Genomic DNA, 57,671 nt, shown 5'->3' with positions numbered 1-57,671 from the left:
CCCCACGCCAACCAATATGGAACAGATCAACCAAAGTCGGTTACGACGACGAATATTCACACTCCCTCCCTACGCGCTCTTGCTGCTTTTTGTCTTACTTCACGAGCTTGCTGTTGAATAATTGCATTTATTATCATTTTTCTTTGTATGTATGTATGCAAACAGAGTAACAAAATAGGTATTAATGTCAGCGCAACCGCCAGCCATACATAAAAACCATAGCCGCCCATCGCCCAAAATTCACTCCAAGATGCAAATGCGCTAGTCATGATTGACGTCCTTTTTTATTCACAATATCTAATACCCATGGACGGTTACGTTCTAACAACAATAATTGACTACGTAAACGAATTAACGTTAATGAGATAAAGAGAAATAGGTAACCAAGGATAGCTAAACGTAGTGGCGTACGCATAGCTGGGTTGATACTTTCTTGCATACGCGTCGAAGGTTGATGCAAAGTTTGCCACCATTCAACTGAATAATGAATAATAGGTAAGTTAATCACACCAATTAATACTAAAATCGCAGCGGCCTTTCCTGCTGTACGACGGTCATCAAAAGCATGCCATAAAGCAATAATCCCCACATAAAGAAAAAATAGAATTAGTTCAGAGGTTAAACGTGCATCCCATACCCACCATGCACCCCACATTGGTTTACCCCATGTCGCACCTGTCACCAAGGCAATAAAAGTAAATACCGCCCCTATCGGTGCCATTGCCGCTATCGCCAATTCAGAGACTTTCAGTTGCCAGACAAGACCAACAAAAGCAGTAATTGCCATTGTGGCATAAATGCCCATCGACCACATCGCGGCAGGAACGTGGATATACATAATACGATAACTTTGGCTTTGGACTTTATCGGTTGGCGCAAAGCCAAATCCCCAAATCCACCCCACCGCTAAACAAATTACACTCAATATAATAAACCACGGTATTAGACGCCCACATAACCGGTAAAGGTTAACTGGGATGGCAAGTTGATGAAGCTTTTTCCACATAGTTTAATTACCCTGATTTATTATATTGTTAGTAAATGCTGCGTGACAGAATCATACAATACACATTAAAAAAGCAAATATATTGATTTAACACAAATATAACTTAGGCTGATCATACTCAAACGCATAACCAGCCTATTTATTGATCATTACTTATAATTTATCGGTATAACTCATCATAAAATGATTACCTTAAATTAAAAGCCAGGTTCAACTTCACGCATGTCCGGCAATTTATGGGCAATTCCTTTGTGACAGTCAATGCAAGTTTTACCATCAGTGATGGCTTGGTCATGCATTTTAGCTGCAACCCCTTTTTGTGCCGTGAAATCCATATACTCAAAATTGTGGCAGTTACGACACTCTTGTGAGTCGTTATTTTTCATCCGTCGCCACTCACTTTGCGCCATCGCTAACCGATGGTCTTCAAATTTTTGAGGCGTGTCGATGATGCCAAAAATTTTCCCGTATAGCTCCTTACTCGCTTGAATTTTACGCACCATTTTTGGGCCAAACTCATGCGGTACGTGACAATCTGGGCAAGTTGCGCGAACACCACTACGGTTAGTATAGTGAATAGTATCCATATATTCTTCATAGACATTCTCACGCATTTCATGGCAGCTAATACAAAACTCTTCCGTATTGGCCATTTCCATACCCGTATTGAAGCCGCCCCAGAAGATAACACCACTCACAAAACCAATCAGCAATAAGGTTCCTAATGCTAAACGGCTTGGCCTACGCCACCACCGCCATACTCGGCCGATTAATCCAAACAAGCCCTTTTTCTTCGGCTTGTCATCATTTATTTGCTTATCATTGTTATTTGACATAATTCCCCCTTATTTCCCAAAACCTTTGGATGGGGTAAATGTGTTATCAACAATCGGTGCCGTGTCTGATTGCGGCACGTGGCACTGTAGACAGAAGTAGCGGTTTGGTGCGACTTCGCCAAGAACTTTGCCTGTTGCATCCATAAAGTGCGTTGGGCTAACTCTTGGTGCCCCTGTGGTGCGATAATTTTCCACACCATGGCATTGCAAACAACGATTAGTATTAGTGGTAATTTGATAACCTTCAACACTATGTGGGATCATTGGCGGTTGATTCACATAGTTTAATGCCATTCTTTCTTGCTCTTTCGGAATATGAATGCTTCCTTCTGACGTACCGGATACTTCTGGTGATTGGGTCAGGTCTACACCATTAGCAGCCCAAACAAGACTGCTTACAACAAAGGCCATTCCAGCCACCCAACGGCTGATCGTCTTTTTCAGGACAGGATTTTTCATGATTTTGCTCCCGAACTCCATCTTAGTGTTATTTTAAAAACATCCTCAGAACAAACATCAATGCAACGACCGCAAGTGATACAATCTTTATCTGATATTTGTGCTGGAGCTTGTTTATCTAGGACCGGTGCACGCAGAACTTGCGGCTCCGGACAAATGTGGAAACAGTCCATACAACGGCTACAGTTTTCTTTATTTTCCGCTGTAACAACTAGTGCGCCCTTACACCCTGCCACGCCATATAGCGCACCTAATGGGCAAAGGTGACCGCACCAACCATGTTCCACAACTAATAAATCGAATAAAAACAGTGCAACTAAAACCAATGCACCGCTGCCAAAACCAAAAATTAAACTGCGCCCCATTAATGAAACTGGATTAAGCCATTCCCAAAGTAAGGTTCCTGTAATAGCAGAACCAATCAGGATAACCACCAGCAATACATAACGAATATTGCGTGGTATCGTTGCGGACTGGTTAAAATCAAACTTACGTCTTAACCACGCCGCGGCATCCGTCACTGGGTTTACAGGACAAACCCAACTGCAGAAAATACGCTTACCCAACAGTGCATAAACCCCGAATACGATAGCAGCCCCAACTAATGCTGAGATCCCCGGTAAGTAACCACTTGCTAAGCTCTCTAAGGTGATTAATGGGTCAGTCAAAGGTACGGTATCTAACAATAAGCTACTGCTGTAGTTACCATGTAAAATCCACACCCCAAACCATGGCCCACTCAAGAACATCGCTAACACCAGCAATTGGCTTATGCGTCTAAATACCAACCACTTGTGGCTCTGCCACCAACCTTTTTTTGCCTGAGCTTCACGTCCGGCATCACGTTTACGATTCGCCATTGTTACCCTCCAGCCAACCAAAGCGGTAATGGTGTCCTAACTCACCTTTTGCTAACGACCTTGGTAATACCTTGATAGCCGCCTCTTCCAATACACAAGCCTGTTCACATTTACCGCATCCCGTGCAGTAATTGCTATTGACTGTGGGTAAGAAGCGCGCGTGCTTACCTGTTCGGTGGTTTTGTTCAAGTTCCAATGTGATGGCTTCATCAATCAGTGGACATACGCGGTAACATACATCACACCTTAGCCCTTGAAAGTTCAAGCAGTTTTCCTGATCGAGTAAAACGGCTAACCCCATGCGTGCATCGTTAATCGACTCAATGTCTTTATCCAATGCACCACTTGGGCAAACTTTGGCGCAAGGAATGTCCTCACACATTTCACACGGGTTTTCTCGAGCGATAAAGTACGGCGTTCCTGAAGCCAAGCCTGATGCCAATGTCGCTAATTTTAACATGTCATACGGACAGGCTTGAACGCATTGCCCACAACGGACACATGCACTGGCAAATGCTTTTTCATCAAGAGCTCCCGGCGGGCGAAGCTTAACTCCACTCGCACGGGAAGTTTGTTGCTGAAGCCCCAGCACCACACCAACAGCCGCCAACCCACCCGCAGTGCGGGCGACATCGCGTAAAAAGCGACGACGACTGTTCTGGGACTTAGCCTGTTGAGACTTAGCTTTCTGGGGCATGAGCAATTACACCTTTTCCAGTTTAACGGCACATTTTTTGTAATCCGTTTCTTTTGAAAGCGGATCGGTTGCATCCAGTGTTAAGTTATTCACTAGCTGCGCAGCATCGAAGAACGCCATGTAAACTAAGCCTTTTGGTGGTCTATTACGGCCACGAGTTTCAACAATCGTGGTCACATCACCACGGCGTGAAACTACTTTGACTTTATCACCACGGCGTAAACCTCTCTCTTTCGCATCGATTGGATGTATAAACACAAGAGATTCAGGGAAAGCACGGTGTAGTTCAGGAACACGGCGTGTCATACTACCGGTATGCCAATGTTCTAATACACGGCCTGTTGATAACCATAAGTCATATTCTTTATCTGGCGATTCAGCAGCAGGCTCAAATGGCAATGCAAAAATGACCGCTTTACCATCGGGTTTACCGTAGAATTGATAACCCGCGCCAGCCTTAACGTAAGGGTCATTTCCTTCGCTATAACGCCACTGCGTTTCTTTGCCATCAACCACTGGCCAACGGATACCGCGCGCTTTGTGGTAGTCATCAAAATCAGCCAAGTCATGACCATGACCACGACCAAAGCCAGCGTATTCTTCGAACAGCCCTTTTTGTAAGTAGAAGCCTAATTCACGTGATTCATCGTTAAGTTGGTCTTCGGCTAACTCGCTTACAGGGAACTTCGTTACCGCTTGGTTAGCGAATAACACGTCATACAACGTTTTACCGCGTAATTCAGGTTTTTTCGCGAGTAACTCTTCAGGCCACACTTCATCCGTTGTAAAGCGTTTAGAGAACAACACCATCTGCATTAAGTCAGATTTCGCTTCGCCTGGTGCTTTAACTTGCTGACGCCAAAACTGAGTACGACGTTCCGCATTACCGTAAGCGCCTTCTTTTTCTACCCACATTGCTGTTGGTAAAATCAAGTCAGCAGCTAACGCACTTACTGTTGGATAGGGGTCAGAAACCACAATAAAGTTGCGAGGGTCACGCCAACCTGGCATACGCTCTTGGTTGATATTCGGGCCCGCTTGCATGTTGTTGTTACACATTACCCAGTAAAAATTCAATTTACCGTCTTTTAAAGCGCGGTCTTGGGCAACGGCATGTAAACCGACTTTTTCAGGGATCGTCCCAGCAGGTAACCCCCATACACCTTCTACTTTTTCACGGTGTTTTTCATTGGTAACCACCATGTCCGCTGGTAAACGGTGTGAGAACGTACCAACTTCACGAGCGGTACCACACGCTGATGGCTGACCGGTTAATGAGAACGGCCCACAGCCAGGTTGAGAAATTTTCCCTGTCAGTAAGTGCAGGTTATACACTAAGTTATTTGCCCAAACACCGCGAGTGTGCTGGTTAAAGCCCATGGTCCAATAAGAAACCACTTTAGTTTTAGGGTCTGCGTAAAGTTTAGCGAGTTCTTCTAACTGATCTTTTGGAACCCCTGTCATTTCTACAGTTTTGTCTAAAGTATATTCCGCAACAAAGGCTTTATATTCATCCCACGTCATTGGCTCAGATGCATCAGAACCTGCATTTTTCGCTTTTTGTTCGAGTGGATGAGTTGGGCGTAATCCATAACCGATATCTGTTGCACCACGACGTAAATTCACGTGTTTATCAAGGAATTCCTGATTAACTGCATTATTTTGAATAATATAATTCGCAATATAGTTCAGGATCACTAAGTCAGATTGTGGTGTAAAAACGATACCGTTATCCGCTAATTCAAAGCTACGGTGTTTAAAAGTCGATAACACGGCAACACGCACGTCAGGGTTAGACAGACGGCGGTTGGTGATACGAGACCACAAGATTGGGTGCATTTCTGCCATGTTTGAGCCCCAAAGGACAAACGCGTCAGCATGCTCAATGTCATCATAACAACCCATTGGCTCATCCATACCGAAAGTACGCATGAAGCCCACTACCGCAGAAGCCATACAGTGGCGTGCATTAGGGTCTAAGTTATTAGAACGGAATCCACCTTTGAACAGTTTTGATGCTGCATAGCCTTCCCAAACTGTCCACTGACCCGAACCGAACATACCGATCCCTTCAGGGCCTTTTTCTTTTAATGTGGTTTTGACTTTTTCTTCCATAACATCAAAGGCTTGTTCCCACGTGATCGGTGTGAACTCCCCATTTTTGTCATATTCACCGTCTTTCATACGCAACATTGGCTGCGTTAAACGGTCTTTTCCGTACATGATTTTAGGTAAGAAATACCCTTTGATACAGTTTAGACCACGGTTTACAGGCGCTTCTGGGTCACCTTGGCTGGCTACGATGCGACCATTTTGAGTTCCCACCAATACCCCACAGCCTGTACCACAAAAACGGCAAGGGGCTTTGTCCCATTTAATACTTTCTTGTTGGCCAACCACTGCTTTCGCAATGCTTGGTGCGCCAATACCGGCCGCCGCAGCAGCGGCCGCTATCGCATTGGCTTTCATAAAGCTACGACGACTGAGTTTCATAATCTTCCTCACCTTGCTCTTCCTGCTGGTGGTAAACCAGCGAAACATCTAGTACGCCGTCAATATCGCGTACTAAATCAATAGTATCTAACAACGTTCTACTACCTTGCCCTTCAACAACCACAATCAGTTTTCCGTTTTCTGGGGCGCTTAACGCCACCTCACAATTAGAAAGTTGATTAATTTCTTCGGCCACAGTAGACAGTCGTTCACTTTTTACTTGTACTATTAAACTGCACACTTGATAGTTACTGTGCATGTTCATGCTCCACGGTAATGGCTGAAACTGGGCAACCTGCGACACAAGCACCACAGCCTGTACAACCTGGTGTTTCTACTTTTGGCTGGTATATACCGGCCATTGACGGACGAAAAGAGATGACTTCAGGCTCACAACTGTCTTGGCAACGTCGACATTCAATCGAAAGATAAGCAAGACAATTTTGGCCAATCGAAATTGAGATATCCCAAGGTTGGGAATGTTTTGGAAGGAAAATAGGTTCTGGACATGCTGTTGCACATGCATAGCAAAATGTACATTCACCACGCTTAAAATCAACAACAGGGTAGCCCCCTGCTCCTGGTTGGATAATTGCCGTTTCGCAACTTTCAACACAGGCATTGCAACGGGTACACAATTCGATAAATTGCGTTTCACTACCACTCCATGGCGGCCGAACCACTGGGGCTGCACTACGCCACGCACCAGTTAATACTCCCCGACGGGTGAGATCAACCATGTTTTTTTCCTTTACATTGCCAACAAAAAAACTAAAACGTATTGATAAACCGCATTTTTTATATGTGTATTTATGAGAAATATTAACGATAGAGGTTATAAAAATACATACTACCAAGTAGGTAAAAGAGGTAATTCCCCGTATACGACTAGAAATGACAACATTTACGTTATTTACTCGCCATTAGCTAAAAATAGCATCAAAATGATAAGCAAGTAGGCCTTTTTAATTATTTATTAACATTTTTTTAATATGTATTATTAATTTAAACTCAAGTTTTAATTTTTTAAATTATAATTCCAGCTCAAAACTACTACTAAAGTGGTATATGCAATGTCATTTAGCAAAAAAATATCTGTATTTTTTTTGATATTAAACAACTTTCATTTCTAACTTTATTTTAAAAACAGCACTCAAATATTTAAAATAAAAAAATTATTTTAAAATCAATAAAATAAAATCAGATAACGCCAAATATCAAAATAAGAATCATTACTAATTAATTATTAAAAGTAACAGTTTAAAACTACAGAAAAATAACTATATCAATTTCAATAATACCTATTTTTTATTATTTCCTCACATTCTATTTCCTTATTACAAATTATCTTTTGATCAAAAACAATATTTTTAGTGTGGTTTTTTGTTACACATATAAATTGGCAATGTCTTGGTAGCAGATGAAAGCTTGCTATCAAACCTAAATAACAAAAAGATACCCAAAATAGTTCGAGTCACAGGTCACATTACAACAACAACTCGAAAAATGAAGGGATGACTGGCTAAAATTACTCGAGGCCCTTTTTATGGCAAACATAAGAAATAATGCACTATGCTTATTGAGTCTGGTTGCAGGAATATTTCTCTTTACCTCTGTTCATGCTCAAACTCCGACTAAAGATAGTACATCTACCATCAACGCTCGAAATGAAACTTTCGAAGCTGCTCACCCTGATCAATACCACTCTTGGCGAGCAACATCCGAGCAATCAAACCGAGAAGACGCATTAGCGGAAGACCCTCGCTTAGTCGTTCTCTGGGCTGGATACCCATTCTCACGCGACTACAACAAACCTCGTGGTCACGCCTATGCCATCATCGACGTCCGTGAAACCTTACGAACTGGTGCTCCGAAAGATGCCCAAGATGGCCCGCTTCCGATGGCATGTTGGAGCTGTAAAAGTCCCGATGTGGCTAGGCTTATCCAAGAACATGGCGAAGATGGCTATTTCGAAGGTAAGTGGGCAAAAGGTGGCCCAGAAGTGGTTAATGTCTTAGGCTGTGCAGATTGTCATAAAACAGACTCTGCGGATTTTGCAAAAGGTAAACCAGAGCTAACGCTTTCACGCCCTTATGCAGAGCGTGCAATGGAAGCGATTGGCAAACCGTTTGATAAAGCCAGTCGGTTCGACCAGCAATCCATGGTGTGTGGCCAATGCCACGTAGAATATTATTTCTCTGGTGATAAAAAAGCCGTGAAATTCCCATGGGATAACGGCACCAAAGTGGAAGATATGGAAGTCTACTACGACAACATTGGTTTCTCTGACTGGACCAACTCACTGTCGAAAGCGCCTATGCTAAAAGCCCAACACCCAGAATATGAAACTTGGAGTGCGGGTATTCATGGCAAAAATAACGTGACCTGTATTGATTGCCATATGCCAAAACTGCAAAACGAAAAAGGCGAACTGTATACCAGCCATAAAATTGGTAATCCATTCGACAATTTCGAACAAACCTGTAGCACTTGCCATACCCAAAGCAAACAACAACTGCAAGATGTGGTTGCTGAACGTAAAGTCGCTATCCAAGAGATGAAAATCAAAGCGGAAGACCAATTGGTTCGCGCTCACTTTGAAGCGAAAACCGCATGGGATGCAGGCGCAACAGAAGATGAAATGAAACCAATTTTAACCGATATTCGCCATGCACAATGGCGCTGGGATTTAGCTATCGCCTCCCACGGTATTCATATGCACGCACCAGATGAAGGCCTACGTATGTTAGGTGGTTCGATGGATAAAGCGGCAGATGCACGTACCAAACTCGCTCGCCTGTTAGGCTCTAAAGGCATCACCCATGAAATTGCCATTCCAGATATTTCAACCAAGGAAAAAGCACAACAAGCCATTGGTTTAGATATGCAAAAAATCAATGCGGAGAAACAAGAGTTCTTAAAAACTGTGGTTCCGCAATGGGATGACCAAGCTCGTAAAAATGACCTATTAGCCAAATAACCATGATTTGCCCCAAATAATGGGGCAATACAACCAATGGAGTGAATATGAGCGTACTACGTTCGTTATTAACTGCTGGGGTGCTGGCAACAGGCTTATTATGGGCAACAGCCGCATCCGCAACCCCACAAATGGCCCAAGAAAATGCAGAAGGCCGTTGGGTTGTCACGCAGCAACGCAGCGCTGACAAAGCCTGCTTAGACTGCCATAAACCTGACCAAGAAGGCATGCATGGCACTCACGCAGAAGTGGTTAACCCTAACAATAATTTACCCGTGACTTGTACCAACTGCCACGGTAACCCAGGGCCTGATCACCGTGAAGGTGTCAAAGATGTCATGCGCTTTAACAACCCAATGTATACCGTTGAGCAACAAAACAGTGTCTGTCTATCATGTCACTTACCGGAGCAGCTGCAAAAAGCGTTCTGGCCTCATGATGTTCACGTCACCAAAGTAGCCTGCGCGAGTTGCCATGACCTTCATCCGAAACAAGATACGATGAAGGTGCTGACTGATAAGGGCAAAGTAAAAATATGTGTCGACTGCCACTCAGATCAACGCAATAACCCTGATTTCAACCCAGCAGCGGTGAAATTGCGTAAGGAGCAGCCATGAGTTGTTCTCGTCGTCAATTCATTATCTACTCAGGAGCACTGGCGGCGGTAGGAGGAGTTGCTAGCCATGCGCTAGCTAACACCATGAAAATAGATGGCGTTCGCTACGGCATGGTGCACGATGAAAATCTGTGCATCGGCTGTACGGCGTGTATGGATGCATGCCGAGAGGTTAACCAAGTCCCAGAAAGTGTTTCGCGGTTAACTATCATCCGTAGTGAGCCTATTGGCCAGTTTCCTGATGTTAAATACCGTTTTTTTCGCCACTCCTGTCAACATTGTGAAAGTGCACCTTGTGTCGATGTTTGCCCTACTGGTGCCTCTTTTATTGATAAAACGACAGGGATTGTTGATGTCAACCCTGACTTATGTGTCGGCTGCCAATACTGTATTGCTGCCTGCCCTTATCGCGTCAGGTTTATTCACCCCATCAATAAAACCGCGGATAAATGTGATTTCTGCCGTAAAACGAATCTAAAAAAGGGCAAGCAGCCGGCTTGCGTCGAATCTTGCCCGACCAAAGCATTAACCTTTGGTAATTTAGATGACCCTAAGAGCGATATTTCGTTGATGCTAAAAGAAAAACCGACTTATCGATTCAAAATTGCACTCGGTACTCACCCCAAAATGTATCGGGTTCCGTTCAAATATGGGGAGGTTAGCCAATGACAACAGCTTCTGCTTTCCATTTTGAATCCTTAGTGTGGGACTGGCCCATTGCGGTTTACTTATTCTTAATTGGTATTTCGGCTGGGCTTGTGGTACTTGCGGTACTTATGCGCCAGTATTATCCCACTTCGGCTGACAGTGATAGCACTCTCATGCGCACAACACTGATTTTAGCTCCGACGACGATCATCTTTGGGTTATTGATCTTAATTCTCCACTTGACGCGTCCATGGACGTTCTGGAAATTAATGTTTCATTACAGCCCGACCTCAGTTATGTCGATGGGTGTGATGTTATTCCAAGTGTATATGGCAGTGCTTGTTATTTGGCTAGCTAAAATCTATGAAAAAGAACTCATTGTTTTACAGCAAAAATGGCTGCCCAAATTTACCATCATCCCAAGAGTATTAACCCTGCTAAATCGTGCGATGCGTTCTCTGGATATTGTAATGCTAGTCTTGGCTGTTTTGCTTGGGGCTTATACCGGATTTTTACTTTCAGCATTAAAATCTTATCCATTCTTAAACAATCCATTATTACCAGCTTTATTCCTATTTTCAGGAATATCTTCAGGTATTGCGGTATCACTCATAGCAATCGCATTGCGCTACCGCAAAAATATTCATAACGGCGAAACCGCATTTTTGCACCGTATCGAAAGCTTTGTTATTTGGTTGGAGATATTCCTATTAGCGGCCTTTTTTGTCGGGTTAGCTTTAGGAGACGATGGGAAAATCCGTTCATTAATTGCTGCATTAGGCGGTGGTTTCTGGACTTGGTGGTTTTGGATTGGTGTTGTCGGGTTTGGTTTTATTATTCCACTTCTATTCAAGAAATGGATGGACAAAGGACAAGGCGCAGCAAGAGTATTAATTATCAGTGGTGCAAGCTTACTGGGTGTCTTCTGCTTACGCTTCTTTGTGTTATACGCAGGGCAGTTGACCGTCGCATAACTCACTAAATAATAAGGGTAATCATTGGAACTCATACTCCCAGAAATTGGCTTTCTCTGCCTTGCATTGGCACTGTGTATTGCCTGTTTTCAAGTATCATTCGGAGTTATTGGTTTCTTCCGCCATATTCCGAGGCAAATGCCTCGGAATATTCTTTGGACCTACTTACAATTTCTTTTCTTGCTCGTTGCTTATATTTGTTTAACTATCAGTTTTATTCAAAGTGACTTTTCGGTCGTATATGTGGCGCAACATAGCCATCGGCTATCGCCGCTATATATTAAAATTGCGGCAGTATGGGGAGGCCATGAAGGGTCAATATTTCTTTGGCTGCTGTTTATCTCAGCTTGGAGTTGTCTATTTGCATGGCGTTATCGCCAGCAAACTCATCTCGTGTTTCCTCTCACACTAACGCTTCTTGCCATTATCAGTGCGGCATTATTACTGTTTATCGTATTTTATTCTGACCCCTTTGTTCGCATTTTTCCTCCCGCTATTGAAGGGAGAGATCTCAACCCAATGCTGCAACATTGGGGATTAATATTACATCCCCCTCTACTTTATTTAGGCTATAGCGGGTTAATGGTCGTAACCGCCTTAGCGCTTGCATCTACACTTTGCGGGCAATTTAACCAAACTATCGCCGGGCTCTGTTGGCGCTTTGTCGTTCCTAGTTGGTGCATACTCACTTTGGGTATCACTCTTGGGTCATGGTGGGCATACAGTGAACTTGGTTGGGGTGGTTGGTGGTTTTGGGACCCTGTTGAAAATGCGTCATTATTGCCATGGCTAAGTGCAACTGCCCTATTTCATAGCTTAACAGTCTCACGCAAAACTGGGCACTATCGCCACTGGTCTATATTGCTGGCAATTCTTACGTTTATTTTATCTTTATTAGGCACATTAATTGTACGCTCAGGGATTTTAATGTCTGTCCATGCGTTTGCTTTGGATAACGTTAGGGCTGCTCCCCTCTTTTTATTGTTCAGTTTTCTGAGTTTCGGGGCTTTATGTATATATGGTTGGAAAGCTAAAAATATCGATAATTTACCAACTAATATGAATCGCCGTCAGCTTTACTTATTACTCACTTTAATCCTATTTTCTACTGTATTATTTATTGTTCTGACGGGCACGCTTTACCCTATGATTTACACGCTATTTGGTTGGGGGAAAATATCGGTTGGGGCACCTTATTTTAACCAAGCGTTATTACCATTTGGTATTTTAATGCTAATCATAATGGCTGTGAGTGCCATTTATCCTCTTAGTAAAACTCGCATTAAACCCCAATGGCGTATTCTTTTAATTCTACTTCTCAGTGTGTTATTAAGCTTCTTTCTTTGGTCTAAAGGACTTGTTATCGCCCTTTCTTGTGGCTTTTTATTTGCAATTTTACTTATCTTTTGGCTACGTCCTATCGATGCTATTCGGCAACATTTCCCTTCCCTTATCGCTCATACAGGAGTTGTAATTTTTGCTGCTGGTATTGCCTTGTCAATTGGTAGCCACCACGAAACGAGTGTTAATCTTTCTGTTGGGCAATCTATTTCACTCGCCGGTTATCAATTCCAATTCAACGAACTGCAACTTGAAGCTAAATCTAATTACACGACCGAAAAGGCTATTATACAAATTAGCAAAGCTGGCCAGCCATTACACCAGTTAATCACCGAGCGCCGCCTTTATACCGCTCGCCAGCAATTAATGATTGAACCTGGTATATATTGGGGATGGTTACGCAATTGGTATGCGGTATTAGGTGAGAAAACAGGAACAAATAGCTACGCGATACGCCTTTACGTGCAAGATGGCATTCAATGGATTTGGGGCGGTGCGTTTGTTATGTGTTTTGGCCTATTAATAAGCTGGGTAAAAGGGAGAATAAAAAATGCTTAGAATCCTATTAGCACTATTTTTCCTATTTTTCTCTTTTATATCCAATGCTCAAATCGTTGATGTGTGGGAATTTAATTCCATTGAAGAACAAGAGTATTCTTTGCAGATCGCCTCACAGTTACGTTGCCCGCAATGCCAAAACCAAAATTTACTCGAATCCAATGCCCCCACAGCAGTAAGTATGCGCCACCAAGTTTTTAAAATGGTTGCAGAAGGAAAAGATAAAGCGCAAATCATGCGCTATATGACCGAACGATATGGTGATTTCGTGCTGTATAACCCACCGCTAACGATTGGAACTGCCCTGCTTTGGGGATTGCCTGCTATTGCTCTGATTGGCATTTTTTATTTCATTTTCAAATTTACTCGGTCACAAAAACAGCAACTTATAGAGAACAATTTTAGCCATCGACAAATATCCGAGCAATTATTACCCCCAGATATAACAACACCCTCGACTATCCTGCAATGGCATTTTAATAAATTACTTGCCATATTAATTGTGTTGGTTGTTATTGGTTACTTCTTCTCACCTCGATTTGAATTAGCTTATCAGGAATATCAACGTATATCCGATCCACTGCTCTCATTCACACCATTGCAGCAAGAACAAAAGGATTTATTACGCTTACAAAATGATATTCGTCAATCGCCTAAAAATAGTGAGCTTTGGGCTATACTGGGTGAATATTATCTTTATCAAAACAGTTATGATAATGCGTTGATTGCTTATCAAAGAGCACTAAAATATGGCGGGGAAAATGCTCAAATATACTCTGCTATTGCAACCGTTTTATATTACCAAGCAGGTCAACAGCAAACCGAAGATGTCAGAGCGGTAATTAACAAAGCATTAAGCCTTGATAATCAAGAAATTACCGCATTAATGCTAGTTGCTTCTGATGCCTTTATGAATGCAAATTATGAGCAAGCGATTGATATTTGGCAAAAGTTATTAGATAGTAATAGCTCTCGTATTAATCGCTCTCAGCTCATTGAAGCTATTCATATGGCAAAAATAATGAAGAATAAAAAATAATAATCTTATCTTTATTATTAATTTTATTACGCCAGGGATTAATACATACTAAATTATCACAGTAGTGATAAAATATTCTTTTATGAATGTCTATTTATTTAAATGTGTAATTTTTCGTTTCTTATTGATTACCATTGTGTCCCCCCTATATTACTTCAAATAATCTTATGTTAGATTGGCAACAGTAAATTATCCCAAATGTAATCCAAGTATACCTCCGTAAGTGAAATTATCAATTAAAATTTAGCTTATGGTGATAAATTTTATTTACTTTTATATTATGGCATTCATTGGGAGGTTCAAAAATAATAACATAAGAAATAAACACTATGAAAAATAAAATATTTTCATTTTTAGTTATTGGCCTAATTGCAGGCGCGTCCTTTATAGGAGGCGTTGTAAGTAACTATACACCTGATTTAGACATTGTAGAAAAATCTCAAAAAGCGGTTGAAGATTTTTTAGCATTTCCCAAAACAGCTGAGTATAAAAATGTTAAATATCATGAGATAAGAGAAACCTTAGACCATGGTATGCTAGGCTATGTATGCGGTGAAGTACTTATTTTTACTAGCCAAAATTCATATTCATTTAAACGTTTTGTGGTCAAAACTTATCTTCATAATGATGGCCGTAATGTTGTTTCCATTCCATTAATCGATAGAGATGATAAAGAATTTCCTGATAATGACTTTAATGTTATTTGGAATAAGTATTGTAATAATTAAGTAAATATAAAACCCAATTGTTTAAATAAGATATTTCCGAGCCCTTTAAAATTTCATTAATATATCAAAGGGCTCAAATTAAATATTACATAAAAAACTATATTCTCTTTAGATATCTGTCATTCCGTAAATCAATCCTTTAATGATGATTACATTTTATCGTGGAGACTCTGTACTAACAGAGCATCTAGGCAAAATGCGATCAATTCAGACTATCTCCTTTTGAGCTATCCCTCATATAGAATTATTTTTCAATAGTAATTCATCCCTGCTTGATATAAAGTCTCAGCCTTTTTTCAAAATAGTTACTCTTGGAGGCGAAATGTTTATCGGTTTTGATTACGGTACATCTAACTGCGCTATTGCGGTCATGAAGAACGGGATCCCCACATTATTACCATTAGAAGGCGATAACGTTTATATCCCATCAACCTTATGCGCACCGACAAGAGAATCAGTCTCTGAGCATTTATTTCGCCATTGTAAAATCGCTCCCTCGAATGAAATCGGGCAGCAAATTTTAAAAAGATCTATCGCATTTAACCGTGATGAAGGGATCGATTTAATGCCTGAAGACATCGTATTTGGGCAAGCCGCTTTAGATTTATATTTAAGTGATCCTAGAGATGTATATTATGTGAAGTCCCCTAAATCATTTTTGGGAGCATCTGGCTTACATGAGACTCAAATTAGTTTTTTTGAAGACCTTGTCTGCGCCATGATGAAAAATATAAAGAATACCTCAGAAAATAATTTACAACAGATTATTGATGATACTGTGATTGGACGCCCTATTAACTTTCATGGTCGTGGAGGGGAACTCTCGAACCAACAAGCAGAATCAATACTCTATCGCGCGGCAAAACGCGCAGGATTTAATCATATTACTTTTCAATTCGAACCCGTAGCCGCAGGGCTTGAATATGAATCAACATTAAATAAAGACCAGATTATCCTAGTCGTTGATATTGGTGGTGGAACAACGGATTGTTCATTAATCCAAATGGGGCCCACTTATAGAAATGCACAAGACAGAACACAATCCTTACTTGCTCATAGTGGACAACGGGTGGGTGGAAATGACCTTGATATTTACCTTGCATTAAAACAATTGATGCCGCTTTTTGGGATGGAAAGCCAATCTTTATCAGGCATTAAAATGCCATTCCTGCAATTTTGGAACCCTATTGCTATCAATAATGTTGAAGCACAAAAAGAGTTTTATTCAAGACAAAACTTGGCAGCGTTAACACGCTTAAAACAAGATGCAAAAGAACCTCAAATAATATCTCGATTACTAGAAGTTTATAATGAAACATTAGGTTATAGCTTAGTACGTAAAGCTGAAGAAGCTAAAATTGCTTTATCAGACGCCTCAAGCTATTTAGCACAAATTAAATTAATTTCTGAAAAATTAGAAGTGAATATTCCCCATGAACAAATGGTGGAATCAATTGAATCACCAAAAAGTAAAATGATTGAATTGGTTAAAGAAGCAGTCAACCAAGGCGGGGTCAAACCTGATGCTATTTACGTTACAGGTGGGAGTGCTCGCTCCCCAATATTACACCAAGCTATTAGCCAAGAATTACCTAATATTCCGATAGTACGTGGGGATGATTTTGGTTCCGTTACTGCAGGGTTAACGCGTTGGGCTGAGACTTGTTTTAAATAAGCGACAGAAACACTAATAGCGCAGAATAAATAAGATTCATATTTAGACTGCGCTATTGGTACAAAATATTATTTCTTAACTTTATGAACAATATCAAAGTACTTATCTTTATTATCTTGCTCTGGATAAATACGATATGTGTATTCTTCTGGGGTTACTGTGACATTTTCAACAACACGAGTAAACAAGACTTTACCCTCGTCATCTTTCGCTGTTAATGAGCGAGTTTTGCCATTTTCATCAAATGACCAGTCACCTTTCATTTTAGGTTTTCCATCAAACGTGGTCATATTAAATGTACCGTCTGGATAATACTCAGCTAAACCAAAAAAGTTAGCGACTTGTTTATCATCTGCATTAACTTCTTTTTTATCTTGATCTAAAGCTTCTGTCGTTGTCCATACTTTGCCTACCATAATTTCTTCGTAAGCATTTAATTTATGTTCCGCATTCTGTGATTGGCTTGCTGCTGGAGTTGTAGCTGCTTGAACAGCAAATGACATAGTAGATACAACAGCAAAGAGTGTAGGTACTAATAATTTTTTCATTTTTATCCTCTAATAAATTAACTCAAACAACAATTTGATTAAGTTAAGATTAGCGATATAAAACCAATTTTGAAAATTATATTACGTTTATTTACAAGATAATATCTTATTACAATTAGTAAATACTATTTTACAATAAAAAATATATCGAAAATTCATGAGTTTTAAAATTAATACTCTTAATTTTAGCTATCAAGCAATTTATTAATCAACCAGTACCCCGCTTTTCCGGGTGGATTATTCTTAGACCAAACTAAATCCACATCAATTTTACGTGGCCATAAATCATAATTAATACTCACTAAACGGTTATGTCCAAATTGCTTAACTAACCATGTTGGTAATATTGCCCACCCAGCCCCTTGTTCTGCCATTTCTAATAATAATAAATAATTAGGTGCAAACCAGTTCTTTTCACTATTAATAATAATTTGGCTGCTACTGCTTAGCCGTAATTGACGAGTCATCGTTAAATGTTGATAAGTTATTTTTTTCTCTTTAGCTAATGGATGACTATCTAATACATATAAACCTAATTCACCTTGAATAGGTAAACGAGAAAAAGAAATATCCGCAGGATATTCTGTACGGGACTCCATCATACCAACATGGGCTTGTTGGTTCTGGATCATTTCGATAACAGCATTATTTTCTGCAATTAAAAACTCAAACTCAAGATGCGGAAATTGCCTATCTAATGTTGTTACAATATGCTCAGCATGAGGTGGCTGATAGGTATCTGAAAAAGCACAACTTAACCTAGGCTCAATATCAGGGAGCAACTCAACTCTAAGCGCTTGAAGACGCTCATCTGCTGATAAAATATCCTCAACTAAGCTCAAAACTTTTCTACCTGCAAAAGTCAATGTTGATTCACGCCCCTGCCTATCAAATAACGTAAACCCCAAATCGTCTTCAAAACCACTGATCGTCGTACTGACAGTTGATTGGCTTTTATTTAATTTACGTGCCGCAGCAGAGAATGACTTTAAGGATGCCGCCTCCACAAAGGTACGCAATGTTTCTATAGAATAGTTCATAAGGTATCGTTTTTTTCGATGGCTGCCATTTTGTATATATATAAAAAATAGCAAATAATTGCACCCGATTTTTACCTAAAAATTAATTTTCTATATCTTTGAGGTAGTTATGAGCAAGTATACAAAAACATTAACTGAGCGAATTTTTCATGCAGTTTCATTTGAGGTCATCGCAATTGCGATAACTGCACCGGTCAGTGCATGGCTTTTAGGACGCTCAATTTTCCAAATGGGAACAGTGGCTATTGTCTTATCGACGCTGGCAATGCTATTAAACTTATTTTATAACATGGCCTTTGACCGTTATTGGCCTTTATCCAAGGGGTCTCGCCCAGCCAAAGTGCGTGTTTTTCATGCTGTTGGTTTTGAATTAAGCTTTGTGATCACGGGTGTCCCAATGCTGGCGTTTTTACTTCAAATGTCATTCTTAGATGCATTCTTACTTGAAATCGGCTTTTTTGTCTTTTTCTTATTTTATACTTATGCGTTTAATCTTGGATATGACCTTTTACGTGTCCGTTGGTTTGCAAATAGAGAGAACGCTGTAAGTATCTCTGAAGCGGTAGCTAAACGCTCTTAATTTTACTCTTAATAAATATTCGAACACCGTGTTGCTTATCTTCACGGTGTTCTTTGTATATTAAAACCCCTATAAACACGCCGAAATAATCCTCTTTTTTTTGCAAAAAATAAAATAGAGAATGATATTTAACTAATTTATCACACAATTAACCTCATTAAGGCTTGGCTACTCACCAAGCCTTTTTACTTATAAATAATATTTCATTAAAAATCAAAATATTAACAAATTATAATATGCACCCACCAAAGTTGATAATAACTATCATTTGCAATTGATAATTATTAACATATAATTCGAATCGTTATTTTACCTTATGAGTCATAACTCAAACATAACTACTTAATACCTGAATTGGTCTCCCCTCTTTAGGTTCAACGAGAAAGAATATTGAGGTTTTATGATGAGTCGAAAATTAATCACTTTTATGCTATCCATAACACTTCATGTTCTTGTTATTGGGTACTTAACCTATGTTACGGCTCAATCATTATCCTTAAAAAACCAAGCACAACAGGATGCGCCTATTATATCGATCGCATTGACTCAAGCTGTCAACGTTGCAGAACCTGAAGAGCTCCCCCTTCCTATAGACACACCTAGTGAGGTAAAAATTGCTTCCAGCCCAATAGTTGAACACGCCGTCATTGTTGCGCCTAAAAAGCAAAAAAAGGTGATCAAAACCCCAAAAGAACCTGTGAAGCCCAAAGAACTCACTAAAAGAACTGAAAACGCTCACAAATCAGCTAATACAGAAATTAAAAATGATTTGCCAATCGCACAACAACAAAAGGCTGGAGCCCTTGTATCGTCTCAATCCGCAGGAATAAAAGGCCCCAAAAACCAACATGCGACTAGTGATACTAATAGCCAATTAATTAATGCTTACCGTGAAAAACTACGCCAAGAAGTTGAGCGAAACAAGCAATACCCTCGCCGCGCAAAAAAAATGAAAAACCGTGGTATCGCAACTATTCAATTTCAATTAAGCCAAACCGGAGAAATTAGTTTAATTCGCTTAGCAAGCAGTTCAGGAAATGATTTATTAGATCAAGCCGCTTTACTTGCAGTACAAAAAAGCCGCTCTGTCGGTAAGCCACCAGCAGGTTTTGCTCAATCTATCACTCTCAATATTGAATTTAATTAACCAACACTGATAATAACAATTATTTTCAATAAAAAAGTACACCTTAATTGGATATTAGATGTTCACTTTACAGTTAGTTATTCTGTATTTATTTTTCATTCCAAAAAATAATAATAAATTTTATTGTTTTTTCAGAGCAATCAATGATCCTAGAGAAATTTATTATTATTTTCCAACTATATGACTAAAAGTCTTCTCCCTATTTTCCAAAAATAGCCTTACCGAGAGAAATATTTTCTCTACAAAACTCAATATTAACATTTCTAAATTTTTAGACGCGAGTAATAAAAATAAAACCTATTTTTATTCATAACGTTATAATGATATCAATTATCATTAATATTTATTTATTATAAAAAGGTTACCAGTTTTGCAAATATAACTTCGTTGATATGGCGCAAAAAAAACTAAATATGTCAGAGTAAGATAGCCCTGAATAACACTATATTTAATATGGTCATAAAGGCTAATATCAATGAATACAAAAAATAAATTATTAAATAGCCCTATCTCAAGGCGCAATGTCGTGAAATCTGGCGCTGCAGGCGGTTTATTTGCTGCAGTAGGCGGTTTATCACTTACTTTCAATGCAAAAGCAATCGATAACACTCAAAACTCAACATCCGCTGAAGAAAAAGCCGTTTGGAGCTCATGTACCGTTAACTGTGGTAGCCGTTGCCTATTACGTCTCCATGTTCGTGACGATGAAGTATATTGGGTTGAATCTGATACCACGGGAGAAGATGAATATGGCAATCATCAAGTAAGAGCTTGCCTGCGTGGCCGCTCAATCCGTAGAAGAATGAACCACCCAGATAGATTAAAGTACCCAATGAAACGTGTGGGTAAACGTGGTGAAGGCAAATTTGTCCGAATTTCATGGGAAGAGGCCCTAGATACCGTTGGTAATAGTTTGCGCGATATTTTGCAAAATTACGGCAATGAAGCGGTGCATGTTCTCTATGGCACTGGCGTTGATGGCGGTAATATCACCAATTCGAATGTTCCCTATCGTTTAATGAATTCATGTGGTGGTTTCCTGAGCCGCTATGGCAGTTATAGTACTGCGCAAATTCGTGCGGGTATGAATTATCTGTATGGTTCTCAAGAAGCCAATAGCCCCGACGATATCGCAAATACAAAACTAGTTGTGATGTTTGGTAATAACCCAGCCGAAACTCGTATGAGTGGTGGAGGTGTGACTTATTATGTCGAACAAGCACGTGAGCGTTCGAATGCGCGCATGATAGTTATTGACCCTCGTTATAATGACACAGCTTCTGGTAGAGAAGATGAATGGTTACCTATTCGCCCTGGTACTGATGGCGCACTTGCAGCTGCATTAGCTTATGTGATTATCACTGAGGATATGGTAGACCAAGAGTTTGTGGATAAATACTGTATTGGCTATGACGAAAAAACCTTACCGGCTTCTGCTCCTCAAAACGGTCACTATAAGGCCTATATTTTAGGCCAAGGTGCTGATGGTGTGGCTAAAACACCACAGTGGGCCGCTAAAATTACAGGTATTCCAGCAGATAAAATCATTAAGTTAGCTCGTGAAATAGGCCAAGCGAAACCCGCTTATATTGTTCAAGGTTGGGGCCCTCAACGTCATTCAAATGGTGAACAAACCGTTCGAGCAATTGCCATGTTAGCCATTATCACAGGTAATGTTGGTATCAGTGGCGGAAATTCAGGCTGTCGTGAAGGCACCTATGATTCAGGTGTTGAATGGTTCCCAATGCTCGATAACCCAGTCAAAACACAAATTTCCGTTTTCACATGGACTGATGCGATTGAACGCGGCACAGAAATGACCGCCATTCACGATGGCATCAAAGGGAAAGATAAATTAGATGTTCCCATTAAGTTCTTATGGTGCTATGCCAGTAACACATTGATAAATCAGCACAGTGATATCGCCCGTACCCATGAAATTTTGCAAGATGACAGCAAATGCGAAATGATTGTTGGTATCGACCATTTCATGACGGCATCAGCAAAATATTGCGATATTTTATTACCTGATTTAATGCCTACCGAGCAAGAAGACCTTATTCCTAGCGAGTCTGCAGGAAACATGTCTTACATGATCTTAGGCCAACCAGCGACTAGCGCTAAATTTGAGCGTAAACCCATCTATGAAATTTTGTCGGAAATTGCTAAACGCTTAGGCCCTGATGTCGAACAGAAATTCACCGAAGGCCGCAGCCAGCACGAATGGGTTAAATATTTATGTGAAAAAAGTCGCGAACGCTACCCTGATATGCCAACTTATGAAGAAATGAAAACCGTGGGTATTTTCAAGCACAAATGCCCAGATGAGCATGTCATTGGATTTAAAGCCTTCCGAGATAACCCTCAAGCTAATCCACTGAAAACGCCTTCAGGAAAAATAGAAATTTACTCTGAAAGCCTAGCTGAGATAGCGAAAACATGGCAATTAGCACCAGATGATGTGATTGATCCGTTACCAATTTACACAGAAGGCTTTGAAAGCCATACCGATAGCCTTAATAAAAAATACCCATTACAAATGACAGGGTTTCATTATAAAGCCAGAACACACTCAAGTTATGGCAACATTGATATCTTAAAACAAGCCTGCCGCCAAGAAATATGGATTAACCCAATAGATGCCAAAGCGCGTGGTATTAATCAGGGTGATATGGTCAAAGTTTTCAATGACCGAGGTGAAGTTCATATTCCAGCTAAAGTGACTCCGCGGATCATGCCTGGGGTGACGGCTATGGGCCAAGGGGCTTGGTTAGATGCCGATATGTTTGGCAAAAAAGTAGACCAAGGCGGGTGTATTAATGTCCTCACAACTCAACGCCCTTCACCGCTTGCTAAGGGAAACCCTCAGCATACTAACTTAGTTGAAATTGCAAAACTATAAGGAGCCCGGTATGTCACAACAATATGGTTTTTATATTGATACACAACGTTGTACGGGCTGCAAAACGTGTGAACTCGCCTGTAAAGATTTTAAAAACTTATCCGCTGATGTTCATTTTCGTCGTATTTATGAATATGCAGGCGGCGACTGGACAGAGCAAGATGGCGCATGGCATCAAAATGTATTTTCTTATTACCTCTCTATTTCATGCAACCATTGTGAAGACCCTGCTTGCGTTAAAGTTTGCCCAAGTGGCGCAATGCATAAACGTGAAGATGGCTTTGTCGTTGTTGACGAAAGTGTCTGTATTGGTTGCCGTTATTGCCATATGGCATGTCCTTATAGTGCACCGCAGTTTGATGCAGTCAAAGGGCATATGACTAAATGTGATGGCTGCTATGAACGTGTGGCTGAAGGCAAAAAAACCATTTGTGTTGAGTCTTGCCCGCTACGTGCATTAGATTTTGGGCCCATTGAAGAGTTACGTGAGAAATACGGAACAATCAATGAAATAGCACCGCTACCAGCAGCACATTATACCAAACCCAATATTGTATTAAATCTCAATGCAAATTGCCGTCCTGTGGGCGACACCACAGGTTATTTAGCTAATCCGGAGGAAGTTTAAAATGGGCGCAGGCTTACATGAATATCCGTTAATCTTCTTCACCGTTATAGGTCAAAGTGTTGCTGGCGCATTTATTCTCATGGCTCTGGTATTGTTAATGAAACCCATGCAAGAACAGCATCATAAAATAGTGATGAGCATGTTTGGTTTATGGGTGTTAATGGGAGTTGGCTTTTTACTCTCCATGCTACATATGGGCTCACCGATGCGTGCCTTTAATTCGATGATACGTGTTGGGCATTCAGCGCTCAGTAACGAAATAGTCAGTGGCTCAATATTCTTTGCCTTAGGTGGGATATATTGGTTATTGTCATTATTAAAGAAGATGCCCAAGTCTGTCGGCAATATTTGGTTAATCGTCACTATCATTTGTGCGGCAATATTTATTTATGCCATATCTCGCGTTTACCAAATTGATACCGTCCCAACTTGGTTTAATCACTATGGTAGTTTGCAATTTATCCTAACCAGCTTTATTGCAGGGCCTGTTCTTGCCGCATTTTTATTGCGTATAGCAAGTTATGATATCAATAACATCCGCTTTTTTATATTAATCAGTATTGTTGCGGTTATTGCGAGCAGTATTTTGGTAACGGCACAAGGATTTGAATTAGGCTCTATCCAAAGTTCAGTACAAAAAGCATCAGAGCTTGTTCCAGATTATGCCTCACTGATGGGATGGCGTACTGTTTGCTTAACATTGGGGCTAGCTTTCTGGATTTACCCGCATGTTAAAATGAAAAACCCTTCAATTATTGGGCTACTAGTCGCCGTATTATTGGTGATTTTTGGTGAATTGATTGGTAGAGGCATTTTCTACGGGCTGCATATGACGGTGGGTATGGCTGTTGCAGGCTAACGACTAATTCATTGTTTTTTTACGATGATAAGAAGGTTAATGACTTTCTTATCATCGACAACAATCTCATGTTTCGCTACGATCACACCAAAGAGTCATCATCAACATAGCAATGTGGACAAATATGGAACAAAAATTATTGGCAGATTTTTCGCTTTGCGCGCAAACTTTAGGGGCATTATTTTATTATGACCCTTCTGATGCACGCGTAAATAAGTTAATTGATTTATTTACGACGAGCGAATGGTTAGCTGAATGGCCATTTACTCAGGATTATGATTGCCAACGTATTGATAAACTCTTTCAAGATAGTCTTTCTGAATCAGAAACATTACAAGAAGCCTATCAGCGCTTATTTATAGGCCCTTATGCATTACCAGCACCACCTTGGGGTTCTGTTTATCTTGATAAAGAAAATGTTATTTTTGGTATTTCGACACTTGAGTTAAGAGCATGGCTCCGTAATAACCAAATCAATATTGAATTAAACCAAAAAGAGCCAGAAGATCATGTAGGGTTATTATTTCTTCTCACCGCCTGGGTGATTGAAAATAAACCAGAACTACTACGCGAATTGCTAGAATTACATTTTCTACCTTGGGTCTATCGCTATTTAGAGAAAATGCAATTGCAAAGCGGGAATGCATTTTATGAAGCCTCCGCACTATTGGCCACTGAAACTTTAAGACATATCCAACAAGCCGCTAAATTAAATCCAGCGAATAAAGAGCTTTGTCTTTAGTTTTATATCGTTCAAATAACCGTTTCGTGAAGTAAAAGCCCTCTAAATAATCTCATTATTTAGAGGGCTTGAATATATTATTGGTACTTTCTTGGGATGTGATTAGTGCCACTGAGGAATTAAAATACGTTGATAATCGCCTAATTACTGTATTTGCGATAAAGCAGAACCGACGTCAGCAAGTAAATCATCAATATCTTCACAGCCCAGTGAGAAACGCAATAACCCATCCGTTACGCCTTGCAGTAATCTCTCTTCTTCAGGGATACAAGCATGGGACATCATTTTAGGGTAGGAAATAATTGATTCAATTCCCCCTAAACTGACTGCAACGAGTGGAATACGAACCGCGTCTAAAAATCGTTTTACATTGTCATAGCTACCCAAATCAAAGGAAACCACCATTCCGCCATTTTTAGATTGCTGCATATGAATGATATGATTTGGGTGCGAAGCTAACCCAGGATAAAAAACGTGTTGTACTTTTGGATGCTCATTCAGATATTCTGCAAGCTTTTGCGCATTTTCACTGGCTCGTTCAACCCGCATTGCCATTGATTTTAAACCTCGCATTGTCAGCCAGCTGTCAAATGGTGCAGCAATACTGCCAATAGCAACTGCAGACTTATGTAACCACCTCGCATATTCAGGGTTATTCGTTGCTACCGTCCCCAAGATCACATCACTATGGCCATTAATAAATTTAGTTGCGCTATTAATAGAAAAATCAATTCCAAGAGAAATAACATCTGATAACAACGGCGTCATAAAGGTATTGTCACAGATAGTAATAATATTATGCTGCTGCGCAATCCCAATAACAGATTTTAAATCCGTCACTTGTAACGTTGGATTAGATGGCGTTTCAATATAAAACGCTTTGGTGTTTTCCATTATTGCTTGCTGATAATTCATTGGATTAGTCGCATCAACAAATGTGACTGAAATACCGTAGCGTGGCAAAAATTCAGTCATTAATTGGAAAGAGCCACCATATATATTTTTGCAGGCAACAATATGGTCGCCCTGACTAAAATTAAGCAATACGGCACTTATTGCTGCCATTCCTGAGGAAAAAACTTCAGCAAATTTTGCATTTTCAATCGCGCAAATAGCCTCACTTAATGCATCTCTCGTTGGATTGGAAAAACGAGAATAAATATGGTCGTAACTTTCCTCAATATTGGCTTGTGAAAATGTGGATGATTGATATAACGGGATAGAAGAACTTCCGGTATATTTATCTGTCATGGGATATCCATGAATAACCTTGGTATTAATTTTCATAATAAAATCGCATTATCAGAAGTCTATTTTAATTGTTGCTATATTGATTTCAGAATAAGCAAAAATAACAAGAGCACCATCAGTGTAAATATCACGACCTAAATATTCTGAATGATTATTTAGTTTTGCTAGTGGTGCTACTCCTTGAAATAAATCTATTTTATTTATTGCAGCTAATTTTGCCTAATCTTTATTCACTTTATTAATATGTGAAACCTAAATACAGATAAACCATCAGCGCAAACGCGGCCGTGACTGTTGCATAAGGCATTTGGGTACGAATATGCTCAATATGGTCACAATCTGTTGCCATAGAAGCCACAATTGCATCACTGGAAATTGGTGATGTCATGTCTCCGTAAATTGAACCTGCAATGGCTGCACCAATCATATATTCAACAGGCATTCCGACTGAAAGTCCTAATTGCACACCAATTGGGATCATAATGGCAAATGTTCCCCACGATGTTCCTGTTGCTAATGACATCACCGCACTAATTAAGAAGATAAAGCCTATTGAGAAAGCTGGCGAAATAACACCCGAGGTGATTTCTGCTATATAGGCACCGGTATTTAAATCTGAAGAAACGGTTCCCATTAAAAAAGCGAGGATCATCACCGAGCTAATTTTTACCATGCTGGCATAGCCGATATATAATTCTTTAAAGAAAGTCTCAATATTAAGTACACGACGTGCTAAGAACCACACAAAAGAGACTAAAGTTCCAAACATGACTCCCCAATATACCGATGTTGAACCGCTACCTTTACTAAAATCGCCATTACCGGTGATATAAAGCGCAACAGGTACCATTAATACCGTTGATAAAATTGGGATAAAGAAATTAAGAGAAGTATGGCAATTAGGGTGCTCAATAATATCTTCATCATCCTGCTCAGCTTCTTCCGCGGATAATAAAGTTAAAGCCTGCTGCTCTGCGCGTAAATCCGCCTTTTTCATTGGCCCCCAAGAAACATTGGAGAAAATATAAAACAGCACTGAAGCGAGGGAAAACCACGCCATGATATTAAATACCATAGAGCCAGCTAAAATTTCAAAAGGCTCTCCAGTAATTAAACCTTTAGATATTTGTACGCCAATAACCCCCATCATTGCCGCTCCCCAGCCGTTAATCATGGCTGATGAACACACTGATACACAGGAAGTCTGCACAATGTAGGACATTTTTTCTGGCGAAACTCCGTATTTCTTCGCTAATGTTTTTGTTGATGCTCCAGCAATTAATTGGTTAATAGAGCTTTCAATAAAAATTAATGATGTAATAATCATCGCCATTAATTGAACAGCTTTTTTATTTTTAATTAACTTTGTTTTATTTGTTAATAATTTAACCAATGAACGCACACCACCAGTAACAACGACGAGCCGCATAATACCGCCAATCATTACCATAAATAGAATTGTTTTTGTGTTTCCCGGTGATGCAAACGTATTAATAATGCCATCGAGCGTTCCGTTTATACCTAATAATATATTGTGATCATATATAACGGTAAAACCAACTAATATCCCCAGTAATAATGATAATATAACTTGTCGTGTAAAAATGGCTAAAAGTATCGTCACCATTGGCGTGACAATGGTCCAAATCCCATAATCATTCATTAGATGCTCTCTTATTATATTTTATTTTGATTTTAATAAATTAAGATAGTGCGTTTTCTAAATCATTTAATAAGTCTGTGATATCTTCAATACCTACGGATAAACGTAATGTGGAGTCAAATACTTGGATACTTTCTCTTTCTTCTTTTGTCATCGACCCATGTGACATGGTTGCCGAATGATTCACCATACTTTCAACACCCCCCAATGATTCCGCTAAAACAAAATATTTAACTTTAGATAAAAAGGCTTTGGTGTCTTCAATATCCCCTGCTAATTTAATCGTCACAACCGCTCCTCCTGTACGCATTTGTTTTTTGCATAATTCATATTGAGGATGCGAAGGTAATCCAGGGTAATAAACCTGCTCAACTTTCGGGTGTGTTGATAAATATTTCGCAACTTGTGCGGCATTACTGCATTGTGCTGCCATACGTAATGCTAATGTTTTTAATCCACGTAAAGCAAGGTAGGCGTCAAAAGGAGAAGCAATTGCTCCGAGGGTGGTTTTTAGAAAATCAAGGCGGCTGGCTAAGTCTTCTCTTTGGGTGATCACCGCACCACCAATTAAATCGGAATGGCCGCCAATATATTTACTTGCCGATAACATCACTAAATCGGCACCTAATTCTAATGGTTTTTGGTTCCAAGGTGTTGCAAATGTATTATCAACACAAGTTAAAATATTATGCTCTTTGGCAAGTGAACAAATAGCATTAATATCAACTAATTCTAATAATGGATTAGTTGGGCTTTCAATCCAAATTAAGCGTGTGTTATCTTTTATTTTTGTTTTAACTTCATCAAGATTATTCAAATCAACATAGTCTATTTGGTGACCGCTGTTAATGGTTGAAACTCGTTCAAATAACCGAAAAGTTCCTCCATAAACACCCTTCATTGCAATAATATGTGAATCTTTTGGTAATAAATTTAAAACTAAACTTGAAGCAGCCACACCGGATGCAGTCGCTGTTGCATAGCTTCCACATTCAATTTCAGCTAATAAGGTTTCATATGCATAACGTGTTGGGTTGCTGCAACGTGAATAACAATATTCACCATGCTCTGTTAAGCTTTGTTGAACGAAAGTACTGGCTGTTGTAATAGCAGGAAAAATAGCATGATTAACAGTATCTTGCTGCTTTCCACCATGAATTAAAATTGTAGCAATATTCTTAGTCATTATCTAAAACCCAATATAGTAAAGTAAAAATGATATCTTTATATTTGTTGCTAAAAGAAATATGCCACAGGGAAATAGAAAATTTTTTCTAAAAATTGGTGCCTTTTTTCAAATTAAGAGAAAATTTTTCTATTCAAGAATAAATGGCCTTTAAATTCATGCTGTTGGTTAAGTTTTGATAAATGAGCTAGCCGTCACAATATCATTATTTTGTTTATTCTTCACAATCAATTACCCAGTAAAAACCACATAAACCACTAAAATAAAACAATAAATGTTCTATGCAAGTTAAATTTTTCATCACGTAATGTAATTATTTGGTAGGTATTTTGTCGTTAATTTAACATACACCTTAGTATTTACGCCTAATTGGCTTCTTTTCATACTGCATAACAGCCATATAAGAGAAACTTATTCTCTTTCACATTATTTCTTGCAATGAACTATATCGCTTAGAAGACAGAAAAAGTCGATGAATAAAAATACAATTAATACGCCAAAGAGTGACTATCAAGCAATAATATGCTCAAAGGCTATTTATAAGAAAAGCACAGAGACTAAATTTGACTAAGTTGTTTTTAATTTAATCACTCTGATTTTTTTGTTTAAAAAAACACAGTTAAATATTACAAACTATGAAAAATAAATTGCTATCGTTATTTAAATTATTAGAAAAACGTATAACCACTATATATTTTATAAATTATTCTAATCACACTCTCTTAAAAAATCTCAATTTAGCCTAATACAGAATTTTTCATTAGAAACTCAAACTTGCTCGAACAATATCAGCAATGTATTCCATATTATATATCCCTATAAAATTACTCTCTAAATGGGTTTGTATTTTTAGTGAATAATCATCTTGTATACAAATTATTTATTATGATACAGTCAAAAAATACCTATGATTCAACTATCAAGTATTGGTACTTCTTATATCCTTTACTGTGGTACGACTCACTAGAGCATAAAAATTTATGGTATTTATTTCCCATAATACAAACAGTGAAAATCAAAAAAAAATCGCAATTATTATTAGCAAATTTTAACACTGCCTTTTTCTTTTGTTTTTTTACCTTTAATGAAAGCAGCGTTTAATTTAGTGAAAATCTGAATCAGATAAACTTAACTTAATATACACCCTATTTTGATATCACCTAAAATTAAATTTACCACAATAAAAACAACTTAATTTTGTAGTAAATACAATATAAGGAAACAACCATGAATAATAACTTTTTAGCGCATGAAGACAGTATGCTTAAGCTACTTGAAAAAGTAGTCAATATCGAATCAGGCTCTTATGACAAAGAAGGTGTAGATAACCACGCTGCTGTCTGGTGTGAAAAATATCGCGAAATGGGGTTCGAAGTCGAAATCATTGAAAATGAATCACTCGGCAATAATTATCGAATTTATCACCCTTCAATAAAGGCTGATATATTAATTTTATTGCATTTAGATACCGTTTTTCCTAAAGGCACCGTTGCTGAACGTCCTTTTAGCATTGAAGGTGATCGAGCTTATGGCCCTGGCGTGATTGATATGAAAGGCAGCCATGTCATGGTATATCAAGTCATGAAGCAACTTTATGATAATCAAGATATTCGCTACAAAAATATTGAGATTATCCTCAATTGTGATGAAGAAATTGGTTCTATTTCATCTCGCGGTGTCATCGAACAATGTGCACTAGGAAAGCGCTACGCACTTGTGATGGAGCCTGCTCGTGCCAATGGCGCTATAGTGAGCGCTCGCCGCGGTGTTGGAACTTATGTATTAAATATTGAAGGAAAAGCCTCTCATTCAGGTATTGCCCCCGAAGCAGGCATTAGTGCAATTCAGGAATTATCATATAAAATCCAAATGTTACACGCACTCTCTGCTCATGATAAAGGCCTATCCGTTAACGTTGGCCTAATTTCTGGTGGAACCTCTGTGAATACTGTAGCTCCGAATGCCAGAGCAGAAATCGATGTCCGTATTTCGTCTGAAGAACAGGGTATTGAGATCGATAAAAAAGTCAGGGAAGTATGTAGTACACCAGTATTAGACGGCATCAAACTCACCTTAACAGGCGGAATTAATCGCCCACCTATGGCTAAAACGGATGAAAGCACCGTTCTTATCAACATCATTAAAGAAGAAGCTGCGCAACTAAACATTGATTTACTTGATGTTTCGACGGGTGGTGGCTCTGATGCCTCTTTTACTGCAGGTGTCGGAACGGCCACTGTAGATGGGTTAGGCCCGATTGGTGGATACCAGCACAGTGATAAAGAATACTTAGAAATACCGTCACTCACAGAACGTGCACAGTTATTTTTCAATATATTACAACGCATTACACAATAAATAATAATCCAATAGGAAACTCTATGACAACGATGTCAACAAACACAACAACACCACCTAAAAAACGTTCTGAAGGTCTAAACCCTTATGTTCTTTTGTTTTTCATCTTAGTATTGGCAGGTATTGCAACGTGGATCGTTCCTGCGGGGCAATATGCATCAGAAACAAAAGTCATCACCATGGTAAAAGATGGTATAGAAACAAAAGTATCTAGTTCTTATACCATTCCCGGTAGTTATGAGCGCTTACCAGAACAACACGGTATTTTGCCAGGGCAAATTTTCACCTCAATTGCTGATGGTCTAATCAAAGCTGCTCCTATTATCTTTTTGATTATTTTCACTGGAGGTGCTTTACATCTTCTTGAGGAAACCGGGGCCATCAAAAAAGTACTCAATAATATCTCGCGCAGTAAAAGACTTAATGACTTTTTACTAATCAGTATATTCTTTGTCGTTTTTTCTATTTTAGGGACAACAGGGATTGTGGTTAACTCAATTATTGCATTTGTTCCTATCGGTCTTTTAGTCGCTAAATCCGTGGGAATGGACGACAAATTTGGTGCTGCTTTAGTCTATGTTGCGGCTTATTCGGGCTTTAATGCCTCAATCATGGCACCAATGACAGTGGGTTTATCTCAAGGTTTAGCCGACGTCCCGTTGTTATCCGGCCTCGGTTTTAGAATGGCTATTTATATTGCATTTGTTATCGCGGGTATTCTATTTTTAACGATTTATACCAAGAAATGCCGTAATAAAGGCATGATTCGTCCTGAGATTGAAATTAATACCGACGAACACCAAACCTCTAAAATTTCAGCTTTGCATGTCATTACTCTTTCCTATAGCGCATTCTGCTTAGTCGGATTTATTTTCGGTGCTGTTGAGTGGGGCTGGGGAGAAAAAGAGATGATGGCTATGTTTATCATCTTAGGCGTTGGCGTGGGTGTTTTAAACCGCATGTCTCCTAATACCATTGCAACAGGCTTCTTAAAAGGTTGTGCGGGAATGGTAGGTGGCGCGTTTATCGTTGGTATGGCACGTGCTATTGCTATCGTATTATCTGATGGGATGATTTTAGATACCATCGTTAATGCCATTATTTCAATGATGGATGGCTTACCGAAGACCTTATCTGCCCTTTCCATGTTCGCAACCGCGGCAATTATGCACTTCTTTATTTCATCAGGTTCTGGTGAAGCAGCAGTGCTTGTACCTATTTTCACGCCAATGGGCGATTTATTAGAAATCACTCGCCAAACGACAGTACAAACTGTATTGCTTGGAGAAGGGGTTGTTAACTGTATTAACCCAACCTCTGGAATTTTAATGGCTGTACTTGCAACGGCAAAAATTCCTTATACACAATGGGTGAGATTTATTTGGCCGTTAGTCTTCACATGGATAGCCATTTCTATTGTCGCTCTAATATATGCTGTAATGACAAATTTAGGCCCTATCTAAGACATCAATATTGAACAATTCAATATTCTCAGCACCGCTTCTTAGTGGTGCTTTTTTTAATTATGGCATCACAAATTAAATAATAAGTACAATAGCTGTATCCTTAGAAGCAAAAAATAAAGTAGCCAATTACAATCCGAATTAAAAACAGACAGAGTAAGGTAGGAATAGTATTATTAGCGCTATTATGCCTTTTATTCTATTTGAGATTGTATTGTGACTTCATTTGCTGACCTAAATGCGCTTTCTGCGGAACAACTCACTAACTTACAAGAGTTAGGCTACCTAAACATGACACAGATCCAAGCTGCCGCTCTTCCCCCTATACTTGCCGGAAAAGACGTCCGAGCACAAGCTAAAACGGGCAGCGGCAAAACTGCGGTTTTTGGTCTGGGTTTATTACAACATATTGACGCCAAATTATTTAAAACTCAGTCATTAGTTTTATGTCCAACTCGTGAACTGGCAGATCAAGTCGCCAATGAATTGCGCCGTTTAGCTCGCGCGATCCCTAATATCAAAATTTTGACACTCTGCGGTGGTGTGCCTTTCAGCGTACAACGCGACTCCCTTGCCCATGCAGCACATATCATTGTTGCCACACCGGGGCGTTTACTTGATCATTTAAATCGTGAAACAGTACAACTTGATGCATTGCAAACTTTAGTTTTAGACGAAGCAGACAGAATGCTCGATATGGGCTTTATGCCAGATATTGAGACCATAATTGATTACGCACCAATTAATAGACAAACATTATTGTTTTCAGCCACTTGGCCAGAAGAAATTGCACGAATTAGCCAGCAAATTCAAAATAACCCACAAACCATTGAAATCAATAGTGTTGATGAACTCCCGGCAGTTGAACAACAATTTTATGAAGTCGCTCGTCACGAAAAAATTGAATTATTACAAAAGCTCTTAAGCCGTGAACAACCCGCTTCTTGTGTCGTTTTCTGTAATACTAAGAAAGATTGCCAAGCCGTTTATGATGCCTTAACAGCCAGCAAACAAAGTGTCTTAGTGCTTCATGGTGACATGGAACAACGTGAGCGTGACCAAACTCTAGTGCGTTTTGCTAACGGAAGTAGCCGTGTGTTAGTGGCTACGGATGTCGCATCCCGTGGATTAGATATTAAAGCTCTCGAAATGGTGATTAACTATGAATTATCATGGGACCCTGAAGTGCATGTTCACCGCATCGGCCGAACTGCACGTGCCGGTGAAAGCGGTTTAGCAATTAGTTTATGTGCACCAGAAGAAGCCCAACGAGCCAATGCTCTAGAAGAAATGTTAAACATGAAGCTTAATTGGCAAACCGAACCGACAGGTTTACGAGTCACTCCGTTAGAAGCGACAATGATGACCTTATGCCTTGATGGCGGTAAAAAAGCCAAAATACGTCCTGGAGATATTTTAGGTGCTTTAACCGGAGAAGTTGGCCTCAATGGTGCCGATATTGGCAAGATTGTGATCCACCCTACCCATGCCTACGTCGCACTCAAACGTGAGGTTGCCGTACAAGCTTGGAAGCATTTACAGCAAGGAAAAATTAAAAGGAAATCCGTTAAGGCTAGGTTATTAAAATAATATGTGTGATTCGAGTTTCCTTCTGCACGATGTTAGTACGGAAGGAAACTCGATAATTTTCTTACTTTTCTATGATGTGGCGTTATTCTCTTGCGGCAAGGCAGATTTAGGTAATCCAAAAATCTTATCAAATGCCCAATTAAAAAAGAAAGTATAAATTGGGATAAAAATAATTAAGGCGAAGTCGAGTATTAACGCCTGTAAAAGACTAATTGATAACCACCATGCAATTAAAGGAATTAAAAAAATCACCAACGTTAATTGAAATAATATGGCGTGTACAAACCGGCGCCTAAAGGTTCTAATGCGTGATTTTTGTTTTGATTCCCAATATTCAAATGCGGTATTGAAAATAAAGTTCCAGCTCACTGCAATAGTCGTTATGACTAAAGCTAATGGGCCTGTTGTTTCCGCTGAATTACCGGAAAGAAAAGCCAATGCCAACGCTGAAATTAACCAACCAATAACCTCATAAGCTGTGACAAAAACAATTTTACGTTTAATCCCCTGCATTTTCCCACCTCCAAAAATATCATTATCAACAAGGTGGTAAAATAAATATAATTCAATGATAATAAAAGTCAGCTTCTATCAGTTTTATTGAAAGGTGAATAATGCCATTTAATAGTGACAACCTAACGATTTTTCTCACCGTGTTAGATAAAGGCTCATTTTCTGCGGCGGCTAGAGCATTGAAACGCGTGCCATCCGCAGTCAGTATGGCCGTGGCGAATCTAGAAGCTGAACTTGGATTTGAACTATTTGATAGACACACTAGAGAGCCTAAACCCACTGAAAAAGCGCTTTCATTAGCGCCCTATGCACGGCATATTGTGGCTAATTTATCACAACTCAATACTTTTTCTTTAGAGTTGACCCAAGGTGTCGAAAGTAAATTGACCATTGGTATTGCAGCAGGTATCAATGCCAATTTACTCTTTGATACTCTACATATTTTAAGCCAGCGTTATCCTTTACTGCATATTGAACTGATTACCGCACCTCAAGATGATCTTCTACCGTTATTACATGAACAGCAAATTCACCTTGCGATTGTCTTTGGCGGTTTAAATGTTAATTCTCAAGAGCAATTTCATTATATTGGCGAAGAATCAATTATTGCCACCATTTCGGCTAAACATCCCTCTTTACAAAATAAAACATCGCTCTATATCGAAGACCTTGTTGAAAGCCGGCAAATTATTATTGCGAGCCGCCAACGTGAATTGAGTGATATACGCATTCTAGTTTCCAGTAATTATTGGAAAACAGACAGTTTTTCTTTGGCTCTCGGTTTAGTCGAGAGTGGTATGGGATGGGGAAATTTCCCTTTGTCACTAATTAAAGATAAATTGAACGATGGCTCACTAAAACCCCTTGAGTTTAAAAATACCCCAAATGGCTTCAAACTGCCTATTCACGCGGTATGTTTGCAAGGTCATGTGCTTAAACGTGGTGCTCAAGAATGCATTGAATTACTGAAAAATAAGGCAATTTAAACCCTAAGTTATCTATTATTTCTACTTTTAATTCCATAAATAAAATTATTCTTGAATACATTAATTATTTTAAATCATTGACGAAAACGTTTGCTTTTTGTTTTGATGGCTATAAAATGCGTCGGATTTTTTTGGCCTGAAAAAAATAACTGGAGACAATCGTGCCTGACGATAAAAATTATAGCCATGGCCCCGTGCCCATATCAGCGCGGAAAGGCGGACTAGCATTAACCTTTGTGATGCTAGGTTTAACGTTCTTTTCCGCCAGTATGTGGACCGGAGGCGCTCTCGGTACCGGTCTTGATTTTCATGATTTCTTCCTCGCAGTTCTTATCGGTAATCTTCTTCTTGGTATCTACACCGCATTTCTTGGTTTTATTGGTTCTAAAACAGGCTTAACCACTCACCTTCTTGCTCGTTATTCTTTTGGTATTAAAGGCTCATGGCTCCCCTCTTTCCTATTAGGCGGCACACAAGTTGGCTGGTTTGGTGTCGGTGTTGCGATGTTTGCCATTCCTGTTGGTAAAGCAACAGGCTGGGATATCAACTGGTTAATTGGTATTTCCGGGGTCTTAATGACCGTTACTGTGTTTTTTGGTATTTCTGCTCTTACAGTTCTGTCAATCGTTGCTGTTCCTGCCATTGCGATACTTGGTAGTTACTCCGTTTACCTTGCTATCACTGATATGGGTGGAATGAGTGCATTGCAGGCTGTCGTCCCCGCAAAACCCATCGATTTTAACCTTGCGTTAGCCATGGTTGTAGGCTCTTTTGTGAGTGCAGGAACATTAACGGCCGATTTTGTGCGTTTCGGGCGAAGACCTAAAATTGCAGTACTTGTCGCTATTATTGCCTTTTTCCTTGGTAACTCATTGATGTTTATCTTTGGCGCCGCTGGCGCCGCATCATTAGGTATGGCAGATATCTCTGATGTGATGATTGCTCAAGGTTTGCTATTACCCGCAATTATCGTTTTAGGTCTAAATATTTGGACAACTAATGATAACGCCCTATACGCGTCAGGCTTGGGGTTTGCCAATATCACCGGCTTATCCAGCAAAACCTTATCCATTGTCAATGGACTGGTAGGAACGTTATGCGCACTGTGGTTATATAATAATTTTGTCGGCTGGCTAACTTTCTTATCAGCGGCTATCCCCCCTATTGGTGGAATTATCATCGCAGACTACCTCATGTACCGTCACCGCTACGAAACCTTTGACCGCAGTAAAATGCGTGATGTCAACATCAGTGCATTAATCGCTGTTGCCGCTGGGGTTATCGCAGGTAACTGGTTACCAGGTATTGTCCCTGTCAATGCCGTGCTGGGTGGTGCATTATGTTACGCTATCCTTAACCCATTATTAAATCGCCGCCATACTACTGATTCGGAGATGACCCGTGCTTAATCAAACTATCAAACATATCCATAATATCCGTTTACCCGAGCGTGATGGGCTGTGGCGTATTGATATCGACAACCAAAAAATTCAAGCTATCCTTCCACAACCTGAAGGCGAAATATTGCCAAACAGCTTAGACGGTGAAGGTGGTTTGGTGACCGCGCCCTTCGTTGAGCCACACATTCACTTGGATACTACTCAAACCGCTGGGCAACCAAGCTGGAACCAGTCTGGAACACTCTTTGAAGGCATTGAACGTTGGGCGGAGCGCAAAGCGATGCTTACCCACGAGGATGTTAAAAACCGCGCGTGGCAAACCCTTAAATGGCAAATTGCCAATGGTATTCAACATGTTCGCACCCATGTGGATGTGTCAGACCCAACATTAACCGCACTGAAAGCGATGTTAGAAGTAAAACAAGAAATCGCGCCTTGGGTTGATGTGCAAATTGTTGCTTTTCCACAAGAAGGTATTTTGTCTTATCCAAATGGCGAAGCCTTGTTAGAAGAAGCACTACGCCTTGGAGCCGATGTCGTTGGTGCTATTCCACATTTCGAATTTACTCGTGAGTATGGTGTAGAATCACTCCATAAAACGTTCGCTTTAGCACAAAAATATGACCGTTTGATTGATGTCCACTGTGATGAAATCGATGATGAACAATCCCGCTTTGTGGAAACTGTCGCAGCGCTAGCACATGCACAGGGGATGGGTTCTCGCGTCACGGCAAGCCATACTACTGCGATGCATTCATACAATGGCGCTTATACTTCCCGTTTATTTCGTCTGCTAAAAATGTCTGGGATTAACTTTGTGGCTAACCCGCTAGTGAATATTCACTTACAAGGCCGCTTTGATACTTATCCCAAACGCCGTGGGATTACGCGTGTGAAAGAGATGCTAGCCGCAGATATTAATGTCTGCTTCGGCCACGATGATGTTTTTGACCCTTGGTACCCACTTGGTACAGCTAATATGCTGCAAGTCCTGCATATGGGGTTACATGTTTGCCAATTAATGGGTTACCAGCAAATCAATGATGGGCTGAAACTGATTAGTGAGTACAGCGCACGTACGTTGAACTTGCAAGATTATGGTGTGAATGAAGGAAAACGCGCTAGTTTATTGATTTTACCTGCAGAAAATGGCTTCGATGCCGTGCGCCGTCAAGTTCCTGTACGTTATTCGGTTCGTGATGGTCAGGTGATTGCCAATACCCAACCTGCGGTAACCCAAATTCATTTAGAACAAACGGAAACAATCCGTTATGGATATACTCCAAAAATCTAACCATTAATTTTTAATTCCAAAATGGCTCTCTACAACAGTAGGTGAGCCAATTGTCTTATAGCTCATCATTAATTTAAATAAAACCAGCCCGAAGAACTAATCTTAATCGGATAAAAAGCAACTAATGACGTATTTCTTACACAAAATTCATTCCTATATACTAGACTTAATCCAATACTTATTGCAGAGCTTGAAAGCTTTGGTGAGCAAATAAACGTCTTATAAGAACTCCTTTTTTGGTTATAAGTGCCATTTCTAAGTATTAAGCGCAATTTCTATTGAAATTCAATGCGAACGTTTTATATTTTTTAGAGAGTTATCTGAAACTGGATTTGAGCTTTATTTATAGCAACAATAACGCTAATACACTGACTGTCATGCAGCGGTGGCCAATATTCCTGTTTTGCTGTACCGCGAATACGTCACAAATAAAGTTCTCTGAATCCCACTTTGAAAAAAATTGGAGATCAGATGAGTACTGAACAAGTCGTTAACCAAAAAAATACTATCGATTCTTGGCAACGCATTGCTGCTGAATTATTAAGTGAAGCTGGTATTAAAATTAATGGCTCCCGCCCTTTCGATATTCAAGTTCACAACCACCAATTCTTTAAACGAGTACTACAACAAGGCTCATTAGGATTAGGTGAAAGCTATATGGATGGTTGGTGGGATTGCGAACGTTTAGACATATTTTTCCAACATGTATTACGCCATAAGCTCGATAAAAAAATACCTCATAATTTCAGTGATACATTGAAAATTGCTGTCGCACGCGTTCGCAATTTACAAACCCTAAAACGAGCTCGCATTGTTGGAGAAGAACATTACGACCTCGGGAATGACTTATTTTCCCTGATGCTCGACCCTTATATGCAATATTCTTGCGGCTACTGGAAAGGTTTAGAAACGGTTCCTGAAAACCTCCCTCTTGCTCAAGAACAAAAATTAAATTTAATCTGCGAAAAACTGCAATTAAAACCAGATATGCGATTACTGGATATCGGCTGTGGATGGGGCGGGCTCGCTGCCTATGCAGCAAAAAACTATGGAGTTTCTGTCACGGGTGTCACTATTTCCGCTGAGCAACAAAAATATGCTCAAGCTCGCTGTGCAGGCTTAGATGTCGATATTAAATTAGACGATTATCGGAATCTCAACGACCAATTTGACCGTATTGTCTCTGTAGGCATGTTTGAGCATGTCGGGCCTAAAAACTATGCGACTTACTTTGATGTTATTCAACGCAATTTAAAAACTAATGGTTTGTTTTTACTTCACACCATTGGCTCTAATCAAAATAAAGTAAATGTCGACCCATGGACTAACAAGTATATTTTTCCAAACGGCTGCCTACCGTCTGTACAAAATATTGGCGAAACCAGCGAAGGCAAACTGGTCATGGAAGATTGGCATAATTTTGGTGCAGATTATGACCATACACTTATGGCGTGGTATTCCCGTTTTCAAGCGGCTTGGTCAGAGCTCGAAGATAATTATACGCCTCGCTTCAAACGCATGTTTTCTTATTATTTAAATGCTTGTGCAGGTGCATTTAGAGCGAGAGATATTCAATTATGGCAAATACTTTGGAGCCCACAAGGTGTGACCGGGGGCCTACGGGTTGCTCGCTAAGCTTTTGTCCTGAATATATATCTTTGTTAACCTTACGGGCTAGTTAAAGAGTCAATGTATTTTATTCAACCATTGATCAATAGCCCGTAAGCCTTGCTGGATATCATCCTTCAATTGGGTATCCGCCATTGGCTGCTGTTCTAATAATACGCAGCTTTGTACTGCATTTTGCATTCCCAAACTGGCACAACTGCTTTTTAACTGGTGAGCAAGGCGCTTTATTTGTTCTGCGTTACTTTCTGCTCGTGCAATGTCAATTTGATCGAGCAAAGGCAAGGAATGTTGTTTAAAAATACTCACCCATTCGCGAATTTTCTGGAATCCCATTAATTCGGCATCACTGGCAAGTTGTTGTAAATTTATAACTTCTCCCTGAACACCAGAATCAGACAATGTATATTCACCACCTGAAATATATTTAACAATTAATTGATTTAACATATCTCTTGGTACCGGTTTTTGAATGATACCGCGAAAAACTTGGCTGGTTCGTTGGCGCAATGTTTCATCAATCACATGAGCACTAAAACCAATCAAAATCAATGTAGGGTAAGTTTTCGCTATTTGTTTAGCCAAGGTGATACCATCGATGTCAGGTAAGCCAAAATCCACCAATGCCGCCGTAAATTGTTGACCAGCTTGTAGAGTCGCCAAAGCCTCAGCAGCAGAGCCAACAATGGTTACCTGAGCCCCACTGCGGGTTAACATTTCTCCACTGATTTTTTGAGTCAATGGGTTGTCTTCTATGAGTAATAAATTCACACCTCGCATGTCTAATGGCAGCTCAGCCGATTTACCCACTGGATGAGAGGTGATACATAGCGGCAATGTTAAACGAAAGCAGCTCCCGCTCCCCAACTGGCTACTAACCGTCAATTCACCTCCCATCGCTTGCGCTAGACTTGCACTAATTGTCAGCCCAAGTCCTGTACCACCCCGCTGGCTATCTACTTGCACAAATGGCTTAAAAATATCAGTAAATCGCGAGCTATCAATGCCACACCCTGTGTCTTCCACTTCAATAAACCAATATTTACCATAACGGCAACTACGCAAAGTGATTTGCCCCTTTTGAGTAAAGCGCAATGCATTACTGAGTAAATTCGTGATAATTTGTCGGATCCGTAGCGGGTCCCCTTGTAAAGCAATCGGCAAATCATCCGCAATATCTGCAACTAACTGAATAGCACTATTTTTATTACTGGCATTCATTAAATACAAAGTACTTTCTAATAACGGCTTGGGCTCAAAAGGCTCATCATTGATGGAAACATTTTGTCCCCCTGCTTCAATTGCGGAGTAGTCCAAAATGTCATTCAAAATTGCTAATAAAGATTCACCTGAGTCAGTAATCGCATATAAATCATCATGATATTGGTTAAGTGCTTTATTTTCTAATAACAGCTGCGCTGTCCCCAAAATCCCATAAAGAGGAGTGCGAATTTCATGGCTCATTGCCGCTAAAAATGCCGATTTAGCCTGATTGGCTTGTTCTGCTTCAGAACGAGCTTTGCGGTGCTCAACAACCATCACGCGCAATTCTGCCGTCCTCGCTTTGACTTCGTCTGCTAGCTGTTCACGCTGATTATTTAAGGCATGAACACTTTCACGAAATGCATCCATTAAACGGCCAATCGTATCAAGCTCTTTTACCCCTGCAGTTTCAGGAAATGCAGAGTCAATATCGCCCTCTAATAAGCGTTGAAGGGCTTGGGTTTGCTGTGCCAGCGGCTTTGTCACTAAACGATAAACCACTCGCCAAAGGATCAAGATAAGTGAGAGTAATGAGACAATACTCAATGCTAACAACCAATTCTGCCCTCGTTCACTGGCTTGTTTAAGTTGTCCCAATGCGGTTTGGTTACGAAGCTCAATGATGTCAACTAATTGCGCTACTTCACTACTAAAACGTGCAAATTGGTCAATATTATTTTGTGATAAAATCTGTAAACGTGTTGTGATGTCGTTATCTTGCCGGTACAACGCGATTAACTCGGTATAGCGCTTCACGCTATTTAACGCGTTTTCTACTTGGCCTCGCACTGCAGGGTCTTCAATATATTTTTGCCGACGTTGTAAGATTTTAACTGCAGAATTCAACTGTTTTTCTAATTCGGCCATATTGCGGTGGGGCTGGTTTGAACCTAAATTAAGTACCATTTGCTGTACACGCATCGCGCTTAATCGAAGCTCATTCATTTGGCTGGCATATTCAAGGTCAATATCAATTAGTTGATCAAGGGCTTGTTGTGCTTGTTCCCCTTGTTTCCTTTCAATAAGGTCGTAAATACTGACTTGAGTTGCTCCCGCTGAGGTGGCGGCATTGTTTGCCTGACCATGTGCCTTTTGGGCGATATCTCCCGCCGCTGTAATTATCTGCTGCCTTAATTGTTGCTGCTCTGCGCGCAGTTTTAACCGCTGCCCAACTAATTCACCCTGTTGGCTTAATGACTGAGCAATTTCTTTTTCTTGTTGTTCAATATTTTGTGTATTAAAGCCTTGTTCTCTTAATATTTTCAGTAAATTAGTGATTTTAAGGCTTTGCGCCGTTAACATTCGTCCTTGTGCTAACCAAATACTTTCGCTATCTGCATTTGTGAGATTTTGTGCAGAAAATAGCTCCCAAGCGCTCGCTTCACTCAGTTTGCCTTGCCATATTCATGGTTGGGATCAGAGCCTCGGTGTTGGCCTGTTCAACTTGGCTAACAAAACGTAAGTTGTACCACCCCACAAGGGTGCTAATAAAGGTCAATGCAGCCATCAACGCAAAGCCCATCCATAGTCGTCTAGTTAGTGATAAATTCACGGTTTGGTTAGCCTAAAAATTAAAATGGTTGAGTTAGCAGCAAGAATGCATTTAGGATAAAGGTTTCTGGTTTGTGAGGCTATCATGCGTGTATTGATTTTACTACTGTTCACATTTCACTCGTTGTTGAGCCTAGCAACGGCGCACGATAGCTCACTAATTCAGTGGCGTGACACACTGCATTTTGACCAGCAACCACATGATCCCGTTACCGCCACAAAAACATGGAAGTTGTGTGCGCTTTATCCTAGCCTAAAAGATTCTTATTGGTTATCAATTAATTACGGAATGCAAAAAGCGGCAAAACACTATGGCATTGACCTAAACGTATTAGAAGCCGGTGGATATAACCAACTAGCAACCCAACAAAAGCAAATTACACAGTGCCAACAATGGGGAGCAGATGCCATCTTACTAGGCAGTAGCACCACAACTTTTCCAAACCTTAGCCAACTGGTAGAAAATACGCCTGTCATTGAAGTCATCAATGCTACACACGATAAAACAATTAAAACCCGCGTTGGTGTACCTTGGTTTCAAATGGGTTATCAACCGGGGCGCTATTTAGTCCAATGGAGTCAAGGTAAGCCATTGAAAGTTTTACTTATGCCTGGCCCATTAAATGCCGGAGGCAGCCATGAAATGGAGCAAGGATTCCGAGAAGCTATTGCAGGTAGCCAAGTACAAATTGTGGATGTGGCGCAAGGAGATAACGACCTTGAGGTTCAACGCAATCTATTACATGAAATGTTAGAGCGTAACCCTGATGTCGATGTCGTCGTTGGCACTGCTATTGCTGCTGAGGCCGCAATGGGTGAAGGCCGAAACTTAACGAACCCATTGAATATTGTCTCTTTTTACCTTTCTCACCAAGTCTACCGCGGGTTAAAAAGAGGCCGAATTATTATGGCTGCCAGCGACCAAATGGTTTGGCAAGGTGAGCTAGTGATTGAACAAGCCATCAAAGTACTACAAAAGCAGCCGGTTCCAAACAATATAAGCCCGCCGATTTTAGTGCTTACCCAACAAAACGCAGATAGTGAACACTTACGCAACTCATTATCTCCAGGAGGCTTTAGGCCCGTATATCAATATACATCGGCGGCTAAAAAATAGCCTTCACCATGCTGAGTCACTAATAAATCCGCTTTGATTTTATGGCGTAAACGGCGAATAAGTACATCTATGGTACGTAAGTCAGGGTTATCAACTCGTCGGGCAGATAACATACGTAAAAGACGTTCTCGGCTTAAAATCTCCCGCGGGTTCGTCACAAAAGCCACTAGCATTTCATATTCAGCCCGTGTGAGTTTGATAGCCTGATGTTCAAATTCGAGCGTATGCATCGAAACATTTAGGCAATAGCCAGCAAACTGATAACAATTATCTTGTGAAACAACTTGAGCTTGCGAAGGCTTAGCAAGGTCAATTCGCCAAAGTAAATTTTTAACGCGAACGACTAATTCCCTGAGTTCCAAGGGCTTAGTAACATAGTCATCGGCTCCCATTTCTAAACCCACAATACGGTCAATTTGGTCACAGCGACCTGTGACTAAAATAATTCCTACCGTGAAACGCTCACGTAGTGCCCTTGTTAACATTAACCCGTTTTCATCTGGTAAATTAATATCCAACAGAATCAAGTCAACGGCTTGCTGGTCCATAATTTCGCGTAGCCCCGCGCCATTCCCCGTTACAGAAACACGATACCCTTCTTGCTCAAAGTAAGCCTGTAAGCGAGCCTGAGTAACGGGTTCATCTTCAACAACCACAATATGATGTGATGTCATTGATATACTCTCTTCTGTTCATATCTGTTCATATTTGCTCATATCTTGCCGTAAGCTGTTCATTCTGACTAGTACCGCTATTCATATTAACTCAATAAGATCGCCTGTATTAAACCATATAATTACAGGGGCTATTATGCGGAAACTCTGGAGAGCGTTGCGAAAACCAAGTGCTCGTTGGTCAATGCTAACGTTAATCGTTGTCGGGATTGCAGTAGGTGTTGCGTTAATCGTTGTCCCCCATGTTGGGATGAAAGTGACTAGCACCACTGAGTTTTGTGTCAGTTGCCATAGCATGGAACCCGTTTACGAAGAATATAAACAATCGGTACATTTCCAAAATGCATCTGGCGTACGCGCAGAATGCCATGACTGCCATATTCCCTCCGACCTTCCAGGCATGATTAAACGGAAACTCGAAGCAAGCAATGATATTTATCAAACATTTATTGCTCACTCGATAGATACCCCAGAAAAATTTGAAGCCAAACGTGCCGAACTTGCGGAACGCGAGTGGGCTCGCATGAAAGAAAATAATTCTGCTACTTGTCGCTCTTGCCATGATTATGACTCGATGGACCACGCCAAACAAAATCCAGAAGCAGCTCGCCAAATGCAAATCGCTGCGAAAGAAAATCAGTCATGTATTGACTGCCATAAAGGGATTGCCCATCAATTACCCGATATGAGCAGTGGCTTTCGTAAACAATTTGATGAGTTAAGAGCGAAAGCAAGTAGTGATGCTGATATTCTTTATTCACTTGATATTAAACCTCTTTATGCCAATAAAGGGGATAAAGACCCCGCTGGCTCGTTACTTCCTGCCTCAGAGGTGAAAGTCCTAAAACGTGATGGCGATTGGCTACAAGTTGAAATCACAGGGTGGACAGAAACCGATGGTCGCCAACGAGTTCTATCTGAATTCCCCGGCAAGCGAATTTTCGTAGCTTCGATACGTGGTGATGTTCAAGAAAATGTGAAAAATTTAGAAAGTACCGTCGTCGCTGCAACCGATACTTCATGGAGCAAACTGCAAGCGACTGCATGGATGCAGCAAGGTGATATGGTCAATGATATCAAACCGATATGGGCTTATGCAGACTCTTTATATAACGGGTCTTGTAATCAATGCCATGGTGCTCCAGATATTGCCCACTTTGATGCTAACGGTTGGATAGGCACATTAAACGGCATGATTGGCTTTACCAGCTTAGATAAGCGAGAAGAGCGTACCTTACTGAAATACTTACAAATGAATGCATCTGATACCGCAGGATCTTCACACGGTGATAACGGAGTACAGAATGAAAAATAATCCAACTTTTCAAGCTTCTCGTCGACACTTTTTGTTCCAGCTTGGCGGGCTCACTGTTGCGGGTATGTTAGGCCCTTCCCTATTAACACCACGTAAGGCTAACGCTGCAACAGCTGGAGAACAAACTGCGATGGTACAAGAAGGCATTCTAACTGGGTCACACTGGGGCGCAATTCGCGCTACCGTAGTTGATGGTCGTTTTATCGAAGCAAAACCCTTTGAACACGATAAATTTCCATCAAAAATGATTGCAGGATTGCCTGACCATGTGCATGGTACTGCCCGTATCCGTTACCCAATGGTGCGTGTTGACTGGCTACGTAAACGCCATTTAAGTGACACCTCACAACGAGGTGATAACCGCTTCGTACGTGTTTCTTGGGATGAGGCCCTTGATTTGTTCTATCAAGAATTAGAACGTATTCAAACAACTTATGGACCAAGTGGATTACTTACTGCAAATGGCTGGCAATCGACAGGGATGCTTCACAACGCTTCAGGTATGTTAGCCCGCGCCATTGCGCTGCACGGTAATAGTGTCAGTACTGGCGGAGACTACTCAACGGGTGCTGCACAAGTGATTTTACCTCGAGTTGTCGGGTCAATGGAGGTTTATGAACAACAAACCTCTTGGCCGCTAGTCCTTAAAAATAGTAAAACCATCGTATTATGGGGCTCTGACCTGATTAAAAACCAACAAGCTAACTGGTGGTGTCCTGATCATGACGTTTATGAATATTATGAACAACTGAAAGAAAAAGCCGCTAGTGGCGAGATAAAAGTCATCAGTATCGACCCTATAATCACCTCTACTCATGATTACCTTGGGCGTACCAATGTTCAGCATATTGCAATTAACCCGCAAGCGGATGTTCCACTGCAATTAGCCATCGCCCACACGCTTTACAGTGAAAACTTGCATGATAAAACCTTCTTAAAAGAATATTGTGTTGGTTTCGAGCAATTTGTTCCCTACTTAATGGGAAAAACAGATGGACAACCCAAAGATGCACAATGGGCGTCTGAAATTTGTGGCATTGATGCCGGCACAATCCAAGCCTTAGCCCGCCAAATGGCAGCAAATAGAACCCAAATCATTGCAGGTTGGTGCGTTCAACGCATGCAACATGGTGAACAATGGTCTTGGATGATTGTCGTTTTGGCTGCGATGTTAGGTCAGATTGGCTTACCGGGTGGAGGATTTGGCTTCGGTTGGCACTATAATGGAGCAGGAACCCCAAGCCGCCAGGGAATTATTTTAAGTGGTTTTTCCGGCTCAACCAAAGTGCCACCTATTCATGATAACAATGACTACAAAGGCTACAGCAGCACCATTCCTATTGCTCGTTTTATTGATGCTATTTTAGAACCAGGAAAAACAATCAACTGGAACGGTAAAGCAGTTAAATTACCTCCACTAAAAATGTGTGTGTTTGCTGGAACCAACCCATTCCACCGCCACCAACAAATTAACCGTATTATTGAAGGTTGGCGCAAACTAGAAACGGTTGTCTCTATTGATAATCAATGGACATCCACCTGTCGTTTTGCCGATATCGTATTGCCGGCAACCACACAATTTGAACGTAATGACCTTGACCAATACGGTAACCATTCAAATCGTGGAATTATTGCGATGAAACAACTCGTTGAACCGCAGTTTGAGTCACGTAATGACTTCGATATTTTACGTGACCTATGCCGCCGTTTTGGTCGTGAAGAAGCCTTTACTGAAGGTTTGGACGAAATGGGTTGGATAAAACGCATTTGGCAAGAAGGCAGCCAACAAGGAAAAGGCCGTGGTATCCATTTACCCTCCTTCGATACGTTCTGGGAAAAAGAAGGCTATGTGGAATTTGAACATCCACAAATGTTTGTTCGTCATCAAGCATTTAGGGAAGATCCCGACTTAGAACCTTTAGGGACACCGAGTGGTTTAATTGAAATTTACTCAAAAACTATTGCTGATATGCAATATGATGATTGCCAAGGTCACCCAATGTGGTTCGAAAAAGCAGAACGCTCTCATGGTGGTCCAGGTTCAAAAAAATGGCCACTACATTTGCAATCCGCACATCCCGATTTTCGTTTACACTCACAATTGTGCGAATCCCCTGTATTACGTCAATATTATTCTGTGAGTGGCAAAGAGCCGGTCTTTATTAGCCCTCAAGATGCGAAAGCTAGAGGCATACAAAATGGTGATATTGTTCGTGTTTTCAACGACCGCGGGCAAGTGTTAGCAGGAGCCGTAGTTTCTGACTTATATACAGAAGGCGTTGCTCGTATCCATGAAGGAGCTTGGTATGACCCGACTAAGGGTGGAGAAATCAATTCCCTGTGCAAATACGGAAACCCAAACGTATTAACGCTTGATATTGGAACCTCTCAATTAGCGCAGGCCACCAGCGCACATACCACCTTAGTGGAGATAGAAAAATACACAGGACAAGTGGATAACGTCAATGCATTCGATGGGCCAATTGAAATGGTTGCTCAATGTGAATATGTTCCTGCATCACAGGTGAACAAATGACAAAACAAATCACTTTGTCGCCAGAACAAATAGCATGTGTTTATGCATGGCTAGCACAATTGTTCTCACGTGAATTAGATAATGCAACGTTAGCACAGATTCAATCTAGCGAAATGATGGATTGGTTTACGACTATCGAGCAGGAACCTGTTTTAACTTCGCTAATTCAAGAGGTTAAAACAAAAATCAAAGCGCTAATGATGCGAAATGATGCTCAGCTCGAATTAGCCGCCGACTTCTGTAGCTTATTTTTAATGTCTGATAAGCAATCAGCTTTACCTTACGCCTCAGTTTATCCAAACTGTGAGCAAGGTAATGAACAAATTAAGTACTTATTAGCCGAGGCTGGAATGGAAACTAATGAGGCATTTAGAGAGCCTTCTGATCATATTTCAATTTTTTTAGAGCTATTAAGTCACTTACATTTTTCATTAAATGAAGCCCATTTGGACCAAGAAAAAGTAAGGCAATTGCGCCTAAAAACCTTGTCACTTTTACTGCAATGGCTACCAATATTTAGCCAAAATTGCCAACGGTATGATGAGTTTGGTTTTTATGCCGCTTTGAGTCAACTGTCGTTAGCACTAGTTCAATGGGATAAGCAAACCTAGCAGATGCCATTTAAATAATTTATATATTATTCAACTATTATTAAATAAAGGGATATTGATAAATAATATCCCTTTTAAATCTGAGTCATAACACCTGAGTTACTGTAAAGAAATAAGTTTTTCACGGCTCAGCCCAGTGCTTTTCATTATTATCTCAATACTAACTCCTTGTTCCAAAAGATTCCGCGCCGTTGTTATATTTGCCTCTTCTTTGCCTTTTTGAAATCCTTCCTGCAGCCCTTCTTGTCGTCCTTCTTGTCGTCCTTCTTGTCGTCCTTTATCTTGCAATCGTTGCGCAATATTCATGATTGTCTCCTTATGCTTTTCTGTTTGTTCCCCTAAAATTTGAATAACTTGTTCAAAATTATGCGAGTCTAAGGCAATAAACAAATAATTGAGGATAGTTATGATGTCGTTGTCACTATGCAAAAAAACTTTGGTTTTATTAAGAGGGTGTCAGACCGGGTTGTACCACACTATAAATTTGTTTTTTCAATTCCCCTTGCTTAGCCAACTGGTAAACATGTGAAGCAACATCCGCGCGCATCACTAAACCATGAACTTCAACCTCTTGTTGAAGAACTGCTTTTCCCGTTGGTTCACCATGTAATAACCCACCAGGGCGAACAATCACATAATCTAACGAGCTAGTTTGTAGCCATGATTCCGCAAGGGATTTTTCTCTCACTGCCTGACCAAACGCAGCGCGTGACCGAGCAGATAAATAAGGCCATGAATCTCCACAGCCTAATGACGTAACTAACACCATGCGAGATATACCCGCTTGCTCGGCACAATCAATCACCGTACGGTGAGCTAAATAATCTTGCGTACCTCCCATGGTTGAAATAACTGTGGCATTTGTTCCTGCGGCATGGCATGCAGCTTTAACCACCTCGCTATCACAAGCATCGCCGATGAAAACTTGCCCCCCTACAGCCTCTAACGCTGCTGCAGATTGCCTATTACGTACAACTACGATGACAGGATGTTTCTCTGCTATTGCCAACTGAGCAATCTGATGGCCAACACCTTTTCCACCAGCGCCAAAAATTAACCATGGTGCCATTACTTTATCCCTTAGCATTTTGAGTAAATATTAATCTAATAGTGATCGGTAAAAACTAAATTACCACACCATTAATGATAATGCGCCTTATTTTCATTTGCTATTTTAATTTATTTAGCCCGCCATTGACTAGCACCGATGATGAAACAATAAACAACACTAACTTTAATGTTTTTTATGTAATTCTTTTAATCAAACACATTAAAATGTGACTAGTTTAACTTTTTCGTTAAAAAATACTTATCATAAAAATTGATAAACCAACAAATTAATTACAAAAATAAATCGTAATATCAACAACTAACAATGAACGAAATACTACCATCCTATTGATACCCATAATAATTTCAATGTTAATGCGAAGAATTATCATTTGCATTTATATTATTATTTGATTTAATACCTACCGCCATATATATGCGAAATAATAATTTCCTAATCAATAGTATCGTTAATATCTTTAATAAAAATGGAGTATTTCGATGAAAAAGTTAACTATTATCGCCCTAGCATTCGCCACTAGTGGGGTCACTTTTGCCGCTTCTGCTGAAGTCGGTTTTGACCAAAGCCAATCTTTCAATCCAAATGAACCTTCCATACGCGTTGGTAAAACAGAAGGCACTGGTGGTGGCCATGCCGGCGCTATCGGTGATCCCGGTATTGGTGTGCAAACTGTATATGGTGGAAAAATCATTTCATTCTCAGGGCTAACAAAAATGGCGCCAAAAAAACAGGGAAATGAAGCGCATGTGATTTCCATGCCTAATAGCCCTGGTTCACATAACAAAATGGGCGTATTTAACTTTGCCAAAGTCGCGGATGCTGAGGTGTACTTCGGTGAATGGTCATCGACAGGGCAAGTTAATGACGCCACACACACGGCTTACTACTCAGGTAAAGACATCACCACCAATATGCCAACAGCGGGCACTGCTGAATACTCTGTTAAAGGAATAAGCCAATATAACGGAGGCGCAATGGCCGCAGGTACCCTGACAGCTAACTTTGGTACTAAATCTTTAGCAGGGAATATTGGTGCAACGAATATTGATGCCACCATTAAAAATAATGCGACCTTCGCAGGAGATGCGACACTTAATGGCGCATTAGGTGAAACCCGCGGCCACTTTTTTGGCGACCAAGCTAAACATATTGCTGGGGTAACTGAATTTAGCGACCACAGTAAAGATATGGCCTTTGGGGGAAGCCGTGGGAATATTTCCCAGTAACCCGTAGATCAATCTCGGTGGCCGCAACAAAGCATCACGCGTTGCTGGTCACCGCCCTTTATTACCGAAGCTAACCCTATGCAATATCTTTTATTAGCCCTTGCTATCATGGTTCCAATGGTCGTGCCCTCTGCATTTTCAACCAGTTTGGATACAGACCGTGAACAGTTGTTATGGCAAAAAGACAAACAAAATTATCGTGAAAAAAGTGCTGTCGTTCCTAATAAAGATCAATGGCTACTTCCTGATGGCCTATCCATTAATTTGAATGGGGAAAACTATTCCCTTGAAAATAATGCGCAAGACCTAGGCCAAGCTATTTACCTAGCAATCAACCATCGACAATTTCAAGATGTACAACGCTTATTACCTCGCTACCAACAGCTAGCTGATGCAGACCCATTGCTTATTTTATTTGCAAAGGCTGAGCTCGCTAAAGCGCAAGGCCATTACCCTGAAGCAATTACTTATTATCACCAAATACTGGCCCTTTCCCCAAAGTTTCTTCGCATTAAATTAGAACTCGCTCGAGCCTATTTTGAAGATAATCAAAATAAAGAGTCATTGGCTTTATTTCAGAATTTAATTCACGATGAAACACTTGCATTACCCGCCAGTGTAAAGCAGACCATTCAACAATTTATTCGCGCTATCGAAAACCGCACAGCTTGGAGCGGTAGTCTCTCTTTCGGTTATAAAAATAACAGCAATATTAACCAAGTCCCTGATAAAAATAAAATTTGGGAAGTACCAGGTGGCACATTAAAAATGGACAACCCCATCGCGTCGTCAGGGCTCACCTATGACGCGAGCCTGAGTAAAATAATTCCTATCTCTGGCCATCATTCATTGCAAATCAAGGGGACATCCTATGGCGACCGCTATCCTCACTATGCCGAATTTAGTGAGAATACCACCTCTTTAGCTACTTTATACCGTTTTAATGATGCGAATACCACTGTCGCCGCTGGCCCATTAATTGAATTAAAAACAGTCAATGAAAAGCGTCGTTATTTAGGGATGGGTGGCAAAATTGAAGCTGATTATCAATTCAGCCCAAACATGATCCTCAGTATGTCCGCGGATCACCAACAGCTTCATTACCAAAAACCGTATGACAGTGCCGATGGCAATCGAAGTAGCCTACACCTAACGGGTATCTACGGTATTACCACCGATACTTCCATCTTTTTGGGAGCAGATGCAACCCGTCTCACGACCGAAGTTCGTAGCGATGATTATGACCAGTTGGGTGTCCGAGGCGGCTTCTATACCGTGCTTACACCTGATGTGCATTTATTAGCGCTAGCCACCTATCGAGAAAGCCAATTTCAAGCCTTCAATTACCTCCTGAATGTGAAACGCCATGATCGTGAAGCTATGTATTTTGCGCGGCTCAATTTTCCCACTTATTCATTATTCACATTTACGCCTTATACCAGTTATCGCTTTCGTAACAATCGCAGTTCCGCAGATGGAATTTACACCTATCACCAGCACGAAATTTCTATTGGGTTAGAAACCCGTTTTTAAGCGTTATGGCACAGAGAAAAACACTATGCATAAATACAAATTAACACCTATTACGACAGCAATTATTACCGCCCTCTTTATTCCATCGATTGCTTTAGGGGAAAAAGAAGAACACATTGGCACCATTACTGTTCAAGATTCAGCAAAAACCATCAAAGAGCGTGATCAACAAGGCTACGATGACCAATATGATGCAAAAGGCTCTAAAATTTACTTAGGGAAAGACCTTGTTGAACGTTATAAAGGCACCAGTACTGCAGATGTGCTAAATAGTGCAGTTGGTGTCTATAGCGGTGATGCGAGAAACAGTGGTGCGTTAGACCCCAATATTCGAGGCATTCAAGGGCAAGAACGCGTCCCTGTGACGGTCGATGGTACCGAGCAATCACTCACAGTTTACCGGGGTTACAATGGGGCAAATAACCGCAACTATATAGACCCAAACCTTATAAGCAGTATCGAAGTTGAAAAAAGTGGTTCCCTTACAGGCGATATAAAAACCTCTGTTGGTGGTGGAATAGCCATCAGAACCCTAGGGATAGATGATGTTGTCGCCCCCGATGAAAAATTTGGTGTTAGCTTGAAATTAGAGACTAGCAGTAATTCTACACGGGAACGTATCCCACGTTTTGGTTATGGCGAGGATTATCGTGATCACCCAGAGATTTATAAAAATAATAACTCTGTATTCTCCGATCCTGTCGTCAACATCACACCAAAATCCCGAGGAAGTGCGCAATTTTTCAATTTTAAAGATAATGGCGGAAGGATCGCAGTTGGAACTCGACAAGAAAAATTCGATTTAATGGCCGCCTATGCTTATCGCCGGCAAGGCAACTATTTTGCAGGGAAAAATGGCGCTCACCGTTATAAGGAATCCGTTCAACTAAATGAACAACAAACAGTGCAGCAACAACTTGGCCCAGACCCTTACTTACCTTTTGCCGCGAATGTATTTCGCCCCGGAAAAGAAGTGACTAATACCTCTAATGAGCTGGAATCCTATTTAGTCAAAACAAATTTATATCTCACTGAAAACCAAACATTACACTTTGGCTTTCGCCGGAGTGAAAGTACCTATGGTGAAATTATGCCTTCACGTTTAGGATTTGCTGAGCTGGAAGGAAAACAAGTATTACCACAATGGCCATTAGCTCACTTTACGGTCAATGCCTATAATGCCGAATACAAATGGAAACCCGAAGATAATCAATGGATTGACCTAAATGCGAATATCTGGATGACGCATTCCGTAGGAGATACCAATACCTCTGGCGGCTACCCTCGAGAGCCTAAAGAGCGTGACTGGGCCTTTGAGTATGGCTATGGCGATGGCAAAGATCCTAACATTGATGGCACTTTAATTAATACAGCCGCAACTAACTCCGAAAATGATCGTATTGGTTTTAATTTACGCAATACCATGGCGCTCACCCCCGATCTTGATTTAACCATTCGCGGTTCAATGCTCAAAGAAAAATTAGACTCAAATGACGTTCCACCATCGCAAACTGCTAGCCCGTTTATTGCCCTTCCACGTAAAGGTCGTCGGCAAGAAACCAGTATTGCCTTTAACTTTAACTATCGCCCAACGAGTTGGTTGGAATTGGATGCGGGTGCAAAATATATTGATGGTTGGACGGAGGATGACTACTTAAAGGAGCAAATGCGCAAGCGCACCAAAGGTTTTCAAAACCCCAATGAGCGCCTCGCTAAACAGATCAATTACAACCGTATTTTAACCCAAGATGAATACAATAAAGCAATTGAAAATGGCTACCAACCCTTCAATGGTGGCTATAGGAATAAACAAATATTACTCAAAACGATAGGGCTTGAAGACACGAATTATACTGTTTTCATCACCAAGAGAAAGAGCTCTCAACATCCAGAAGAAAATGGCGTTTTAGATGTCAATTTCCGCACGGAATGGAAATCAGATAAAGACGGACGCTATACGACAAAAACGAACCCTTTCCATAACGGCACTTTTGACTCCCAAGCACGCGCAGTCGACCCAGTAACGGGGAAAGAAGTTTATGTCTATGGCGCAAGTTATTCACACCCTTCAGATGATATCGAGCGAAAACTCACAGAAGAAGAAAAATGGAAATTCTCAGGCAAACAAAAAAGCCATGGCTGGGCGCCTGCTTTTGGTGCCAATGTTTGGTTGTCTGATAACGACCGCGTTTATGCGCGTTACATCGAAACGGTACGCTTACCAAGTATTTTCGAAAATAGCATTGGGTTTGCTGGGGAAAGTGAAGCTCGCAAAGAGAAAATGTTATTCAAACCCGAACGTGCAAAAACCTTTGAATTTGGTTATTCACGTAATTTACAAGGGTTACTCGGTGCTGAGCGCCACGCTGATGTGAAAATAGGCTATTACCATACGGTCATCGAAAATGCATTTGACCGCGATGGGCGTCTTAATTTTGTTCAAGTAAAAGAACATAAAACTGCAGGGATTGAAGCCTTGGCTCGCTACGATAATGGTGGGGTATTTATGGATATTGGTGTTGATTACCGCCTCAAAAATGAGGTTTGTGATGACTCCGCACCCGCTAATTTGGACCCAACTAACCGTTATAATATATCTCAATGCACTACCGCAGGTTTCCCCGGTGGCTTTTTACGCACACAATTACAGCCTAAATATGCGATTAACTCCAATCTCGGCATGCGTTTTATGGATGAAACTCTCGAGGTGGGAACACGCTTACGTTATACCAGCAGTGTGCAAAATAAAGATGAACGGAAACTAATGCAGCAATTTCCAGGAAGTTATTCAATGGCGAATAATAGCCCAATGCACTGGACCCCGACCTTTACAGCGGATGCCTATGCCAGTTACCAAATTGATAAAAATATCAATGTCGAATTCTTAGTAACCAACTTAACTGATCGTTATTATATCGACCCACTGACACGTAGTATGATGCCAGCCCCGGGCCGCACACTACGCTTAGGATTAAATGCGCAATTTTAGATAAATACTGCTGATTTACCGCTCTATAAATATCCGCTGCTAACTTTTAGTTGGAGTGGATATTTATCACTTTAGTATCAGAAAAATAACCGCATAATAGTTTCATCAAATTCATCTTGCTCAACAACAGAAAAGCCAAATTGTTCAAAAAAAGGTTTCATGATGTCATTACCTTCGACATAGCAAATTGATACGGACTTATATTTGCCCAAATTTTTAATTTCCTCGAGAACTAGCGGAATAGCCTTAGAACCAAAACCTTTTCTTTGATGTTTTATATCAATCATCAATTGATCAATAAACACCTCTTCAGGCCTACCATTTTCATGGTTTGAATAATATTGAACAAAGCCAACAGGCTCATCATCAACATAGATACCTCGATTAATATAATAATCAAAAAATTTTGAGGCTGAGATTGACTCTGAGTTAAGAGCGACAAAGTCTTCCTGCTCTTTGGTTATTTCGAGACATATGATATCCACCCAATTGTCTTTGGTGATATCTTTTAGGGTAATGGCCATAAACACCTTACTTTAGATTTACCGATTACAATACCGTTGTGATAAAAGGATGACTCACCATAAATTAACAATAAATACTTTTTTGTTCGCGCCATTCGTGCCTTTGTATTTTTTGAGATGCTATAAACAAATAGCAGTTGATATGTTACGGATAACATTAATATCAGCATTTAGACTAAAATAAAATTTCGACTCATTTATTGCTTTCTAATTAATGAATATTCAGAATTGCGATCCAAGTCAAATATCACCGCCAAATACAATATTATTGTAATTTATCAAATTTTTTTGAAAGGAAAGCAAAAAAAACGCACTAGTCTATTAAACTAATAATTAAATTTAAATCAGATTAAAGTAGAACTTAAAACCCAAAAATACAACAACAAAACCCAGCAACTCCTCAATTTTCACCATTATGCAAACTCAATAAAAATAAAACCTTTTCATATAAAAATACATAAAACCTGAACAACCTCACATTTATTAGGTATTTGATAACTCTTCGCATTAATGCATATGAAAATAAAAATTACTTATGAAACAACATGTTAAAAATTTAATAAATTTTTGTATC

The 57,671-nt window shown here is 40.3% G+C and carries 48 protein-coding genes and 1 pseudogene (1 of these 49 cut by a window edge); 28 read left to right on the top strand and 21 right to left on the bottom strand.

The annotated features are described in order from the left end of the window. From ccmE to napF, 10 genes are all read right to left on the bottom strand, one after another. A protein-coding gene (gene ccmE / locus M1F26_RS05655) for a cytochrome c maturation protein CcmE (RefSeq protein WP_036958480.1) crosses the window boundary here: on the bottom strand, positions 1 to 60 show its 5' portion. Its footprint begins 432 nt before the window's first position; only the first 60 of its 492 coding nucleotides appear in the window; its start codon is at positions 58 to 60; its stop codon lies beyond the left edge, outside the window. Beyond that, the gene (ccmD, locus tag M1F26_RS05650) at positions 57 to 269 is read right to left on the bottom strand and encodes a heme exporter protein CcmD (RefSeq protein ID WP_004262214.1); all 213 of its coding nucleotides are present in this window, start codon (positions 267 to 269) and stop codon (positions 57 to 59) included. The genes ccmE and ccmD overlap by 4 nt, the downstream gene beginning before the upstream one ends. Continuing rightward, positions 266 to 1,006 (bottom strand): heme ABC transporter permease, encoded by a 741-nt coding sequence (locus M1F26_RS05645; protein WP_140171094.1) that lies wholly within the window; start codon positions 1,004 to 1,006, stop codon positions 266 to 268. The genes ccmD and M1F26_RS05645 overlap by 4 nt, the downstream gene beginning before the upstream one ends. A 197-nt stretch (positions 1,007 to 1,203) precedes the next feature. Then, positions 1,204 to 1,842 (bottom strand): cytochrome c-type protein NapC, encoded by a 639-nt coding sequence (gene napC / locus M1F26_RS05640; RefSeq protein ID WP_004262224.1) that lies wholly within the window; start codon positions 1,840 to 1,842, stop codon positions 1,204 to 1,206. A 9-nt stretch (positions 1,843 to 1,851) separates the two neighbouring features. Continuing rightward, the gene (gene napB, locus M1F26_RS05635; RefSeq protein WP_004913351.1) at positions 1,852 to 2,301 is read right to left on the bottom strand and encodes a nitrate reductase cytochrome c-type subunit; all 450 of its coding nucleotides are present in this window, start codon (positions 2,299 to 2,301) and stop codon (positions 1,852 to 1,854) included. Then, complete coding sequence (napH, locus tag M1F26_RS05630; RefSeq protein ID WP_004262229.1) at positions 2,298 to 3,161, bottom strand: quinol dehydrogenase ferredoxin subunit NapH; 864 nt, start codon at positions 3,159 to 3,161, stop codon at positions 2,298 to 2,300. The genes napB and napH overlap by 4 nt, the downstream gene beginning before the upstream one ends. Next, positions 3,148 to 3,858, bottom strand: a complete 711-nt coding sequence (gene napG / locus M1F26_RS05625) for a ferredoxin-type protein NapG (RefSeq protein ID WP_004262231.1) — start codon at positions 3,856 to 3,858, stop codon at positions 3,148 to 3,150. The genes napH and napG overlap by 14 nt, the downstream gene beginning before the upstream one ends. 6 nt (positions 3,859 to 3,864) lie before the next feature. After that, positions 3,865 to 6,351 carry a nitrate reductase catalytic subunit NapA gene (napA, locus tag M1F26_RS05620; RefSeq protein ID WP_036958481.1) on the bottom strand — a complete coding sequence of 829 codons (2,487 nt, stop codon included), beginning with the start codon at positions 6,349 to 6,351 and terminating at the stop codon, positions 3,865 to 3,867. Next, positions 6,332 to 6,610 carry a chaperone NapD gene (gene napD / locus M1F26_RS05615; RefSeq protein WP_036958482.1) on the bottom strand — a complete coding sequence of 93 codons (279 nt, stop codon included), beginning with the start codon at positions 6,608 to 6,610 and terminating at the stop codon, positions 6,332 to 6,334. Before napD ends, napA begins: the two co-directional genes overlap by 20 nt. Next, positions 6,600 to 7,091 carry a ferredoxin-type protein NapF gene (gene napF, locus M1F26_RS05610; protein WP_004262238.1) on the bottom strand — a complete coding sequence of 164 codons (492 nt, stop codon included), beginning with the start codon at positions 7,089 to 7,091 and terminating at the stop codon, positions 6,600 to 6,602. Before napF ends, napD begins: the two co-directional genes overlap by 11 nt. Before the next feature lie 806 nt (positions 7,092 to 7,897). Here napF and nrfA point away from each other — a divergent pair. The 8 genes from nrfA (at position 7,898) to yegD (ending at position 16,910) form a co-directional block, all read left to right on the top strand. Then, positions 7,898 to 9,331, top strand: a complete 1,434-nt coding sequence (gene nrfA, locus M1F26_RS05605) for an ammonia-forming nitrite reductase cytochrome c552 subunit (protein WP_140171096.1) — start codon at positions 7,898 to 7,900, stop codon at positions 9,329 to 9,331. A gap of 47 nt (positions 9,332 to 9,378) precedes the next feature. Next, the gene (nrfB, locus tag M1F26_RS05600; RefSeq protein WP_004262246.1) at positions 9,379 to 9,948 is read left to right on the top strand and encodes a cytochrome c nitrite reductase pentaheme subunit; all 570 of its coding nucleotides are present in this window, start codon (positions 9,379 to 9,381) and stop codon (positions 9,946 to 9,948) included. Then, entirely contained in the window at positions 9,945 to 10,616 is a 672-nt protein-coding gene (gene nrfC / locus M1F26_RS05595) for a cytochrome c nitrite reductase Fe-S protein (RefSeq protein ID WP_140171098.1), read from the top strand. Before nrfB ends, nrfC begins: the two co-directional genes overlap by 4 nt. Further along, positions 10,613 to 11,569 carry a cytochrome c nitrite reductase subunit NrfD gene (gene nrfD, locus M1F26_RS05590; RefSeq protein WP_140171100.1) on the top strand — a complete coding sequence of 319 codons (957 nt, stop codon included), beginning with the start codon at positions 10,613 to 10,615 and terminating at the stop codon, positions 11,567 to 11,569. The genes nrfC and nrfD overlap by 4 nt, the downstream gene beginning before the upstream one ends. A 24-nt stretch (positions 11,570 to 11,593) precedes the next feature. Next, positions 11,594 to 13,468, top strand: coding sequence for a heme lyase CcmF/NrfE family subunit (locus tag M1F26_RS05585; RefSeq protein WP_140171102.1), 1,875 nt, complete (start codon positions 11,594 to 11,596; stop codon positions 13,466 to 13,468). After that, positions 13,461 to 14,507, top strand: a complete 1,047-nt coding sequence (gene nrfF, locus M1F26_RS05580) for a heme lyase NrfEFG subunit NrfF (protein ID WP_140171103.1) — start codon at positions 13,461 to 13,463, stop codon at positions 14,505 to 14,507. The genes M1F26_RS05585 and nrfF overlap by 8 nt, the downstream gene beginning before the upstream one ends. Before the next feature lie 329 nt (positions 14,508 to 14,836). After that, entirely contained in the window at positions 14,837 to 15,235 is a 399-nt protein-coding gene (locus M1F26_RS05575) for a hypothetical protein (protein ID WP_004262270.1), read from the top strand. A 322-nt stretch (positions 15,236 to 15,557) separates the two neighbouring features. Continuing rightward, positions 15,558 to 16,910 carry a molecular chaperone gene (gene yegD, locus M1F26_RS05570; protein WP_140171105.1) on the top strand — a complete coding sequence of 451 codons (1,353 nt, stop codon included), beginning with the start codon at positions 15,558 to 15,560 and terminating at the stop codon, positions 16,908 to 16,910. Between the two features lie 68 nt (positions 16,911 to 16,978). On the opposite strand, the gene M1F26_RS05565 is transcribed toward yegD, so the two are convergent. Together M1F26_RS05565 and M1F26_RS05560 are read right to left on the bottom strand one after the other, a co-directional pair. Next, entirely contained in the window at positions 16,979 to 17,458 is a 480-nt protein-coding gene (locus M1F26_RS05565) for a DUF4822 domain-containing protein (RefSeq protein ID WP_004262272.1), read from the bottom strand. A gap of 185 nt (positions 17,459 to 17,643) precedes the next feature. Further along, positions 17,644 to 18,498, bottom strand: coding sequence for a LysR family transcriptional regulator (locus tag M1F26_RS05560; protein WP_094961327.1), 855 nt, complete (start codon positions 18,496 to 18,498; stop codon positions 17,644 to 17,646). Between the two features lie 109 nt (positions 18,499 to 18,607). Between M1F26_RS05560 and M1F26_RS05555 the strand changes: the two genes are divergently transcribed. The 6 genes from M1F26_RS05555 to dmsD all read left to right on the top strand — a co-directional run bounded on the left by M1F26_RS05555 (position 18,608) and on the right by dmsD (position 25,356). Next, a complete protein-coding gene (locus M1F26_RS05555) occupies positions 18,608 to 19,078 on the top strand; it encodes a multidrug/biocide efflux PACE transporter (RefSeq protein ID WP_140171106.1) in 471 nt (156 codons plus the stop codon). A 400-nt stretch (positions 19,079 to 19,478) separates the two neighbouring features. Next, positions 19,479 to 20,225 (top strand): energy transducer TonB, encoded by a 747-nt coding sequence (locus tag M1F26_RS05550; protein WP_140171108.1) that lies wholly within the window; start codon positions 19,479 to 19,481, stop codon positions 20,223 to 20,225. Between the two features lie 475 nt (positions 20,226 to 20,700). Then, a complete protein-coding gene (gene ynfF, locus M1F26_RS05545) occupies positions 20,701 to 23,127 on the top strand; it encodes a selenate/tellurate reductase subunit YnfF (RefSeq protein ID WP_233618396.1) in 2,427 nt (808 codons plus the stop codon). 10 nt (positions 23,128 to 23,137) lie between these two features. Further along, positions 23,138 to 23,755: a DMSO/selenate family reductase complex B subunit gene (locus M1F26_RS05540; RefSeq protein WP_140171111.1), complete on the top strand. Its 618-nt coding sequence runs from the start codon at positions 23,138 to 23,140 to the stop codon at positions 23,753 to 23,755. 1 nt (position 23,756) lies between these two features. Continuing rightward, positions 23,757 to 24,614: a DmsC/YnfH family molybdoenzyme membrane anchor subunit gene (locus M1F26_RS05535; RefSeq protein WP_094961322.1), complete on the top strand. Its 858-nt coding sequence runs from the start codon at positions 23,757 to 23,759 to the stop codon at positions 24,612 to 24,614. A 124-nt stretch (positions 24,615 to 24,738) separates the two neighbouring features. Continuing rightward, positions 24,739 to 25,356: a Tat proofreading chaperone DmsD gene (dmsD, locus tag M1F26_RS05530; RefSeq protein ID WP_165879228.1), complete on the top strand. Its 618-nt coding sequence runs from the start codon at positions 24,739 to 24,741 to the stop codon at positions 25,354 to 25,356. Between the two features lie 144 nt (positions 25,357 to 25,500). Here dmsD and M1F26_RS05525 read toward each other — a convergent pair whose 3' ends face one another. The 3 genes from M1F26_RS05525 to M1F26_RS05515 all read right to left on the bottom strand — a co-directional run bounded on the left by M1F26_RS05525 (position 25,501) and on the right by M1F26_RS05515 (position 29,456). Then, entirely contained in the window at positions 25,501 to 26,607 is a 1,107-nt protein-coding gene (locus M1F26_RS05525) for a trans-sulfuration enzyme family protein (RefSeq protein ID WP_200129252.1), read from the bottom strand. A gap of 238 nt (positions 26,608 to 26,845) precedes the next feature. After that, complete coding sequence (locus M1F26_RS05520) at positions 26,846 to 28,270, bottom strand: Na+/H+ antiporter NhaC family protein (protein WP_140171116.1); 1,425 nt, start codon at positions 28,268 to 28,270, stop codon at positions 26,846 to 26,848. A 40-nt stretch (positions 28,271 to 28,310) separates the two neighbouring features. Beyond that, on the bottom strand, positions 28,311 to 29,456 hold the full coding sequence (locus tag M1F26_RS05515) for a trans-sulfuration enzyme family protein (RefSeq protein WP_140171117.1): 1,146 nt from the start codon (positions 29,454 to 29,456) through the stop codon (positions 28,311 to 28,313). A gap of 1,227 nt (positions 29,457 to 30,683) precedes the next feature. Between M1F26_RS05515 and M1F26_RS05510 the strand changes: the two genes are divergently transcribed. The 3 genes from M1F26_RS05510 to dbpA all read left to right on the top strand — a co-directional run bounded on the left by M1F26_RS05510 (position 30,684) and on the right by dbpA (position 34,867). Next, positions 30,684 to 31,814: a M20 family metallopeptidase gene (locus tag M1F26_RS05510; protein WP_140171119.1), complete on the top strand. Its 1,131-nt coding sequence runs from the start codon at positions 30,684 to 30,686 to the stop codon at positions 31,812 to 31,814. Between the two features lie 23 nt (positions 31,815 to 31,837). Next, the gene (locus M1F26_RS05505; protein WP_227528912.1) at positions 31,838 to 33,277 is read left to right on the top strand and encodes a YfcC family protein; all 1,440 of its coding nucleotides are present in this window, start codon (positions 31,838 to 31,840) and stop codon (positions 33,275 to 33,277) included. A 216-nt stretch (positions 33,278 to 33,493) separates the two neighbouring features. After that, on the top strand, positions 33,494 to 34,867 hold the full coding sequence (dbpA, locus tag M1F26_RS05500; protein ID WP_140171121.1) for an ATP-dependent RNA helicase DbpA: 1,374 nt from the start codon (positions 33,494 to 33,496) through the stop codon (positions 34,865 to 34,867). 69 nt (positions 34,868 to 34,936) lie between these two features. Here dbpA and M1F26_RS05495 read toward each other — a convergent pair whose 3' ends face one another. Continuing rightward, positions 34,937 to 35,380, bottom strand: coding sequence for a PACE efflux transporter (locus M1F26_RS05495; protein ID WP_004262335.1), 444 nt, complete (start codon positions 35,378 to 35,380; stop codon positions 34,937 to 34,939). Between the two features lie 101 nt (positions 35,381 to 35,481). Between M1F26_RS05495 and M1F26_RS05490 the strand changes: the two genes are divergently transcribed. The 4 genes from M1F26_RS05490 to cfa all read left to right on the top strand — a co-directional run bounded on the left by M1F26_RS05490 (position 35,482) and on the right by cfa (position 40,695). Next, on the top strand, positions 35,482 to 36,366 hold the full coding sequence (locus M1F26_RS05490) for a LysR family transcriptional regulator (protein ID WP_140171123.1): 885 nt from the start codon (positions 35,482 to 35,484) through the stop codon (positions 36,364 to 36,366). 161 nt (positions 36,367 to 36,527) lie between these two features. Beyond that, complete coding sequence (gene codB, locus M1F26_RS05485; protein WP_004262339.1) at positions 36,528 to 37,775, top strand: cytosine permease; 1,248 nt, start codon at positions 36,528 to 36,530, stop codon at positions 37,773 to 37,775. Beyond that, entirely contained in the window at positions 37,768 to 39,060 is a 1,293-nt protein-coding gene (locus M1F26_RS05480) for a cytosine deaminase (protein ID WP_140171125.1), read from the top strand. The genes codB and M1F26_RS05480 overlap by 8 nt, the downstream gene beginning before the upstream one ends. Before the next feature lie 471 nt (positions 39,061 to 39,531). After that, positions 39,532 to 40,695, top strand: coding sequence for a cyclopropane fatty acyl phospholipid synthase (gene cfa, locus M1F26_RS05475; protein ID WP_140171127.1), 1,164 nt, complete (start codon positions 39,532 to 39,534; stop codon positions 40,693 to 40,695). A gap of 51 nt (positions 40,696 to 40,746) precedes the next feature. Here the strand turns inward: cfa and torS are convergent. Next, positions 40,747 to 43,501 (bottom strand): annotated as a pseudogene (gene torS, locus M1F26_RS05470) (TMAO reductase system sensor histidine kinase/response regulator TorS). Between the two features lie 84 nt (positions 43,502 to 43,585). Here torS and torT point away from each other — a divergent pair. Continuing rightward, positions 43,586 to 44,617, top strand: coding sequence for a TMAO reductase system periplasmic protein TorT (torT, locus tag M1F26_RS05465; RefSeq protein WP_094961310.1), 1,032 nt, complete (start codon positions 43,586 to 43,588; stop codon positions 44,615 to 44,617). On the opposite strand, the gene torR is transcribed toward torT, so the two are convergent. Next, positions 44,590 to 45,291, bottom strand: coding sequence for a two-component system response regulator TorR (torR, locus tag M1F26_RS05460; protein WP_004262356.1), 702 nt, complete (start codon positions 45,289 to 45,291; stop codon positions 44,590 to 44,592). The genes torT and torR overlap by 28 nt on opposite strands. A gap of 136 nt (positions 45,292 to 45,427) precedes the next feature. On the opposite strand from torR, the gene torC reads away from it, so the two are divergent. The 3 genes from torC to torD are packed head-to-tail and all read left to right on the top strand — an operon-like array spanning position 45,428 to position 49,753. After that, positions 45,428 to 46,606 carry a pentaheme c-type cytochrome TorC gene (torC, locus tag M1F26_RS05455; RefSeq protein WP_140171129.1) on the top strand — a complete coding sequence of 393 codons (1,179 nt, stop codon included), beginning with the start codon at positions 45,428 to 45,430 and terminating at the stop codon, positions 46,604 to 46,606. Then, a complete protein-coding gene (torA, locus tag M1F26_RS05450; protein WP_140171131.1) occupies positions 46,596 to 49,142 on the top strand; it encodes a trimethylamine-N-oxide reductase TorA in 2,547 nt (848 codons plus the stop codon). The genes torC and torA overlap by 11 nt, the downstream gene beginning before the upstream one ends. After that, a complete protein-coding gene (gene torD / locus M1F26_RS05445; RefSeq protein ID WP_140171133.1) occupies positions 49,139 to 49,753 on the top strand; it encodes a molecular chaperone TorD in 615 nt (204 codons plus the stop codon). Before torA ends, torD begins: the two co-directional genes overlap by 4 nt. A 99-nt stretch (positions 49,754 to 49,852) precedes the next feature. Here torD and M1F26_RS05440 read toward each other — a convergent pair whose 3' ends face one another. After that, positions 49,853 to 50,059 carry a hypothetical protein gene (locus M1F26_RS05440; protein WP_227528911.1) on the bottom strand — a complete coding sequence of 69 codons (207 nt, stop codon included), beginning with the start codon at positions 50,057 to 50,059 and terminating at the stop codon, positions 49,853 to 49,855. Positions 50,060 to 50,198: 139 nt separating this feature from the next. Further along, entirely contained in the window at positions 50,199 to 50,822 is a 624-nt protein-coding gene (locus M1F26_RS05435; RefSeq protein WP_140171137.1) for an SDR family oxidoreductase, read from the bottom strand. A 482-nt stretch (positions 50,823 to 51,304) separates the two neighbouring features. Between M1F26_RS05435 and M1F26_RS05430 the strand changes: the two genes are divergently transcribed. The 3 genes from M1F26_RS05430 to M1F26_RS05420 all read left to right on the top strand — a co-directional run bounded on the left by M1F26_RS05430 (position 51,305) and on the right by M1F26_RS05420 (position 56,573). Then, positions 51,305 to 52,051 carry a Slam-dependent surface lipoprotein gene (locus M1F26_RS05430; RefSeq protein WP_140171138.1) on the top strand — a complete coding sequence of 249 codons (747 nt, stop codon included), beginning with the start codon at positions 51,305 to 51,307 and terminating at the stop codon, positions 52,049 to 52,051. 78 nt (positions 52,052 to 52,129) lie between these two features. Beyond that, positions 52,130 to 53,584: a porin family protein gene (locus tag M1F26_RS05425; protein WP_140171140.1), complete on the top strand. Its 1,455-nt coding sequence runs from the start codon at positions 52,130 to 52,132 to the stop codon at positions 53,582 to 53,584. A gap of 25 nt (positions 53,585 to 53,609) precedes the next feature. Next, positions 53,610 to 56,573 (top strand): TonB-dependent receptor domain-containing protein, encoded by a 2,964-nt coding sequence (locus M1F26_RS05420; RefSeq protein WP_140171142.1) that lies wholly within the window; start codon positions 53,610 to 53,612, stop codon positions 56,571 to 56,573. Between the two features lie 77 nt (positions 56,574 to 56,650). Here the strand turns inward: M1F26_RS05420 and M1F26_RS05415 are convergent, their stop codons facing one another. Further along, positions 56,651 to 57,097 (bottom strand): GNAT family N-acetyltransferase, encoded by a 447-nt coding sequence (locus M1F26_RS05415; RefSeq protein WP_140171143.1) that lies wholly within the window; start codon positions 57,095 to 57,097, stop codon positions 56,651 to 56,653. Positions 57,098 to 57,671 lie beyond the last annotated feature (574 nt).

This window comes from Providencia sp. PROV048 (assembly GCF_033688165.1).
Lineage (GTDB): Bacteria > Pseudomonadota > Gammaproteobacteria > Enterobacterales > Enterobacteriaceae > Providencia > Providencia hangzhouensis.
This window is presented reverse-complemented; position numbering and strand designations above follow the sequence as displayed.

Bases quoted from the DNA above. Each gene is read 5' to 3' on its own strand.
- ynfF (WP_233618396.1), top strand. From the start codon at position 20,701: ATGAATACAAAAAATAAATTATTAAATAGCCCTATCTCAAGGCGCAAT.
- torA (WP_140171131.1), top strand. From the start codon at position 46,596: ATGAAAAATAATCCAACTTTTCAAGCTTCTCGTCGACACTTTTTGTTC.
- M1F26_RS05565 (WP_004262272.1), bottom strand. From the start codon at position 17,458: ATGAAAAAATTATTAGTACCTACACTCTTTGCTGTTGTATCTACTATG.
- M1F26_RS05540 (WP_140171111.1), top strand. From the start codon at position 23,138: ATGTCACAACAATATGGTTTTTATATTGATACACAACGTTGTACGGGC.
- M1F26_RS05515 (WP_140171117.1), bottom strand. From the start codon at position 29,456: ATGACTAAGAATATTGCTACAATTTTAATTCATGGTGGAAAGCAGCAA.
- nrfA (WP_140171096.1), top strand. From the start codon at position 7,898: ATGGCAAACATAAGAAATAATGCACTATGCTTATTGAGTCTGGTTGCA.
- nrfF (WP_140171103.1), top strand. From the start codon at position 13,461: ATGCTTAGAATCCTATTAGCACTATTTTTCCTATTTTTCTCTTTTATA.
- nrfC (WP_140171098.1), top strand. From the start codon at position 9,945: ATGAGTTGTTCTCGTCGTCAATTCATTATCTACTCAGGAGCACTGGCG.
- M1F26_RS05525 (WP_200129252.1), bottom strand. From the start codon at position 26,607: ATGACAGATAAATATACCGGAAGTTCTTCTATCCCGTTATATCAATCA.
- nrfD (WP_140171100.1), top strand. From the start codon at position 10,613: ATGACAACAGCTTCTGCTTTCCATTTTGAATCCTTAGTGTGGGACTGG.
- M1F26_RS05415 (WP_140171143.1), bottom strand. From the start codon at position 57,097: ATGGCCATTACCCTAAAAGATATCACCAAAGACAATTGGGTGGATATC.
- M1F26_RS05535 (WP_094961322.1), top strand. From the start codon at position 23,757: ATGGGCGCAGGCTTACATGAATATCCGTTAATCTTCTTCACCGTTATA.
- M1F26_RS05560 (WP_094961327.1), bottom strand. From the start codon at position 18,498: ATGAACTATTCTATAGAAACATTGCGTACCTTTGTGGAGGCGGCATCC.
- M1F26_RS05520 (WP_140171116.1), bottom strand. From the start codon at position 28,270: ATGAATGATTATGGGATTTGGACCATTGTCACGCCAATGGTGACGATA.
- M1F26_RS05440 (WP_227528911.1), bottom strand. From the start codon at position 50,059: ATGAATATTGCGCAACGATTGCAAGATAAAGGACGACAAGAAGGACGA.
- M1F26_RS05490 (WP_140171123.1), top strand. From the start codon at position 35,482: ATGCCATTTAATAGTGACAACCTAACGATTTTTCTCACCGTGTTAGAT.
- napG (WP_004262231.1), bottom strand. From the start codon at position 3,858: ATGCCCCAGAAAGCTAAGTCTCAACAGGCTAAGTCCCAGAACAGTCGT.
- nrfB (WP_004262246.1), top strand. From the start codon at position 9,379: ATGAGCGTACTACGTTCGTTATTAACTGCTGGGGTGCTGGCAACAGGC.
- napC (WP_004262224.1), bottom strand. From the start codon at position 1,842: ATGTCAAATAACAATGATAAGCAAATAAATGATGACAAGCCGAAGAAA.
- torC (WP_140171129.1), top strand. From the start codon at position 45,428: ATGCGGAAACTCTGGAGAGCGTTGCGAAAACCAAGTGCTCGTTGGTCA.
- M1F26_RS05575 (WP_004262270.1), top strand. From the start codon at position 14,837: ATGAAAAATAAAATATTTTCATTTTTAGTTATTGGCCTAATTGCAGGC.
- torT (WP_094961310.1), top strand. From the start codon at position 43,586: ATGCGTGTATTGATTTTACTACTGTTCACATTTCACTCGTTGTTGAGC.
- dmsD (WP_165879228.1), top strand. From the start codon at position 24,739: ATGGAACAAAAATTATTGGCAGATTTTTCGCTTTGCGCGCAAACTTTA.
- torR (WP_004262356.1), bottom strand. From the start codon at position 45,291: ATGACATCACATCATATTGTGGTTGTTGAAGATGAACCCGTTACTCAG.
- M1F26_RS05550 (WP_140171108.1), top strand. From the start codon at position 19,479: ATGATGAGTCGAAAATTAATCACTTTTATGCTATCCATAACACTTCAT.
- napA (WP_036958481.1), bottom strand. From the start codon at position 6,351: ATGAAACTCAGTCGTCGTAGCTTTATGAAAGCCAATGCGATAGCGGCC.
- cfa (WP_140171127.1), top strand. From the start codon at position 39,532: ATGAGTACTGAACAAGTCGTTAACCAAAAAAATACTATCGATTCTTGG.
- napD (WP_036958482.1), bottom strand. From the start codon at position 6,610: ATGCACAGTAACTATCAAGTGTGCAGTTTAATAGTACAAGTAAAAAGT.
- M1F26_RS05495 (WP_004262335.1), bottom strand. From the start codon at position 35,380: ATGCAGGGGATTAAACGTAAAATTGTTTTTGTCACAGCTTATGAGGTT.
- napB (WP_004913351.1), bottom strand. From the start codon at position 2,301: ATGAAAAATCCTGTCCTGAAAAAGACGATCAGCCGTTGGGTGGCTGGA.
- yegD (WP_140171105.1), top strand. From the start codon at position 15,558: ATGTTTATCGGTTTTGATTACGGTACATCTAACTGCGCTATTGCGGTC.
- M1F26_RS05555 (WP_140171106.1), top strand. From the start codon at position 18,608: ATGAGCAAGTATACAAAAACATTAACTGAGCGAATTTTTCATGCAGTT.
- M1F26_RS05505 (WP_227528912.1), top strand. From the start codon at position 31,838: ATGACAACGATGTCAACAAACACAACAACACCACCTAAAAAACGTTCT.
- M1F26_RS05645 (WP_140171094.1), bottom strand. From the start codon at position 1,006: ATGTGGAAAAAGCTTCATCAACTTGCCATCCCAGTTAACCTTTACCGG.
- M1F26_RS05435 (WP_140171137.1), bottom strand. From the start codon at position 50,822: ATGGCACCATGGTTAATTTTTGGCGCTGGTGGAAAAGGTGTTGGCCAT.
- napF (WP_004262238.1), bottom strand. From the start codon at position 7,091: ATGGTTGATCTCACCCGTCGGGGAGTATTAACTGGTGCGTGGCGTAGT.
- M1F26_RS05420 (WP_140171142.1), top strand. From the start codon at position 53,610: ATGCATAAATACAAATTAACACCTATTACGACAGCAATTATTACCGCC.
- torD (WP_140171133.1), top strand. From the start codon at position 49,139: ATGACAAAACAAATCACTTTGTCGCCAGAACAAATAGCATGTGTTTAT.
- M1F26_RS05510 (WP_140171119.1), top strand. From the start codon at position 30,684: ATGAATAATAACTTTTTAGCGCATGAAGACAGTATGCTTAAGCTACTT.
- ccmD (WP_004262214.1), bottom strand. From the start codon at position 269: ATGACTAGCGCATTTGCATCTTGGAGTGAATTTTGGGCGATGGGCGGC.
- napH (WP_004262229.1), bottom strand. From the start codon at position 3,161: ATGGCGAATCGTAAACGTGATGCCGGACGTGAAGCTCAGGCAAAAAAA.
- M1F26_RS05425 (WP_140171140.1), top strand. From the start codon at position 52,130: ATGCAATATCTTTTATTAGCCCTTGCTATCATGGTTCCAATGGTCGTG.
- M1F26_RS05430 (WP_140171138.1), top strand. From the start codon at position 51,305: ATGAAAAAGTTAACTATTATCGCCCTAGCATTCGCCACTAGTGGGGTC.